Origin of the sequence: Streptococcus thoraltensis DSM 12221 (assembly GCF_000380145.1) — a bacterium.
Classification (GTDB): Bacteria; Bacillota; Bacilli; order Lactobacillales; family Streptococcaceae; genus Streptococcus; species Streptococcus thoraltensis.
The window spans coordinates 173,015-230,685 of sequence record NZ_KB904586.1 but is presented as its reverse complement, the minus strand read 5'-3'; the positions used below and the strand labels follow the sequence as shown (position 1 = coordinate 230,685).

The following is a 57,671-nucleotide window of genomic DNA, read 5'->3' as shown; positions in this document are numbered from 1 at the left end:
CCAAAATAAAATCAAAACTGATTTCTTTACATTCCTAAAATCTAAACCTACTAAGGTTACAGGAACAGGTTTACAAGGGGCTTTGGCTCAATCGTGGGGGAAATTAGCAACATTCAATGAGTTCGAAGGTTCACCAATCGTCTCTTTTGTTAGCTCACTTGATGTCGCTGATTACCTTGGTAATACTGGTGTAGGTGCTGATGCTTCTAACGCTTTCGGTTTAACGCTTTTGAAAAACTTCCTTGGTATGCAAAATGTCATCGTGATGCCATCTGTTCCAAAAGGAAAAGTATATTCTACTGCAGTAGATAACCTTGTTTTGGCTTATCTCGATGTTAACTCTAGTGATCTTGGTAATCTATTTGCTGATTATACTGATGAAACTGGTTTGATTGCTGCAGGTCGTGATCGTCAATTGAATAATTTGACTTATGAATCAGTATTCTTTGGTGCTAATACACTTTTTGCGGAAGTTCCAACTGGTGTCATCGAAGCAACCATTGAAGCACCAGTAGCTAAAGTATCAGGAGCTTAAACGTCATGGATAAAAGTGGTATTTTAGGTGAAGTTAAACTCTTTAAAGGTATCACTGATAACTTACAGGATGATTTAATTTTACTGATCATTGAAGATAGTATTGATAGGATTTTAGCGGAAGCTAACAGTATGTTTGATAATACAATTACTGAGTTACCTGATTCAGTGACGTTTGTAGTCCGTGATGTAGCCATTAAACGATACAATAAACTGAATTCAGAAGGTGCGACTGCTGATTCAGAAGAAGGTAGGTCTTTTAAGTGGGAAAATTCATACTTGGACGAGTATCGCAATATTCTCGCTAACTTAGGCAGGTCTTATCGAGCGAGAGGAATTGCTAGATTTATGTAAGGAGTACTTATGATTTATAACGAAAGGGTTATTTTGATAAGTGAAAAAGAAGTTGATGATTTCCTTGGAAGTAAAAAAGTCAAAGATAAATCTCAACCAATCCCTTGTATGCGGGGTTCATTGACTAATGCAGAACAAATGGGATTATTTGGTAAATATGATTTGAATGCTTTTAAATTGTACTTGCTAGGAATCCATCGTGATTTTTCATCTATTATTTTTGATGGTCAGGAACGATTTATCAAAGGGAAAACTTATCACAAAAATAGTACGGTTATCTATTTATGAGTATTACTTACAAACTTAAAGGCCTTGGACAGTTCGAGCGAATGGTCAGACAGAAAGGCCGCGAAGCACAGGTAGCCGTTGAGTCTGAACTTAATCGCTCAAGCTTACGTGTCGAACGAAAAGCTAAAATCTATGCACCTTGGGATACAGGTTGGATGTCTAACTCTATATACAGCATGTATCAAGATGTTTTGAAGTATGTTGTAGTTAGTCCTGCTGAATACAGTATCTACGTTGAAAAAGGGACTCGTAAGATGATGGCTCAACCATTCATTCATCCTGCACTACAAGAAGAAGCGCCGATTTTGATGAAACGTTTATCGAAAATGTTTAGGAAGTAGGTGATGGCTATTACTTTTTCGCCGTCAACGTTACATTTAAACTCAATAAAAACAAGGTTGGCTCCTTTAGGGATTCCGACCCATTTTTATTTGCCTGATAGCTCTGTTTTAGAGCCTTTTTTGGTCATTGGTACAAATAGTAGCGATACCACTAAAACAGCTCAAACAGGCCTATTAATTGAAGATACAACAGTATCTATCGATATCTTTTTACCTAATGATAGTCGAACAAATGCTGAAGAAATAAAAAGTAAAGCTATGAGGCTACTTGGCAGAAATAAGCTAACAGCTAATGTATTGATGGATAACAGTATAGGTCGCGAGGTCTATCATATCTCCATTACACTAACTGAGACAATTTTATAAAAAAGGAGAATAATTAATATGGCAGTTACAATTACTACCGGTAAACCAATTGTAGGAAGTAAGATTTTTTACTTTATTCAATCGGTACATGCTAAGGTTGGTGATCCGGCAACTCTACCGGCTTATCGTACAGATGGTACAACAACTCTCGGCGGGGAGTATCTGGATGAGCAAACACAACAAGGGCGTTTGCTTGAAAAGTCAACCGATGAACACACTATTGAGTTAACAACGTATTTTGCTCCAACTGATCCATCGGTTAAAACAATTGAAGATGCATCACGTTCTGGTGATAGTATCAAAATTTGGGAAGTTATCGTTGATGAATCAGTAAAGACAACGAACGAGGAACAATTAGATGTTTATCCCGCTAAGTTTGGATATGCTAAAATTGGTGAAATTGAACGTTCTGCAGGTACAACTGATTTTGTAGAGATGAGTTATGAGGCCAATATTGTTGGCGCTTTGAAAGACGGGCAATTCCCATTGACTGAAAAAGAAGTTGCACTCTTAAACTCAGTTTATGATTATCAAAATCCTGGCGAGACTACGGGAGATTACGATTCAATCATCAAAGAACAAAATTAATATTAATGGGAGTTTAAGCGCAAAGGGTAGTGAATCTTACTGCCCTTTTTATTTTTAATTAAAAACGAGGTTACTAATGGAAATTACAGTTAAGAATGCAGTTGCTGACATCACATTTAATTATGGAATGATGTTTAAAGTTGATAAGGAGATGTCTACAGTCAATCCTCAAACTGGAGAGCGAAATAATGATGGTGTTGGTGCTTTGTTTACCAAAATTATCAATCGTTCTGATGATGGTCTTGTTTCTCTTATTCGTTTGGCTTTACCAAAGTCTGCTAAGAAGGTATCTGAAGAAGATATTGTTTCAGCTATCGGCAGTTATATTGACGAAAAAGTGGATAATGATGGACTTGATGAAGCGGAAGCTTATCGTTCTATTTTTGAAGAAGTCAAAACAGAAATGGTAGATTCTGGTTTTTTCAAAGAGAAGATTTCGACCTATATTCAAAATATGGAAAAGGCGCTACGTTACATGGAAGTTCAGGAAGACAGCGAGGACAAAGCTCTCCAAGTGGCAGCAACAGAAGAAATTATTGGTACGATGAAAAACGCACTATCTTAACGGAGTGTGCTAGTTTAGGTTTTACTGAGTTAGAAACCATCTACAATTGCAACAAATGGGAATTAAATGCCATTTTGGAAGGGCTTCATCACAAAGTGGTAACAGATAGAGAAAATCTATCTGGTTTAGCTCTCGAATTACGATACACCTTAAATGCTAAAAGTGTTAAAGAATCAAAACTCAGTAAGAAAAAACAACACGATAAGATTGTTCAAATCTTTAATCCAAAAACTAATCAAGCTCAAGCTAAATCTGATTTAGTTAAGAAGATAGAACAACTGAATAACCATTTCATGAATAAAAAATAGATAGGAGGTGATGTTATGGCGGTATTTGATGGTTCTATTTATGCTTATATTGGAGCAGATACTAAGGACTATGAAGCTGCGATGAACAGGATTGCGTCGGCTACCCAGAGAGGGTTTCAGAAGGCGCAAAATGCTGCTGTTAATAGTTCGAATGGTATTGTTCGTATGGTCGGTCAAATCATGTCTCAGCTAGCTAATAACGGACAGTCTTTAGGGCAAAGACTTGGCAAAGCTTTTTCAACTGGTGTCAATTTGTCTTTGGGACAACTACAACGGATGGCGTCTAACATCGGTCAACGTTTGCCTGATCCGATAAAGGCTGGCTTACAAAAAATGGCAGGATATGTCCAGCCCGCTTTTAACAAAATTTCTGCGAGTTTGTCTGGTTTTGCAAACAAAACGAAAATGCAGTTATCAAATGCATTTGATATCGGTAAAATACGGTCACTTTTTGCTAAGTTAGCTTCTAGTACTGATGACTTAACTGCTAGAATATCTGTTAAATTGACCGCTCTCGCTGGGAATTTTAGCAAGACCGCTAGTGGTCTACCCGCTCCTTTTGCCTCAGCTTTTAGTAAACTATCTTCACTGACGTTAAATTTTGAAAATAGTATTTCTCGTTTAGGAGCGAGATTATCAAATGCTTTAGGTGGTCAGGTTCTAAATCCTGCCTTGCAATCGTGGTCTGGCTTTTTTAGTAGTCTTATATCTAAAGCTAACAGTACAGCAGATAGGATCAGTAATAGTTTTACTGGAAAGATTGCGAGTTCTGTGACCCGTTTATCAACCAAGATGACTAGTTCCTTGAGTTCTGGCTTTTCAACCCTTGGTTCGAAGGCAACGAGTGCTTTAAATGGTATTAGTAGTAAGTTTGTTAGCGCCAGTTCAGCAGGTCAAAAGTTAGGCAGTACGATTAAAAGTATCATCTCAGCGTTTAGCTTAATGGCTATTGCTAAAAAAGGTATCGATATGGTTAAAAGTGCGCTGGATGGAGCGATTAGCCGTGTTGATACGATGAATCGTTTCCCTAAAACGATGGCTTTATTTGGCTACTCTGCGGAGCAGTCTAAATCAGCTATCGACAAATTATCTGCTGGTATCGAGGGGTTGCCAACACCACTTGACAGCGCCGTCAAGAGTGCTCAACAGTTGTCAATTACTACTGGCAGTCTTGATAAAGGAGTTGATTTAGCCCTTGCTTTTAATAATGCCATGATTGGCTATGGGGCGACAACTGAAGGTGCAGAACAGGCGCTTAGACAGTTCAACCAATCCTTAGGTTCTGGTAAAATCCAAGCCGAAGAATTTAACTCTGTCAGTGAAGCGGCACCAGGTTTGATGTCTAAAATGGCTGAATCATTCGGTTTTGGAGCAGATGGAGTACAAGAACTAAAAAGCGCTCTGTCTAGCGGTGAGATTACAGCTCAAGAATTTGCGGATAAGATGATTGAGCTTAATGATGCTCAGGGTGGTTTTGCCCAAATGGCGCAAACTTCAGCAGGCGGTATTAGGACAGCGTTTGGTAATTTACGTACAGCTGTTGTTAAAGGCGTAGCTGATATGATCAGTAAGTTTGATGAAGCTGCTAAGGCAAATGGTCTTAAAACAATTGCTGAAACACTTCAATCTTTTAAACCTGCTATTAATGGTGCTTTTAACACTGTTAACGCTTTGATTCCCAACTTGGTTGCAGCATTTGCCCGTGTCAAAGAAGCTATTAACGTTGACTTTTCTGGTTTTACCAATGGAGTCAAGGGCGCTTTTGATTTAGTTAATCGAGCGCTTGGCGAATTTGCCAAAACAGGACAGGTTACGCAAGGAACGATTGATCAAATTAAATCTAAGTTAGGTGAAATCGGACCAAAGGCCATTGCAGCATGGGCAATGTTAAATCCTGCAACAGCAATTGCAACCATTCTTCCCTTGCTATCTGGACTTGGTAAGATTGGTATTCTTTTAGGCGGTTTAGGTGCAAAAATTGGCATTTTTGGCACTCTTTTAGGAAGTGCTTTTAGTGGTGCAGGTGGCTTAATCGGTGCTTTAGCAGGTAAGATGACTGGACTAGTTGGCGTTTTTGGCAGCGCTGCAAGTACAGGTATGTCAGTGCTTGGGTCGATGACAACAGTGATGGCTAGTATTGCTAGTGTTGCCATGGCGACTATTGGACCAGCAGCTATACTTGGTTTGGTTGTTGCGGGTCTTGGTTTGATTAATAGTCAATTTGGTTCTCAGATTGATGCAATGCTTAATTTGGTAACCACTAAAGGACCTCAGATTATCCAAAATCTTGTTACAGGAATTGTTTCTCAATTGCCTGCTCTGATGGCTAGCGGTGCAGATTTGATTGCTAAACTGGCGACGACCATAGCAACAATGCTACCTGTGATTATCCAAGCGGGAGTAAGTATCATTAGCGGTCTGTTATCTGGGCTTGGACAACAAGCACCATCTATTATCAGTTCAGCACTACAAATTGTAGTTTCGTTTATCAGTAGTTTACTGACTGCAATACCTCAGTTGCTTGCGATTGGGATGAGCTTTTTAGCTAATGTTGTTGATGGAATTGTTCAAAACATTCCTCAAATAGTTGCTCAGGCGCAAAATATAATCACTAGTTTTACGTCTAGTTTGAGTCAAAACTTGCCGACTATCTTATCAAAAGGTATTGAGATTATTACCAACTTGATAAACGGTATTGTGCAGTTGATTCCTCAGTTATTACCAATTGCAGCACAAGCTATTTCTAGTTTTATTCAAGGTATTGTTTCGGCACTTCCACAGTTGTTGCAAGGGGGGATTCAGATAATTGTATCCTTGGTTCAGGGGATTATCTCGAATTTGTCAACCATTGTTCAGACAGCAGTGTCTATTTTACAATCGTTCGTTAGTGGTTTAATGCAAGCTATACCCCAATTAATAAGTGCAGGTATTCAGCTTATTGCTCAATTAGTGATGGCGCTCATCCAAGGGTTACCTCAAATCATTCAAGCAGGTATTCAGTTGATTACGGGGCTTGGTCAGGCGATGTTGGGTGCGATTCCTAGTGCGCTTTCGGGTGTTTGGGATGGCATAAAGAATGGGTTCCAAGGTGCTTTCGACTTTATAACGGGTAAGAGTAGCGAAACAACCGCTAAGGTTAGTGCTGATACAACATCGGCAGCTGCAACAGTTAACACAACCGTTTCGACTATGGCATCAAGTGTCGGGGTGAATATGGAAACATTAAGTAATAATGTTTCCACTAACATGACGAACGCCAACTTGAATGCCACCACTCAAGCGCAAAGTATGGCAACCAATGTCAATGCATCTGCAGCTAATATGTCTTTGTCTGCCCAAAATCAAACATCAGCTTTAGCGACTGGTGTTGGGGCGAACATGGCCCTTGCTAACACAGCAGCTGTTACGCAGGCACAAGATATGGCAGCTGGGGTTAATACTGCGGCGTCAAACATGAATTTAGATGCTGTCAATCAAGCGCTTAGTTTATCAAGTGGTGTTGGCACTAACATGGCAACTGCGAATTCGACAGCCACCTCTCAAGCAAGTGCTATGAACAGTGGCGTAAGTAGCAATATGTCTACAATGGCTAATAGTGCTAAAGGTTCTATGTCAGGTTTATCTAATAATGTGGCATCGGAAATGAATAAAGCAGCAAGTTCAGCAAACACAAGTGCAAACAAGATGGCATCATCTATCCAGAATGCGTTTAATAAAGCTAAATCAACGGCGCAATCAGCCATGAATGGGTTGAGTAGCGCGGTGCAATCTGGATTTAATAAGATTTCCTCAACTGTTCAATCTCAGACTAACAAGATGAACAGCACAATGACATCAGCGTTCAATCGAATGAAGTCAAATGCTCAATCAGCTATGAACGCCTTGAGTTCTTCTATTAGCTCAGGAATGAATAGAGCCGTTTCTGTAGCGACAAGTGCGGGTAATCGTATTGTTTCTATCTTTAGAAATTTAGTTGGCCAAATGGCGTCAGCCGGTGTCATGGCTGGTTCCGGATTTGCCAATGGATTAGCTAGCTCTGCTGGACGAATTTATGCTATTGCAAATTCAATAGCAAGTAATGTCGCTGCTACCATTAGACGTGCTTTAGACATTCACTCTCCATCTCGTGTAACGACTGCTTTAGGTGGATTCACCGGAGAAGGTTTTTACAATGGTATGGCTAATTGGATGGGGGCTATCAATGACATAGGTAGTGACTATGCCAATGCGGTTACTGATCAGAAATACGGTGTGGAAAGCGAGATTGTAACTTCGGCACATATAAGTAATCAGGGAGTCTCATCCTCAATCGATGCATTATCCGATGAGGTACGAAATACAACAATAAAAGAACCGATATTTGAAGTTCACAATGAACTTGTTGGTGATGAAATTTATACAAGTGTTAAAGAAAAAGAATCTAGAGAACAAACCAAAGATTCTTATTTTGTTTATGTTTAAGGGGGAAACATGGATTTACTAATCGAAAAAGGTTCGGAGATTGTAAAGCTCTCTGAGTTTGGCTTTTATCATATCGCAATAGCTGAATCATCACCCTCTACGGGCTTGTCTAGACGAAATGTTAAAGGACGCAATGGTTTTATTTTTGACGGAGTTACTTTTAATGAAAAAACTATTAGCGTATCAGCACGTATTGCAGTAGAAAACTTGCGAGCTTATTATCAAAAGATTGATGCACTTAGAGGTTTTTTATATGGTGAAACACCATTTTATATCACTAAAATAGTACCAACTAATACAGACTTATATGATTTTGAATTACCTGGCCAAAAAGAAGGTGATTTTTTAGATCAGAAAGTTGTTTTAACCAAATGGCATTATCGTCATAAAGTCGTCGTGGATGGTGATATTAGTTTTTCATTTATGGGAAAAAGTTCTCAAGGTCTTAAATATAATGTTTCGTTTAAATTTACCACGGTTGAATTGCCTTATGGCGAGACGATTCCTAAAACTATTACACTGTCAGGAGGTACAATTCCATATGCAGGGACAGCTAAGTTAAGTCAATTGGAATGGCCTTTTATCGTAGAAATGATCTCCTCAGGTAACCAAGCGGGCTTTTATTTAGAAATCGATGGAAGGCGATTTACCTATACTCAGGTTGGTGATTTGAATTCTGGCGATACATTTAAATTGACAGGAATTGAAACCCGTAAAAATGGTTCGGTTGTCAATAATAAGACTAATTACGCTTATTTTGAATTAACACCAAAAAGAAACGGAACATTGAAATATGAGACTAATTTCAATGGAACGATTAAGTTGTTAAATTTTGTTGAATTATATCAATAGAAAGGAGGGTGTTATTTGTACACGTTTTTAGACCAATTTGATAATGAATATGGTGCCATCGCAACGATTGAGATTACAAACGCTGTTAATGGCGAGAAGTCAATAAAAGGTGATATCTATTCAAATGATGCAGTACTTAATAACTTAGATAAGGGTTGGCGTTTACGGTTCCAAGATGAGTATTTTGTTATTGTATATGCGAAGCCTAAAGATGTTGGCGACAAGATTCAATTATCTTTTGACGCGGTTCATCAGTTCTTTTGGGATTTTTCAAAAAAAGTCGCTAATGAACAGTTGAAGGATGGCTCGCATACTTTCCAAGCTTATCTTGATTTTATCTTTAAAGATACTGGTTATCGCTATAATCTGGAACAAAATGTAAAAGCTTTTGAAAAACAATCTTTTGGATATAAGTCTAAATTAGCTTTATTTAACGATATCATTTCTACCTCCAGCGTAGAGTTTCAAGTAAACGGTAAGGTTGTTAGAATCCTAGAAAAAACTGGGACAGATCTATCGACAGTCGTGCGAAAAAACTTCAATATGAATGAGTTAATCATCGAAAAACATATCGGTGGTTTTATTACTTATCAAAAAGGGTTTGGAAAGTGGCATAATCCTGATGATCACAGTAAAGGTCGTCTTGAAGTTGAATACGAATCACCATTAGCGAAGGAATTCGGTCGGTTGGAAGGTGAGCCAGTTATTGATGAGAGATATACTGATACACAATCTTTGTTGGCTAGAGTTCGTCGCAATGTCGAAGATTCTTATACAATTTCCACCCAAATTGATCTTGAAGATTTAATACGAGCTGGCTATCATTACAAACAGCCTATTGCAGGCGACTACATCATGGCTATTAATGAAACACTAGGTTTTCAAGAAAAGCTACGCATCGTTTCGTTCACTAGCCGGTATGATTCCAAAGGAACTTTAATTTCCCATAAAGTCACTTGTAATGACATCGGTTCAGTCAAAAAACAATCAACGTCTTATACTAAGTTATCTAAATCAGTAAGTGAGTCTAATCAATTAGTGCAAGATGCATTAATTAAAGCTAATAAAGCTATGGTTACTGCAGATGGTAAAAATACTGCTTACTTTGGCACAGAGTTTCCTCTTGACAATCCAAAAGGAAGTTTGACTAAAGGTGATATTTTCTACCGAAAAGTCGGCGATAGAACTTTGATGTATTTTTGGAATGGCAGTGACTGGGAAGATAATCCTGTTTTAAACGATGTCGAATCTTTTAAAAAGGATATCGATTCTCAATTAAAAACAGTCACCGAAACCATGCAACGCAATGACGCTGAACATCAAAAAGGCATTGATGATTTGTTCGAAAAAGCTGGCGTCAATAAGTCGCTAGCTGATGAAGCGAAGCGAGTTGGTGAGCAAGCTAAGTTAGATGCGGCTAATGCTTTATCGAAGGCTTTAGACTACAAAAATGAAGCTATTGCAGAAGCGCAGAGACTAGACACAGTTGAAAGACAAGCAACGGAAACTAAACTGGCAACAACTAAAAGTCAAGCTGTGGCGGAAGCTGATAAATTAGTAAATGATGCAAAGACGACGCTAGAAACACAGATTTCTGGTGCTAACAAAGCTATTTCAGACGCAAAACAAGCGTTAGAAAGTCAAGTTTCTGGAATTTCTACGGAAATCTCTAAAACCAATGACACTATTAAGACTTTAGCCACTAAGGCAGATGTTGATAAGACTAATCAGCGTGTCACACAAGCCGAAAGCTCTATCACCCAGCAAGCTGGTCAAATTACGCAAAAAGCCAACCAAAGCACTGTAGATACTTTGTCAGGGCGTGTGAAAAATGCTGAAACAAGTATCACACAACAAGCTAATCAGATTGCTCTAAAAGCAAACACTACTGATGTTAATGTTTTAACTAACAGGGTTGGTACAGCAGAAGCAACTCTAAACATACACTCTAATCAAATAGCGTTAAAAGCTAGCCAGTCAGATGTTAATAGTGCGAAGTCACGTTTGCAAAATGCTGAATCGAGTTTGACCGTTCAAGCTGGTGAGATAGCACAGCGTGTCAAAACCAGTGACTTTAATCAAGCTAAACAACGACTTGCAACAGCCGAAAGTAAGATTACCCAGTTGGGAGATAAGATTACTACCGAAATCAGCAAAGTTGAGGGAAAAATTCCATCATCGATTGGAGGAAGAAATCTTCTTGCCAAGAAATGGTTTAGGAAAGGTCTTTCGAGTGAACAATTTACGCTAAAGGCTTGGGCTGAACCACTAATATCCTATAAAACCTTGAACACTGTCCTAGAAGAAGGGAAAACCTATACTCTTAGTTTTGACTGGGAAGTTATTGGGAAAAGTACAGTGTCAACGATCTTTCAGTTGACGCTAGGATTTTTGGTATACAGTCATTCACATCAAAAATCTCGTAAGGAACTTAATATTTCTCGGGCAGTTTCTATCGGGGATAAAGGACGGTTTGAATTAACGTTTGTTTGTCCGCCACTTTTTGATGACAGTAACCTTTTAGCTTATACCAATCGCTATGCCGAAGGAAGTAATATTGATTATGATACGGTGAAATTCTCCAACGTTAATCTAGTTGAAGGAACTATTGCATACAAGCAATGGCTACAACCAATTGAGGATATTGAAGAGACATTTAGTTCTGTAAGAACGCTAATTACCCAAACTGCTGAAGGTCAAGAACAGTTATCAACGAAACTGACAGAAACGCAAGGAAAAGTGACTAATGCTGAAACTAGAATCAATCAGTTAGTTAACGACGTATCTAGCAAGGTCTCACAAACTGATTTTGACAGTATTAAAAAGACTGTACAGAGTAATAGTACTGCTATTACGCAAAATAAAAACGCAATTGGACTGAAAGCCGAAAAAACCTATATCGACGGTGTAAAAACGACCGCTAGTAATGCCCTTGCAAAAGCACAATCAAACGCTCAATCCATTAGTCAAACAAAAGCTGATTTGAAGATTACATCTGATGCGGTTGCGACCAAAGTGTCCAAATTGGATTTTGATGTAGCAACTAGACGATTAACTAATGCTGAGACAACTATCAGGACTCAAGCGGGTCAAATCGAACAGAGACTGACAAAAACACAAGTAGAGCAAGCTATTACATCTAAAGGCTATGCAACAAATACCATCGTCCAAAATCTCGTCAAAGAAACGACTGATGGTTTTGAGAGAAAAATCACTGAAACAAAAGGGTTGATTCCTACAGAAATGGGTGGGCGTAATCTTATTTTAAATTATGAAAATAGGATAATTTATGAATATAACTCACCGATAAACGTCATCAGAGAGACCGACATCACAGTGCCAGAGTGGGGAGCTACAAATGCTCATAGACTTGCGCTGACAACAAGTAAGGTGGGGACATTTGGCTATATGGCATCTGGACGTACAGCGCAGTTAGGTCATCAGATGTACCTCGATGGTACTAGATATACCGGATCCATTTATCTTAAAAATAATGGCAGTACTGCTTTCAGAGTTTCTATCAATACGGTATCCTCAAAGACGGTGATGCCTGGTCAATCATTGAGGTTATCGATTACTGATAGGGGTGACTCTAAACGATATGTACAGTTTACTTTTGTCAGTGATGTTGCTAATGCTCCTATTGATTTTACTTATTGGCATCCACAAATTGAAGTCGGTGAGTTGATGAGTTCAGCTTCTCCTGCTCCAGAAGACACGATCACAACTATTAAATTCAATGAAGTCAAAGACACTGTTGACAGCCATAGTCGTACCATAGGGGATATACAAGGCAATATTAGTTCTGTCGTTATGACGGCTAGTGGATTGCTCAGTCGGGTAAATAGTACAGAGACGGGATTAACCACAGTGCAGTCACAACTTGCTGGCTCGTGGGCAGTGCGTAATCTGACCAGTTCTGGAACGGTGCTTAACCAACTAAATTTAAATCGTGATGGTTCTGTAAAGATTGATGGTAAATTAGTGCAAATCACTGGGACGACCTATATCCAAGATGGCGTCATTACGTCTGCTAAAATAGCTAATTTGGATGCGGCTAAGATAACCACCGGGACACTAAATGCAGCCAATGTTAATATCGTTAATCTCAACGCCAATAAGCTTGTTGGGCTGGATGCCAACTTTATCAGATCCAAGATTGAAATGGCAATGATTGATTGGATGAAAGGCAAGACAATCACAGCGCAAAATAACGCTATGAGAATTAATCTTAATGATGCTAATATCACCTTTAACTCAAATGCGACAATTAATTTTAATTCTGCCTACAATGCTTTAGTCAGAAGAAAAGGCACTCACACGGCCTTTGTGCATTTCAATGATGTTTCGGCATCTTCAGATGGTGGCGTAGGTAGTCTGTATGCTTCAATCGGTGTAACCTCTTCTGGTGATGGTATTAACTCTCAGTCATCGGGTCGATTTGCAGGTTTAAGGGCATTTCGTGGCGCAAGAGGTACTGAACATAATGCCACAGTTGACCAGGTCGAAATTTACGGAGATAGAATTGTCTTAAAAGACGATTTTAGCTACAACCGTGGTTTTGAGTTTCGACCAACTACTTTAAAAAATGGGGATTTTATTGATATGAATTACCTTGTTGGCGCTGTGCGTGCTCTTAGTCGATGTTGGATTCACTGGAATAATGTGTCTTGGAATCCAGCAAGTAATGATTTAAGGAATGCTGTCGTTAGAGAATATAACAATTACATGAAAGATTTATAGGAGACAAAAATATGAATGAAAATATCCAATCAAAACTAGCCATCGAAATTGCGAGTAAATCTATTACGATCGCTACTTTAGAGAGTCAGAACGAAGAATTACAGACGCAGCTTAATCAGTACATGACGAAGTCACAAAATGATGATGAGCTGATTAAAGACTTGAAAGCTAAATTGAATGAGCCGGAAGCAGTCAATGAAGTTTTGGAGGAAGACGCATGAGAGCTTGGAATGTTGTAGGAAAGTATCCCGTTTATGATGACAGCGGGAATATAACGCATATCGAAATTACGATTGCGTCAACAACTGGTGGCTATGCGACATACACAGAACGTGTTGTTGGCAATCACATGGATAAAGCAGAAGTTGATCTGGTGGAGCTTTGTCGTGAGGCACATTTTAAGTCTGAATATGCTAATCGTGCTATGGCTGAAAGTGTGCAGAAGATTGACGAAATGGAAACGATTGTCAAAGCTGCCAAGGAATTTATGGCTGAGTCTGCCGAAAAATTTAAAGCCATGCAAACAGCTCAGCTAGAACTTGTTGAGCGATTAAGCAAGGCAGAAACAGAACGTAATGATCGTTTTAAAGCGATTGAAGAGAAGTTTCAAATCTTGAACGGATCTATGATGGAGATGTTGACTGAGATTTACGCTAACACGCAAGAGAGCGAGGTTACAAAAGATGAAAACCTTGAAAACACTGATAATGTCGACGGTAGCGACAATTCTACCGCTAACTCAGAAACAGAAAAGGAGTAAAAAAATGATGGTATTATTAATAGCGATGAATATTGTAGATGAACACTTCGATTTTTCGTTCAGAGATGTTCCACGCATCTTCAAAAAACGTGTAAAAGCTCAACTTGAACTCATGGGGTATCCTGAGCTTGCGGACGATAATGTTATTAATTATGTTCCTAAGGAGGATTAAGATTTGCCAATTGAACAAGCAGAAAGAATTGCGACAAGTCAGGTTGCTTGGGCAGTTCTTTTTATTCTGCTTTTCTTGGTGGTTATTGGGTATTTAATTAGGACATCCGACAAGCGGGAGAAGAAACTGATGGATTTCCACGAGGAAAGCAAGATAGAATCTAAGCAACGTGAAGAACGTTTGATGAATCATTTGGATAAAACGACTGTCGAATTATCCACAATAACAACTACTGTCGGAGACATCCAAAAGGAAATGGTTAGAATGAGTGATCGGATGGATCATATTGAGAAAGGGAATAGAAGATGAATCAAATTACAGAAATTATTATCAGCTCTGCAATGGGAATTTTAACCATTTTAGCAGGCATTGTTGTACAATCAATTAAAAGTTACTTAATCACAAAAGGCGGCGAACGTGCTGTCAAAATTGCGGAAATTGTGGCTATGAATGCCGTTCAGGCTGTTGAACAAGTGTCTGTTGAGACTGGGTATAAAGGCGCTGAGAAGCTTACACAAGCTAAATCTGCTATCGTAGATGAGCTTTTAAAATACAATATCCACATGACAGACGCACAGCTTGATACTTTTATCGAAAGTGCTGTCAAGCAGATGAACGATGCTTGGATAAGATAAAAGGAGTGACTACATGGCTATTAACATTGAAACAGCTATTGCATGGATGTCAGTTCGGGCTGGCAAAGTGACTTACTCAATGGACTATCGAAATGGTCCAAATAGCTATGACTGCTCAAGTTCCGTCTATTACGCTCTTATGTCCGCAGGAGCTATCACCGCAGGGTGGGCTGTAAATACAGAGTATCAGCATGATTGGCTCATCAAGAATGGTTACAAGCTCATTGCAGAAAATCAAGATTGGGACGCTAAGCGTGGTGATGTCTTTATTTGGGGCAAACGTGGGCAGTCAGCGGGAGTAAATTGCTCTGCCTATATGTAATGTATAGGTACTGGGGGTTAAACGGTTGAAAGCCAAACGTAAAGTCGTGGCAGTTTCCGTACCAAAGCCGAGAAATCGGAGAGGTCTAACGACTAGAGGATTGCGTCCTCGTAAGGCTCAAGCGAGCTTGAAAAATCCCCCTCCTCACTGTTTGTAAAAACCTTTGTTATCAGTTTGTGGTATAATTAGAATATCCAAAGGTGCAGAGGTAAAGAAATGAAATCTTGTTTGAATTGTGGCAAAGAATTTGATGGTCACTTTAATAAAAAGCATTGCTCGGAAGAATGTAGAACTGAATGGCGTGAAAGACCTAGACAGTTGGTTTGCTCTATTTGTGGAAGAGAGTACACAGGTAATAGAAAATCTAAAAAGTGTCAAGAGTGTTTATACCCAAAAATCTACAAGGTTTGTCAGCAATGTGGAAAGAAGTATCTGCAAACCAAACAAAATAAAAAGACTCTATTTTGCTCTATACGTTGCATGGCTGATAGTAGAAGTAATTTAGTACATGTAGTCTGTGATGAATGCGGAAAAGAATTTGAACGCAAGCCATCTCAAATAGAGCGTAGTGAACATAATTTTTGCTCAAGAACATGTCACGTTGATTTTCAAAGGCACTCTGGCAATCCAGGTTATTATGTTAAACGAAATCGTCAGAGAGAGCATAGATATGTTATGGAGCAACATTTAGGCAGAAAACTGAAACGATCTGAAATTATCCACCATATCAATGGGAACAAACAAGACAACAGGATTGAAAATCTACAGCTTATGACACAATCTGAACATGCAAAATTACATGACAAAGAGCGTAAACGTGATGAGTTTGGTAGACTGTTATAAACATGGAGAACAAATAGTCTAAACTAACGGGAAGACCGTTAGCAGTTCATAAGAGAACGGGCTGGGTCTAGCGAACCTAGTTGAATATATTGCAGGTGGTCATACTGGTATCTTTGTTGACCCAGATAATATCATCCACTGTAACTATGCTAATAACGGTATTACTGTAAACAACTACAATCAGACAGCAGCAGCTAGTGGCTGGATGTATTGTTATGTTTACCGTTTAGTCAATCAACCCACAACAAGCCCATCAGGTAAAAACATTGATACATTGGTTAAAGAAACCTTGGCAGGCAAATATGGCAATGGAGAGGCACGCAAAGCAGCTCTTGGTAATCAATATGAGGCTGTTATGGCAGTCATCAATGGCAAAGCTACGACAAGCCAAAAGACTGTTGACCAACTTGCCCAGGAAGTAATTGCTGGCAAGCATGGCAATGGAGAAGCCCGTAAAAAATCACTTGGTAGCCAATATGATGCAGTTCAAAAACGAGTAACTGAAATCTTGAAAAACGGTACGTCATCTAATGCGCCTAAAACGGCCTCTAACAACAAAGAAGTAAAACAATCCACTCAAAGCAAAACAAGTCAATCTGAGTCAATTGGACAAGCGACAGCTGCAAAAGAAAACGGTGACCTGTCTTTCAATGGTGCTATCTTAAAAAAAGTGGTGCTGGACAAGATTTTGGTTAATTGTAAAAAGCATGATATTTTACCTAGCTACGCTATTACTGTCCTACACTTTGAGGGGCTTTGGGGTACATCGGCGGTAGGTAAAGCTGATAATAATTGGGGTGGTACGACTTGGACAGGCAAAGGAGAACGCCCAAGTGGTGTTACAGTTACCCAAGGTACAGCTCGCCCAGCTAACGAGGGTGGTCATTATATGCACTATTCAAGTGTAGATGATTTCCTTACAGATTGGTTTTACCTTTTGCGAAAAGATGGCTCTTACAAGGTAGCTGGAGCTAAAACCTTTAGTGACTCAATCAAGGGCATGTTTAAGGTTGGCGGTGCTACCTATGACTATGCTGCTAGCGGATTTGACAGCTACATTGTCGGAGTTTCCAGTCGGCTCAAAGCAATTGAGGCTGAAAATGGCTCACTTGATAAGTTTGACAAGCAGACCGTCACAGATGTCGGTCAGTCTGATAAGATTGAAGTAACCATTGAGGGAGTAGAGATTGCGATCAATGGTGTTGCCTACACCTTGACTAAAAAAACAATTTAAAAAGGAGAAAACTCCTTCGCTGAGAACTGCATCCCTAAAGTTAGACAGAAAATCTAACTTTAGGGGTGTTTTTTTGTTTTTGATATATTTTTTATTGAAATGTATAATATAAAACATTATAATATATTTAATTTAAAAAAATATATTAAAGGAGATAGAAGATGGCTGTTCAAGGTATAGATAAACTTCCTGTAAAATTGACAGAAAAAGAGGCTGTAATGCTCTACAAGAGGTTAGCAGAAGTTAATAAAGTTCTCGGTAAATTAGATGCAGTTCTGTCATCTTCGATTATCAATACATCTATTTTAAGTTTGTTATCCTACAATGAATCAGTTCAGTCAACAAGAATTGAAGGAACGCAGGTAACTTTCCATGAAATTATGGAGATAACTAGAAGTGGCGCTAAAAATTGGCAACAAAGAGAAGTTTTCAATTACAAAGAAGCTATTGATGAAGGCTTTAAAGCTATTCGTGAAGGTGATGCTATAAGTACACGCCTATTGAAAAAATTACATAAAACCTTGATGTCAGACGAAGCTAGAGGTACAACTGCAAACGGAGGAGAGTTTAGAAAAATCCAAAACTTTATAGGTCCAGATAATAAAATTGAACATGCTTCGTATATACCAATAGGGGCTAATGAAATTGCTGAGTATATGACTAATTTAGAGTTTTTTGCCAATGGCGAAACCCATTCAAGTTTGACGCAGGGCTTGGAAATTGACTCTGAGTATGTTAATTATGACAGTGATGCTTTGTTGCGAATAGCAGTAGTTCATGCACAATTTGAATCTATTCATCCATTTTTAGATGGTAACGGTAGATTAGGTCGTATTTTGATTGCCTTGATGGCAGTAAAAGAAAATCTTCTCGATTATCCTGTATTTTTTGTTAGCGAGGAGTTAGAGAAAGAAAGAATCAGATACTATAATGCCTTAAATGCTGTTAGAGGAGAAGAACCAGATTGGATTCCGTGGTTAACCTTATTTCTAAATGCTAGTGAACAGATGGCAAGGAACATTCTAAAAAAAATAAATAATGCAGATAATCATGCAAAAACAGGATTACAAAAATGCCATTCTCAAGCCCAAAAGGATGTTTGGTTAAGTACCTTTAGTCTTCCTGTTGCAACACCTAAGCAACTGGCTGATTTAACTGGATATCATCCTGCAACAGTAAAGAAATCGCTCGACAAGCTTGTTGAAAACGGGTTATTAGATAGGGATAACACCGTTAAAAGAAATATTCCTTACTATAACTATGAGTTACTTAGGGTTATTTCTAACTTTTAGTACTTTCGTACTCTCGCTGATGCGAGGGTGTTTTTTTATGGTCTAAAATACGGTAGAAATCGCACATGGAATTTACTTAGAAAATAAGAAAAACAGGTTGTTTTGAAATAAAAAAGGGGCATAAGTTGAAAACTTACTAATATTTACAAGGTAAACTAGAGTGAGGTTACTACCTATAAAACCTTATTTTATAGGATTTTTTACCTTTGAAATTGAATGAATTTGCTGATTTCAGTTACTCTTAAATTTGACAAGTTAGAATCAATATGAAGCAATACAAAAGTTAGAGATGTAACAAGGTTCACAGATTGTTGACTTATAGTTTACTATAAGTGATATAATGACATTTAGGGAGGTAGTTATTTTCATGAAAAGTAGTACATACACTATTACAGAGGTAAGTCAAAAATATCAAATCAATAGTACTACCTTGCGTTATTATGAGCGAATCGGATTATTGCCAAGAATTCCTAGGGGCTCCAATGGTAACCGTTACTTTACGAAGGAGATTCTCAAATGGCTGGAGATGATTATCTGTCTGCGGCACTCTGGTGTTACCATTGAGAAGTTAACTGAATATGCCGAACTACTTAGAAAAGGGAGTGGTACCCTTGAAGAGCGTGAGAACTTGTTACGGAATCAACTTTCTATCTTATATCAAAAACAAAAAAATCTTCAACGCTCTATCAATCGATTGGAGAAAAAGATTTCCTTGTATGAATCAGGAGAAATTGATAAAGAACTTTCATATTTTGATGAATATGCTATTTTATCCGATGAAAAGGATAGTTGGAAGGAGATTGACTGATGAAAATAGATGTATTTGCTCATGTATTATTACCTAATTTTTACGAAAGAATGCTAGCAATTGATGCTGAGCTACCTCAAAAAATGCCATTTTTGCAACATCCCCTCTTGTCGGACGTAAAGAAGAGAGAGGAAGTAGGAATTTCAGATGTGAAACAAGTTATCTCATTTGTCAATGTCAATCCAGAAGACTATCTTGAAGCGGAGCAAGCTTTGGAATTAGTTAAGGAAGCCAATCAAGAATTGTTAGATACTGTTCGCATGTATCCAAGGCAATTCTTAGGTGGAGTGGCTATGCTTGCCTTGAATAATATTGAAGGAAGTTTAGAGATTTTAGAAAACTTTGTTGCTAAGAATTCTCAGATTTTTGGAGTACAATTGTTTACTCGGCATCTTGGTCTTTCAATTGCTGATCAAACATTTAGACCGATTTTTGCGAAATGTGAAGAGTTGGGAATTCCTATTTGGCTTCATCCTGTATTTGATGAGAGAAAGCCTGATAACAATATAGTCTTTTCTTGGGAATATGAACAAAGTCAAGGCATGTTACAATTGGTTGAGGCAGGAATTTTTCAAGATTTTCCTAATATAAAAATTATTGTTCACCATGCAGGAGCTTTAGCATCTTTTTTTAGTGGACGGATTCAGTATATTTTACCTGAAAAACAAGTTGAGGATTTCCGTAAATTTTATGTAGATACAGCTATTTTAGGAAATTCAAAGGCCTTGGAGTTGACCATCGACTATTTCGGGCTGGATCGTGTGCTCTTTGGAACAGATGCTCCGCTAGGAATTGTACCTGCAGGGGCAACTCAGGTTATTGTAGAGACTATCGACTCTTTGCCATTAACTCAAGCTGACAAACAAGCTATTTATTCTAAAAATTTTAGAAAGTTAGTTAAGAAAGACTAGAACAGATGACAAAGCTAGTTGCTTATCTATCTCATTTTGAGGTTGATGGAAAAAATCGTGATGCTTTCCATCAAGTTGATGTTCACAATTGTACAAGTTTCTATGAAGATGAATAAGGATTTCTTGCTATGTACGTACTCAAAAATATTATGTTTACGAAGTCTAGTGTGACACCAGAGTAATATGAACTTGATTGAGAAACAGATTATTTTCTGACCTATGTTGCCGAGATGCAGGAGATAGTAGTGAACAAAACGTTGCTGGATTTAGAACAAATATCGTTATTTCTAAAAAGCAATTATCCTTTTCGCAGCAGCTTGTATTTGTTAGTCATCGTTGTTATACCGATACAATTAAAAGAGATTTAATAGGAGATTCTATGTCGTTTATCAAGCATAAGAAGGTAGAGCTGACTGAACTGTTTTATGATTTAGTGTATGTCTATACCATTAGCCAGTTAACCTCTATTATTCACCATGCACATCATGGAGTGGTAAGTCCTCAGTCCTTTTTTAACTTTTCGGTTGGACTGATTATATTTGTCAATTCTTGGATGGTGCAGACAGTTTATACGAACCGTTTTGGAAACAATAGTCTACGCAATATTGTGTTCATGTTTTTACAAATGATCTGTCTCTTGGTTGCATCAAGAGCGGTATCCAGTGACTGGCAGGATAATTTTTTATGGATTTTTTTGCCAATGGCTATCATTTCGTTATTACTTTTGTGTCAGTATATTCTAGAGTATTTTACAACTTCAAATATATCTGACAAGAGTCTCATTAAGCAATTTTTTTATATTTTAGGCTTGCGGTCCATAACACTTTTTGTATCTCTATTCTTTCCTTACGATGTTGGAATTTGGATTGCATTAATTGGAATTGTTTCTACATGGTTATTGCCTGGTTTGCTTAGTGATCCAAGTCGAGGATTTGTTTCAGCTGATTTACGGCCGGTAAACTTTCCTCACTTGATGGAGCGCTTGTCACTTTTAGTTATCATTACCTTTGGGGAGTCATTGATAGGAATATCAGAACATTTTAGCGCAGAAAATTTTTCTTGGAAATCTATTTTGATTTTTATCACGCTGACGAACCTCTTTATGGTATATATTGTTGAGATTGACCATCTCTTAGATGTTAGTCGAGAAGAGACAGGGATTCGAGCTATTTATAGTCATTATTCTATTCTTTTTGGACTTAGTTTGATTACTATTTCTCTATCGTTTTTTGGAAATAGTAATATAGATATTTTTTATACAACGATTTACTTCTATGGTGGCTTGGCACTATTCATTCTTGGTTTGCTACAACATAACAGATACAATAAAACTGGGCTTCAATTTCCGAAAAATAGTCTAGTTATATTGCACCTTTTACCTATTCTTGGTCTTCTAATGAGCTTGATGTTTTCAGTTTGGTCAGGAGGGATGTTAATTGTAGTTGCTACTATCATCACCTCGTTGATAATGCTACTAGCTGTACGCTTGAATATCAAAAATGGTTAGTTGATATAACTTATAGAAGAAAGCTAATTTGTTTATTCTGATTACAGGATAAACAAATTAGCTTTTTATATGGTTTTTTGAATTAACTTTAATCCATCGTCACTTTCGACTTGCCGTACTCATACTTGATGAAAATCAAAAGCAAACTAGGCGATACAGATAGCAGAGAGAACTGTCTTCATCAAATCAAGTTAACAAGGTTTGCTTTTGATTTTCGAAGAGTATCAAGTACTGTTCTGCATCTTTTCTGTTTCTTGTCTGAAAGTTAATTCACTTGACTATCTATTTTTATTGTTCGGTTTTTTATGTAATTACCTGAATTATCAAAAAATTCTATAATATCTCTTGACAATTTGAGAATCGCATATTATACTTGGTTACAATCATAAACAAAGGAGAAAAAGAAATGCTTTTAAGTCAGTTATCTACTAGTAACCAAAATACTTTCTTTAACTTTAGTTTCTTTAGATAACCGTTTGTAGCTCTTAGGTACAAACGGTGCGCAGGTTTGTATCTATGAAGCTAAAGCATTTTAACGTTGACTTGGCTGATTAGATGATTATCTAACTGGTCAGGGGAAACTTTGATAAGTGGCTTTTGAGGTAAAGTCAGTATAAACCAGTTAGAATTTCTCTAACTGGTTTTTTGTTTATGATAAAGACTTCGTGGATTTTTGGGATGGCAATCCTAGATCTTAGTAAGTGATTGATATTATTTGGAGGATTTGAAAATGAAAAAATCATGGAAAACTGTTGTTACTCTCGGAGCTACTGCACTTTTATTAGCAGCTTGTTCGCAATCTGGTGATAAGACCAGTTCAAAGGAGACGCCTAAAGTTGGGATTTTACAATATGTGGAGCATGAGTCTCTTACAGCTGCACGCAAGGGATTTGAGAAAGGCTTAGCAGATGAAGGTTATAAGGATGGCAAAAACATAAAAATCTCTTATGAAAATGCCCAAGGTGACCAAGCCAATCTCCAGTCCATCTCTGAAAAATTGGTTTCAGACAATGATTTAGTCCTTGGTATTGCAACGCCAGCAGCCCAGTCCTTGGTAACGGCATCTTCAGATACGCCTATCTTATTTACCGCTGTGACGGATCCTGTTTCTGCGAAATTAGTTAAAAGCATGAAAAATCCATCAGGAATATCAACAGGTACGAGTGACATGTCACCAGTTGAAGAACAAGTAAAATTAGTCAAAAAAGTCCTTACAGATGCTAAAAAAGTTGGTATCATGTACACCACAAGTGAACGTAATTCAGAAGTACAAGTAGCAGAAGCTGAAAAACTCTTCAAAAAAGCTAACATTAAAGTCGTTAAAAAAGGTATTTCATCAACTAATGATGTGCAAGATACGGCTAAAAGTCTGATGAAAGATGTCGATGTTGTTTTTGTACCGACTGATAATACCATCGCCAGTGCGATAACACTCCTAAGTGACTTATCAAAAGAAACTAAGGTACCAGTTGTTGGTGGTTCTGCTGATATGGTGGAAGGTGGCGTACTCTTCTCATACGGATCAGATTACGAAAAACTTGGTGAGCAGACAGCTAAATTGGCAGTTAAAGTCATCGAAGGAAAAGATGTTTCTAAGATTTCTGCAGAATACCCAGACGCCTTGAATGTTTCTGTGAATGATGACATGGCAAAAGCACTAGATATTGATGTTTCAAGTATCAAAAAAGAAAAATAGGGAAAATAGTTCAGGTCTTTTAAAAAGATTTTGAACAATTCAAATAATAAAGGAAAATGGTGTGCCAGTTATTGGTGGTTCTGGTGATATGGTAAAAGAAGGAAGTGTGATGACCTATGGTTCTAACCACCGTGCATTAGGACGCCAAACTGCCTATCAAGGTTTTGGAGAATGATAAAGTGAGTGAGATACCTACTGAATTGGCTATGAATTAAGATATGGCAAAATCCTTAAAATTGATGTTAAGGAACTAAATAACAATTGAGTGTTAGATAACTCTCCAAGATGTTGCAACTAGCCCTATAATCAAGAAGATAAAATATTTTTAAATTATTCAGAAAAATCTATTGACAAAGAAACTGTTTTAGGTTAGACTAGTAACCATCATAAAACAAGGAGAAAGAATTATGTTGAAGCAAACGTCTGCCATTATGGCTCAAGCAAACTCATATTATTACTTTGGTTTCTTTAGATAGACGTTTGTACCTTGTAGATACAAACGTTCCCAGTTTGTATCTATGAGGCTAAAGCATTTTTCGATTGTTGATAGCCGATTAGATCTTATCAGTCTAAGCGGCTATTTTTAGGATTTTATGCATGCACCTAGAAAGCCGGTTAGACTATAGTCTAACCGGCTTTTTGTTTATGATACAGTCTTTTGAATTAACTTTGGTACATGGTCACTTTCGACTCGCCCTACTCACACTCAATGAAATTCAAAATCAGACCAGGCGACACAGATAGCAGATAGAGTTGAAGTTCATCACATCAAATTAACAACCTTTGCTTTTGATTTTTAAAGAGTATCAAGTACTGTTCTGCGTCTTTTTTGTTCCTTGTCTGAAAGGTAATTCATTTGACAATAATCCACTAGCCAAAACAAAGTAGTGATTGCTTATAAAGGCGCATTTGAGTCAGATAGTAAAGGAAGGAGTTGCAATGAGAAAAAAACTAATCAGTATATTGGCTATAGCAAGTTTTACTTTAACGGCTTGTTCGCAGTCGCAGCAAGGAAAATCAGGCGAAGAAAGAAAACAAATAGGAATCCTTCAATATGTTGAATTAGAGCCATTAGATGCTGCTCGAGAAGGCTTTCTTGCAGAGCTTGAGGACAAAGGCTATCGAGATGGTGAAACAGTTGATATTCATTATCAAAATGCTCAAGGTGACCAGTCGTCCTTACCAACTATGTCAGAAAAATTATTGGCAGATAATGATTTGGTTCTTGGCATTGCGACACAGCCAGCCCAATCCTTAACAACTGTTTCCTCAAAGACCCCTGTCCTGTTCACAGCAGTATCGGACCCCGTCTCTGCTAAGATTATTAAGTCTTTTGAGCAACCGGGAGGTCGTGCTACGGGAACTACCAACATGGCTCCTGTGAGTGAGCGAGTCGCCCTGCTTCAGAAAGTCATGCCTAATCTAAAGAAGGTGGGCATCATGTACACGACTAATGAGTTGAATTCCGAATTACAGGTTAAAAAGGCTAAAAAAGCCTTTAAGGAAGCTGGTATTGAAACTGTCGTTAAAGGAATTTCATCAACCAATGACATTCAAGATACAACTAAAAGTTTGATGGAACAGACTGAAGTGCTGTTTATGCCAACGGATGGTCTCATTGATAGTTCGATTTCAATAGTAACTGATTTGTCAAAAGAGATGAAAGTGCCAGTTGTATCAGGATCAGCAGATTTGGTTGAGTCAGGTGTTTTATTCGCTTATGGTCCGAATTATGAAAAGTTAGGTCGTCAGACGGCAAAACAAGCTATCGCAGTATTGGAAGGAAAAGATATTGCAGACATTCCAGCAGAAGAGCCTGCCGGTATGGAAGTCACTGTGAATAAAGAAATGGAAAAATACTTAGGAATTGATCTCAGTCCTATTGAAGATAATTAAAGGAGAACATCATGAAAAATAATTTTAAAAAGATTTTAACACTAACTGCAGCCCTTTTAACCTTAGCAGGCTGTTCGCAAGCATCGGATGCTTCTAAGGATGCAAAACACATTGGTATCTTACAATACGTCGAATTTGAAACCTTAGACGTTGCGCGTGAGGGATTTGTAGACGAGCTAGCTAAAGAAGGCTACAAAGATGGCAAGAATATTGTGATTGATTACCAAAATTCACAAGGAGATCAAGCCAATCTACAAAGTATTTCGGAAAAATTGGTAAAAGACAACGACTTGGTGTTAGGGATTGCCACACCAGCCGCCCAAGCTCTAACAACAGCTTCGTCGGACGTGCCAGTAACCTTTACAGCTGTGACAGATCCTCTTTCAGCTAAACTGGTTAAAAGTATGAAAAAGCCAGGCGGTAATGCAACAGGGACTACCGATATGGCACCAACTGAGGAACGTGTTGCTCTTTTGAAAAAAGTAATGCCAAACTTGAAAAAAGTGGGTATCATGTACACGACCAATGAACGTAACTCAGAAGTACAAGTAAAAGAAGCTAAAAAAGTTTTCAAAAAAGAAGGCATTGAAGTTGTTGCAAAGGGTATTTCATCCACAAATGATGTTCAAGATACAACGCGTTCTCTAATGAACCAAACAGAAGTGCTTTACATGCCAACGGATAACTTAATTGATAGCTCAATCACTCTTGTGACAGATTTATCTAAGGAAATGAAAATTCCGGTATACGCGGCCAACGCAGACTTGGTTGAAAAAGGGGCGCTCTTCTCATACGGACCAGACTTTGAAGAATTGGGGCGTCAAACAGCTCGTCAAGCCATTAAAATTTTAGAAGGAAAAAAAGTTTCCCAAGTACCAGTGGAATCACCTGAAAATCTTACGGTTAAAGTGAATGATGAGATGGCTAAACTTTTGAATATTGACATGTCAGCAGTCAAAGATAAAAAATAAGAATTAGAAAAAGGAAAATAAGATGTTAGATATTGTATTATCAAGTATTTCTCAAGGACTTCTCTGGTCAATTATGGCTATCGGAGTCTTTATAACCTTCCGTATTTTGGATATTGCGGATTTGTCAGCTGAAGGTGCCTTCCCGATGGGAGCTGCGGTAGCATCAGTTGGGATCCTTAATGGTTGGCATCCCATTTTAACAACGCTTGCTGGTTTGGCTGGAGGTATGCTTGTTGGTCTAGTGGCTGGTTTTCTTCATACCAAGATGAAAATTCCACCATTGTTGACAGGGATTATCACCTTAACAGGATTATACTCAACAAACCTTTTGGTCATGGGACGTTCAAACGTTTCACTATCTATGCAAAATACTTTGGTGACGATGTTCCAAGATATGGGACTTGATAAAACTTACGCTGTTATCCTGATTGGTGTGATTTTTATCGCTTTGGTTATCTTGTCTCTCATGCTTTTTTTGAATACACAGTTAGGACTTTCGCTTCGTGCGACAGGTGATAATATTGATATGGGACAGGCTAATGGGATTAATGTTAACCAGATGAAAGTCCTTGGTTACATGATTGGGAATGGTTTGATTGCTCTTTCAGGTGCACTTTTAGCCCAAAATAATGGCTACGCTGACCTTAATATGGGGGTAGGTACTATCATTATTGGTTTGGCATCAGTTATTCTGGCAGAAGTCATCATCAAGCACTTGTCACTTGGTAAACGCCTTATCTCTATCGTTTTGGGTTCGGTCATCTATCGTTTGATTATCGTGGTCATCTTAACAGCTAATGTCGATGCGCAAATGATTAAACTGGTGTCTGCGGTTCTTCTTGCTATCATTTTATACATTCCAGAAATTCGCTCAAAACTTGGAGTGAAAGCGTCAAAATCATTAACGGAGGAAAACTAACATGTCTTTACTTAGCCTAAAAAATGTTCATAAAATTTTTGAAAAAGGAACGATCAATGAAAATCATGTCCTTCGTGGTTTAGATTTGGATGTTGAAGAAGGGGATTTCATCTCGATTATCGGTGGTAATGGTGCTGGTAAGTCAACGCTTCTTAATACCATTGCAGGTGTTGTTCAAATGGATGAGGGAGATATTTCTCTTAAGGGTAAATCTATCAAGAAAGATTCTGTTGCAGCTCGCTCAAAGCATATCAGCCGTGTGTTTCAGGATCCTCGTATGGGTACTGCAACCAATTTGACGATTGAAGAGAACATGGCTATTGCTTACCTTCGTGGTAAAAAGCGCAGCATTTTCAAAAAAGCTGTCACAGATAAAGAACGTGACCTTTTCAAAGAAGCTTTGAAAGAGTTAGGTCTTGGGTTAGAAAACCGCATGAAGACGGATGCTGGTTTCTTGTCTGGCGGGCAACGTCAAGCCCTGACCCTTTCTATGGCAACTCTTGTTCGTCCTGATGTTCTCCTTTTGGATGAGCATATCGCGGCTCTTGATCCTAAAACTAGTGACATGGTTATGGCTTTAACTGAGAAAGTGGTTGAAGAACATGCTCTTACAACGCTTATGATTACCCACAATATGGAGCATGCAATCGAGTATGGAAATCGTCTTATTATGCTCTATCAAGGTAAGATTGTCGTCGATGTCAAAGGGGAAGAAAAGAAAAATCTTACAGTTTCCCAACTGATGGATCTCTTCCATAAAAATTCTGGTCAAATGCTCAATGATGATGCGCTTGTATTGGGATAATAAAAAACCAGCTTAGTTTGAACTAGGCTGGTTATTTTGTCTAATCAACTGTAACTTGTTCTAAGAGTAAGTCAGGAGTAGTTGTGGGTAAAATACGTATACGATTGAGAGATAATAAGCCATCGGCAGCACTTGCTAAGCCTTCATTAGTTGTTAATCCTAATTGATAACCGACTTGCTTGGATAAGTCGATGGTTTCTTGGCTATATCGTCCTGAAGGGTAGGCGATTGTCATGGTTTTTTGCTTTAGCGCTTTGTCTAGAAAAGCCTTGCTGTCAGCCAACTCACTTAATTGGCTGTCACTTGTCGCCATACTTAGGTCAGGGTGGCTGATGGTATGTCCTTGAAAGGACATAGCGTACTTAGACATTTCCATCATTTGTGGGATGGTAAGGTTGCCAGAGGATTGATTTTGAACAAAGCCAGTGATGATATTATTGGTTGCTTTTGCCTTGTATTTTTTTAGGATTGGGTAAGCCTGAGAATAAAAATCAGCATTGCCATCGTCAAATGTGACCCAAACGACTTTTTTCTGTGGAAGTTTGTTTTTTGTCAAAGCCTTATAAGCCTCTTCAGGGCTTAAGAAGTAGTAGCCGTTGTCTGATAAGGTTTTGATATGCTCTTCAAAAAGCTTCGGGGCAACAATGAGATTGGCATTGGCACTTTCTTCAGGCGCCATCTCATGAATGGCATGATACATGAGAATTGGGATTTGAACGGGTTGCTCTTGCTTTTTCCAAGTGACTTTTTTAGCCTTTCTCTTTTGATTTTGCTGATGTTTTTGATGTTCATTAGCCGCAACAGTTGCATGAGATTTAACACCAAAACTTAGCATGAAGATGAGAGATAGACAGATAAAAGACAGAAAGACACTTAGAAATTTCTTCTTTGACATATAAAGCTCCTATATCTTTTTTCTCATTATACCACAAGAAAACAAGAGAAATCTTGTAAATTATCAGAAAGTTTTGCTATACTAGATGAAACAATTTAAACAAGAAAAATGAGGTGTGTTATGGCGGTGAAAATTGGCTTACTTGGATTTGGCACAGTGGCTAGCGGTATTCCTTTTTTATTGAAGGAAAATCATTCAAAGATTGCTGAATTAGCAGGAACTGATATTGAAATTGGGAAAGTCTTGGTAAAATCAACCGATGAGGCTAATCGCTTGGTCTCTCAAGGAAATGACTATGATTTTGTATACTCCATTGAGGACATTCTAGCTGACGATTCCATTGACATTGTGGTTGAGTTAATGGGGCGTATTGAGCCTGCTAAGACTTATATTAGTCAAGCACTTAAGGCTGGAAAGCATGTTGTTTCTGCTAATAAGGATTTGATTGCTGTTCATGGACAGGAGCTCATTGGCTTGGCTCAGGAAAATGAGGTCTTGTTTGCCTATGAAGCTGCGGTTGCTGGTGGCATTCCAATCCTTAGAACCTTGTCAGAGTCTTTGATGGCTGATAAAATCACTCGTATACTTGGTGTTCTTAATGGCACATCAAACTTTATGCTAACCAAGATGGTCGAAGAAAATTGGAGTTATGACAAGGCTTTAGCGAGTGCCCAAGAGCTTGGTTACGCGGAAAGTGATCCGACAAATGATGTCGAAGGTATTGATGCAGCCTACAAAGTAGCTATCTTGAGTCAGTTTGGTTTTGGCATGGCAATCGATTTCGAAGCCATTCATCATAAGGGGATTAATGTCATCAAATCAGAAGACGTTAGCGTAGCTAAGGAGCTGGGGTACGTTATCAAACTAGTCGGCGATATTCAAGAGACTGACTCTGGGATTTGGGCAGAAGTTGTTCCAACGCTCGTACCGATTAATCACCCCTTGTCAGCCGTCAATGATGTCATGAATGCTGTTTTTGTGGAATCCATTGGTGTTGGGCAATCCATGTATTACGGTCCTGGTGCAGGTCAAAAACCGACAGCAACCTCTGTCATGGCTGATATCATGCAGATTAGTCGACATATGCTGGAAGAAAAAGTGGTTAAGCCTTTTAATGCTTATCAACGTCAGAGTAGGTTGGCTAAGGCAGAAGAAGTTGTTAGCGCCTACTATTTTGCGGTGGAAGCTAGCGATGAAGCCGGTCAATTATCTCAATTAGCACAATTATTCGCTACTTATGACATCTCCTTTGAGCAGGTTTTTCAAGCGAAGAGTATTGAGGGAACGGCATTAATCACCGTTATTACTCACGATATAACAAAAACACAATTAGACGAAATAACTGCTGCAATTCAAAACTCAGATGCGTTTACTTTGCAAAATGCTTTCAAAGTTTTAGGAGGATGACATGAAGATTAGTGTACCGGCTACTTCAGCCAACCTAGGACCGGGATTTGATTCGGTTGGATTAGCTGTCAGTTGCTATTTAAGCATTGAAGTATTGGAAGAAAGTTCCCAGTGGGTCATTGAACATGATTTAGCAGGTGTTCCTTCTGACGAGAATAATTTATTAATAAAAACAGTTTTAGAAGTTGCACCTGACCTACATCCTCATAGGATCAAAATGATTTCTGACATTCCTCTTGCAAGAGGATTGGGATCGTCATCATCTGTTATCGTAGCGGGGATTGAATTAGCTAATCAACTAGGGCAGCTCAATCTATCTGACGATGATAAATTAAGCATTGCGACTAAAATTGAAGGACACCCTGATAATGTGGCACCTGCAATCTTTGGGAATCTAGTGGTGGCCTCCTACATCAACCAAGAGCTTAACAAGATTGTGGCGGATTTTCCAGAAACAGCCTTGGTGGCTTATGTCCCAGCTTATGAATTAAAAACAAGTGATTCTAGACAGGCGCTTCCACAAGAGTTATCGTTTAAAGAAGCGGTTCTTGCTTCATCGGTTGCTAACATGGCAGTAGCGGGTTTGTTGACTGGTGATTTGGAAATGGCAGGACGTGCTATGAGCCAGGATCGTTTCCATGAACCTTATCGTCAGAAACTGGTTCCAGAATTCCCAGAAATTCGAGAATTGGGGCAAAATTTCGGCGCTTATGCCACCTATCTTTCAGGTGCCGGTCCAACTGTTATGACCCTACTTCCAAAAGATAAAAAAGAAGCGTTTATACTAGCTTTAGAAAAACAGTTACCAGCTAAGGTTCTCGCTTTAGAAGTTGATCGCAAGGGAGTCGTTGTTGAACACTAAAACAGAAAAAAAGGTAATCATAGCCTCAGGTTGAAGAAAAAGTCCATTTTGGACAATCTTCAACTTTTTTTGATTTCTTAAGGTAATAGAACGTCTTAAAAAGATTTATAAGCCAACATTTTTGAGAGTAGGTAAGTAATTTACAGACGGCTTCAAGCAACAAATTGTTGCCCTTCACAAAGCTGAGAAAAAGCGTTGCGAGATTATTAAGGAGTACAATCTCGTTCCTTCAATCTTTGATAAATGTGTTAAACAAGTAATAACTAGTGGTTCGTTCAAAACGGTGGATGGTTTATATTCTAGGGGTGCTTTCTAGTCTTTTGTTCTGTTTTATGGAGGATTTTATTCCTTTAACAGAAAGAGTTTGGGATAATCTCTGGCTGCGATAGTTTTCCTAGCCTATCTTCTGGATTATCACTTTACCTGCGTATCACTAGACAAGTCAGTTTAAGCATGGGGTGACCAATCTTTGCATGACTAAAGGCATTTTTGCATGATTTTGGCAAGTGTTCTGATAAGGAGTGACTGGCTTTAGGATTCCTTGAGAGCTGTATATGGATAAGCGATAGAAGCGAGTTGTGGCTTTTATGGTCTTTTGAATTAACTTTGCTACATGATCACTTTCGATTTGACCTACTCATACGCAATGAAAATCAAAAGCAGACTAGGCGACGTTGATACAGGTAGAACTGAAGGTTATCAAATCAAGTCAACAAGGTCTGCTTTTGCTTTTCGAAGAGTATCAAACTACTATTTGCGCTTTTCGTTCCTTGTCTGAAAGTTAGTTCATTTGCGATATGTTATGCTTTATTTGCTATGTTATTCTACTTAAAGAAACTTTGTCAAGTTAGCGATTAGCTTAGTTTTTTAGAGTCTGAGGTCTCGTTTAGCCAATAGACACACTTCTTTTCTTCACACTTTAGATTTATCTTTTATTCATCTTTTATGGCTTAATCAAAAAAAGGATTTCCTTATCTAGTGATGTTGTTATGCTTTTTGGAGATAGGCTCATTCTACCAGTTAGTCTGGTCTATTTCTTGGCATTTTCTACAGTAAATTTATTGGAGGTGTTACTTTTTAAAGATGTGTTACTCATTTTATCAGGAGCCGTAACTGTTATTCTTTTATTGTTCTTTTCATCAGCTGTGCCGGGTGCCGTTTCCTCAAGGTGTCTTTGTTTGATACATCCCCAGATAATTCAATTCCTGATTACTGTAATAGCTCCGGAGAAACTGTCGTTTTAGATAATCTTCTTGGATGCGGTTTATATGAATGGCAAGTTTAGCCTTTATCATAGAATCATTGACTCTCATGAAAAATGCAAAAACTATAAATTTAATAAAAATAACACCCTTGAGTTGGTCAAAAGACCGGCTCTTTTGTTATACTTAACTTATGACAAATCAGATTGAAACAATGACTTACGAAGAGGGGTTGGCGTGGATTCATGACCAATTAAAATTTGGTATAAAGCCTGGGATTGAACGCATGAAGTGGCTGCTCAATGAATTAGGCAATCCACAAGAAAAAGTTAAGGGGATTCATGTTGTTGGGACTAATGGTAAAGGCTCAACCGTTAATTATCTACAGACAATCTTCACAGAAGCGGGTTATGAGGTAGGAACCTTTACGTCACCTTATATCATGGACTTTAGAGAGCGAATTGCCTTAAATGGTGACATGATTTCTAAAGACGATTTATTAAAACTGCTTTTTATGGTTAAGCCTTTGGCGGAGCGTTTACCGTCGGAGACAGGCTATGAACCAGCTACCGAGTTTGAAATCATCACAACCATGATGTTTCTCTATTTTGGACAGGTTCATCCAGTGGATATTGCCATAATCGAAGCTGGACTCGGTGGTCTTTACGATTCTACAAATGTCTTTAATCCCTTAGCAGTTATATGCACCTCTATAGGTTTAGACCATCAGAATATCTTAGGTCAGACTTATGAAGAAATCGCAACTCAAAAAGTGGGTGTTTTAAAAGACAAGGTTCCTTTCGTTTTCGCTGAAAATAGGGCGGAAGTGAAGTCGGTATTTTACAAGAAGGCGAAAGAGACGAACAGTCAGACCTTTGAGCTGGGGCATGACTTTAAGTTTTCGGGAAATAGTCGAGCTTTTGATTTTACATGGCAAGAGTTTAAGCTGGAAAAGCTGTCCTTGAAAATGCGTGGTCAGCATCAGGTGGCTAATGCTGGTTTGGCGCTTATGACGACCGTACTTTTGCAGGGAAAATACCCTCGGGTGACTAAAAGCCTTATTCGAAATGCTTTTGCCAAAGCTTCTTGGCTGGGGCGAACAGAATTAATGGCAGATAATCTAATGATTGATGGTGCTCATAATAATGAAAGCATAGCTGTATTGGTAGCCTTGTTAAGAAAGGAATTTGCAGATAGGAAGATTCATATTCTTTTTTCAGCCATTGATACTAAGCCTATTCAGGGGATGCTAGAGCAATTAGCTACTGTCGGTGAATTAACAGTTACGACTTTTGATTACCCAAATGCAGTTAAATTAGACAATTATCCCAGTGCTTATCCCAGAGTGGCGGATTTTAAAGAATGGCTAAAAACGTGCAACTCAGCATCAGTGGAAGACTTATATGTTATCACAGGGTCACTTTATTTCATCTCGCAAGTGAGACAGTTTTTATTAGATAAATAAATTAGAAGTTTAGGAAAAATCATGAATCAAAAAAAAGCAGAAGCAGCTGTTTATCAGCTTTTAGAAGCCATTGGTGAAGATCCTAATCGTGAAGGACTTTTGGATACGCCAAAACGTGTGGCTAAAATGTATGCCGAAATGTTTTCAGGCTTGACTGACGACCCTAAAGACCAATTCACAGCCGTCTTTTCAGAAGGGCACGAAGAAATGATCTTGGTCAAGGATATCCCTTTTTATTCGATGTGCGAGCACCATCTAGTTCCTTTTTATGGAGTGGCTCATGTAGCCTACCTACCTAGTGATGGACGTGTGACGGGATTAAGTAAGCTAGCTCGTGCTGTTGAAGTGGCAGCGCATCGTCCGCAATTGCAAGAACGGTTAACCGCTCAGGTGGCAAATGCTTTGGAAGAAGCGATGAATCCTAAGGGTGTTTTTGTCATGGTTGAAGCAGAGCATATGTGCATGACCATGCGAGGTATTAAGAAACCTGGCAGCAAGACAGTTACAACTGTAGCTCGAGGCCTTTATCAAGAAGATGGGGCTGCTCGACGCGAAGTGATGGCAATGATTAAGGAGTAATGATGGTTAAAATTGGTAAATATGAACTTGCAGGTAAGGCGCTTATCATGGGGATTCTCAATGTGACGCCAGATTCTTTTTCAGATGGTGGAAGATATGACAGTCTTGATAAGGCGCTCCAACAAGCTGAAGAAATGATTAAAGCGGGTGTCCATGTTATTGATGTTGGTGGGGAATCCACTCGTCCAGGTGCATCATTTGTAACGGCAGAAGACGAAATCAATCGTGTTGTACCTATCATCAAGGCTATCAAAGAAAAATTTGATGTCTTAATTAGTATTGATACTTATAAAACGCAGACAGCTAGGGCTGCCCTTGAAGCAGGTGCTGATATTTTAAATGATGTCTGGGCGGGGCTTTATGATGGTCAGATGATGGCGTTGGCAGCTGAATGGCAAGTTCCCTATATGCTTATGCACAATCAGGAAGAAGAAGGATATGAGGATGTCACGCAAGAAGTGATAGATTTCCTTAAAGAACGTGCACAAGTCGCACTAGACACTGGAATCGCTAAAGAGAATATCTGGATTGACCCAGGTTATGGCTTTGCTAAGTCAGCTCAAGATAATATCGATTTGTTGAAAGGTTTGGAGCAAATTACAGCCTTAGACTACCCTGTCTTGTTTGGGATTTCCAGAAAACGCACGGTGGTTTCCCTGTTAGATGGAGAGACAGATATGGTTGAGAAAGATCAAGCGACAGCTGCCTTGTCAGCCTATGCCATTATGAAAGGGGCGCAGATGGTTCGTGTCCATAATGTGGACGCTAATCGAGCCATTGTCAAAGTCATCAATCAACTGATATAGGAGTATGAAATGGACAAGATTGTTTTAAAAAATTGTCGTTTTTATGGTTACCATGGGGCATTGTCCGAAGAAAATACTCTAGGGCAAATTTTTGTGATTAACGCTACCTTGTCCCTTGACTTAAATAAGGCCTCTCTGTCTGATGACTTAGAAGACACGGTGCATTACGGCATGGTTTTTGACTGCATCAAGAATCAAGTTGAAAATCAACGATATAAGCTCATTGAACGCTTGGCAGGAGCTATTTGCCAAGATATTTTTGCTCAGTTCATCCCTGTTCAAACGATTAATATTGAAATTACGAAGGAAAATCCCCCCATCAACGGTCATTACGATGCCGTAGGGATTAGTTTGGAGCGTTACAGATGACAGTTGTTTTTTTGAGTTTGGGTTCTAATATGGGAGACAAAGTGGCTTATCTCAATCAAGCCATTCAATCCCTATCACAAGTACATGAAACGCAATTGGTAAAGGTTTCGTCTTTTTATCGAACAGCAGCTTGGGGTAAAATTGATCAAGATGACTTTGTAAATGCAGTTGTTCAGTTAGAGACCAATTTAGAAGCAATTGATTTCCTCCGAGAGTGCCAGCAGATTGAGAAGGATTTAGATAGAGTACGACACGAACATTGGGGACCACGCACCATTGACATTGACATCTTGTTGTATGGTGAGGAAACCTTTAATACCCCAGATTTAAAAGTGCCCCATCCTTTCATGACTGAACGTGCTTTTGTGCTGGTTCCCTTGGCTGAATTAACTGAGGATTTGGTGCTTCCAAATACTGGTAAAACAGTCTTGGAGGCCTTGGCTCAATTAAGCCATGAAGATGTTACGAAAATTTAAAAATTTACTGGCACATCAGCTAATTTTTGGTATAATGTAGCTTGGCTATGCCAAGTTTTGTATGTATGAGGGGATTGTGATGCTTAAAGAAATGGAAGAGGCTTTATCTGGCATTGACATTCGTGTTGATGAGCCTTTGAAAAACTATACTTACACTAAGGTTGGAGGACCGGCAGACTACCTTGCTTTCCCTCGCAATCGTTTTGAACTGATCCGTTTGGTCAAGTTTGCTAACAAGCATGGTATCCCTTGGTTGGTTCTTGGAAATGCTAGTAATTTAATTGTCCGTGATGGCGGTATTCGTGGCATGGTTATCATGTTTGACCGATTGAAGCTGACCACTATCGACGGCTATGTTATGGAAGTTGAAGCTGGAGCTAATCTTAAGGAAACAACTAAAGTAGCTCGTGAACATAGTTTGACAGGTTTCGAATTTGCGGCTGGTATTCCAGGAAGTGTCGGTGGCGCTGTCTTTATGAATGCGGGCGCTTATTGGGGCGAAATTGCTCATGTCCTTGTTTCAGCTCAAGTCTTAACACGAGACGGTGAAGTTAAGACACTTGAAGCTAAAGACTTAAAGTTTGGTTATCGCCAATCTGCACTACAAACATCTGGTGACATTGTGATTTCAGCTAAATTTGCTTTGAAACCGGGCGATTACACTGCAATCAATCAGGAGATGAAGCGCCTCAATCACCTACGTGAGTTGAAACAACCTCTGGAATACCCATCTTGCGGTTCCGTTTTTAAACGTCCGCCAGGGCATTTTGCAGGTCAACTAATTACCGAAGCTAACCTCAAAGGACACCGCATTGGAGGTGTTGAAGTTTCTGAAAAACATGCTGGCTTTATGATTAATGTAGATAATGGCACAGCCAAAGATTACGAGGATTTAATTGCCCATGTTATCGAAACCGTTGAGAAAACTTCTGGAATTACCTTAGAACGTGAAGTTCGTATTATTGGAGAATCTCTTTAATAAAAAATATCAGCTCAGAAAGGCATCTTTCTGGGCTGATTAATAGTTTAGACTCTTTAAAATGCCTCACACGAGGCAGCCAACTTACTGTTATAAATGTAAGAACTATCGTGGTGACATCACCCGGTTTAGTTTTAAATTTTGGAGTCTTAGAAAAAGTCAACGATAGTCAAATGAATTACCTTTCAGAACAAGGAACACAAAAAGACGCCGGACAGCGCTTGATACTCTTCGAAAATCAAAGTCAGACCTTGTTGACATTTGATAGACTTCAGTTCTATCTGCAGAGGTGCCGCTTAGTCTCCTTTTGATTTTCATTGAGTATAAGTAAGGCAAGTCGAAAGTGACTATGTCGCAAAGTTAATTCAAAAGACTACGATACTAAACTAAGCAAAATGACATAGTATATATTCTAGAAAATCTATGGAGGATTTATGACCATTGACTAATCCAATTATTGCCTTCAAAAATGTGTCAAAGACATTTGAGGATAGTGGTACAACTGTTTTAAAAGATATTAACTTCGAATTGGAAGAAGGAAAGTTTTACACGCTGCTTGGTGCATCTGGTTCTGGGAAATCAACGATTCTCAATATCATTGCAGGGCTTTTAGATGCCACATCTGGTGATGTTTTACTAGATGGAAAGCGTATTAATGACGTTCCAATTAACAAGCGTGATGTTCATACGGTGTTTCAATCTTACGCCCTTTTCCCGCATATGACCGTCTATGAAAATGTGGCGTTCGCTTTGAAATTAAAGAAAATTGCTAAAAAAGAGATTGATCAACGCGTTAAAGAAGCCCTTAAAATGGTGCAACTCGAAGGCTATGAAAAACGCTCTATAAAAAAACTATCTGGTGGACAACGCCAACGTGTTGCTATTGCGCGTGCGATTATCAACCAGCCCAAAGTGGTTCTTTTAGATGAACCCTTATCAGCGCTTGATTTGAAGCTCCGTACAGAGATGCAGTATGAGCTTCGTGAATTGCAACAACGTCTTGGCATTACTTTTGTCTTTGTTACTCACGACCAGGAAGAAGCTCTAGCCATGAGCGACTGGATTTTTGTTATGAATGAAGGCAAAATCGTTCAGTCAGGGACACCGGTTGACATCTATGACGAACCGATTAATCACTTCGTTGCAACCTTCATCGGTGAATCCAACATTCTTCCAGCAACAATGATTGAAGACTATCTGGTAGAATTCAATGGTAAACGCTTTGAAGCGGTTGATGGTGGTATGCGCCCTAATGAACCGGTAGAAGTTGTTATTCGTCCCGAAGATTTGCAAATTACACTACCTGATGAAGGAAAACTTCAAGTAAAAGTTGATACGCAACTTTTCCGAGGAGTGCATTATGAAATCATCGCATATGATGATCTCGGAAATGAATGGATGATTCATTCCACGCGTAAAGCCATCGAAGGTGAAATTATTGGACTGGATTTCACACCAGAAGATATTCATATTATGCGTCTTCATGAGACAGAAGAAGAATTCGATGCACGCATTGAAGAATATGTTGAAACAGAAGAAGTTGAAGATGGTCTGATTAATTTTATCGAGGAGGAGCGTCATGAAGAAAACGACTAGCTTTTTCTCAATTCCCTATTTTTTATGGGTTTTTCTCTTTGTTTTAGCACCCGTTGTCATGATTATCTGGAAATCATTCTTTGACATATCAGGTCAGGCTACTTTGGGAAATTATCAAACTTTCTTTGGTTCATGGACCTACTTAAAAATGAGTTTGAATTCTATTCTCTATGCCGGTTTGATTACCTTAGTCACGCTTTTAATTGCTTATCCGACAGCATTCGTTTTAACCAGTCTCAAGCACAAACAACTTTGGCTGATGTTGGTTATTTTACCGACTTGGGTCAATCTGCTCTTAAAGGCTTACGCTTTTATGGGGATTTTTGGTCAACAAGGTGGAGTAAATGCCTTTTTAACCTTTATGGGCTTGGGACCTCAGCAAATTCTCTTCACGGATTTTTCATTTGTATTTGTAGCTGCTTATATCGAAATACCATTTATGATTTTACCGATATTCAACGCCTTGGATGATATTGATCCTAACCTTATTAATGCCAGTCGTGATTTGGGCGCCAACGACCTTCAAACCTTTACAAAAGTTATTTTCCCCCTATCCTTGAATGGCGTCAGGTCTGGTGTTCAGTCTGTTTTTATTCCAAGTCTGAGTCTCTTTATGTTGACAAGACTTATCGGTGGTAATCGAGTGATTACTCTTGGCACTGCTATTGAGCAACACTTCCTTACCACTCAAAACTGGGGTATGGGATCAACCATTGGCGTGGTCTTGATTGCCGCTATGCTAATGATTATGTGGGCAACTAAGGAGAGAAAATCATGAAAAAATTTGCTAATATCTATTTGATTTTTGTTTTTGTTCTCCTTTATGCACCGATTTTTTATCTGATTTTCTATTCATTCAACAAGGGTGGCGATATGAATGGCTTTGCGGGCTTTACCATGGAGCATTATCAAACCATGATTTCAGATAGCCGCCTTATGCTTATATTGGCACAAACCTTCTTTTTAGCTTTTTCAAGTTCTTTGATTGCGACAGCTATTGGAACTTTTGGAGCTATCTTTATTCATGAAAGCAAGAAGCGTTATCAGAATGGCATGTTGTCAACGAATAATATCTTGATGGTGGCGCCTGATGTTATGATTGGGGCATCCTTCTTGATTTTATTTACAACAACTAAGTTTCAATTGGGATTTGCCACTGTCTTACTCAGTCACATTGCCTTCTCTATTCCTATTGTCGTTCTTATGGTTTTGCCTAGACTTAAAGAAATGAATCAAGATATGATTCATGCGGCCTATGATTTGGGTGCCAGTCGCTCTCAAATGCTTAAAGAAGTCATGTTGCCTTATTTGACACCGAGTATTATTGCTGGGTATTTTATGGCATTTACCTATTCTTTAGATGATTTTGCGGTGACTTTCTTTGTAACTGGAAATGGCTTTTCGACCCTTTCTGTTGAGATTTATTCCCGCGCCCGTCAAGGGATTTCCCTAGACATCAATGCCCTGTCTACCCTCGTTTTTTTCTTTAGTATTCTGCTAGTGATTGGCTATTATTTTATTTCTCAGGAGAAGGAGGTTAAAGATGCGTAAATTAACATCCTTTCTAACAGGTATTATTGCCATTATTGTTCTTTTGTGGGGAGCTAGTTTTATCCTGCAGAAGCAATCAGGGGACGTTTCAGATAAATTAGTTATCTATAACTGGGGAGATTATATTGACCCAGATTTGCTGACAAAATTTACTAAAGAGACTGGTATTAAGGTTCAATACGAAACTTTTGATTCCAACGAAGCCATGTACACCAAGATTAAACAGGGTGGTACGACGTACGATATTGCAATTCCAAGTGATTATACGATTGATAAGATGATTAAAGAAGACATGCTTATTAAATTGGACAAATCAAAAATAAAAGGGCTTGATTATATTGGCAAAGAATTCTTGGGGAAAAGTTTTGATCCTGCTAATGATTATTCTATTCCTTACTTTTGGGGAACCGTTGGGATTGTTTACAATAAAAAACAATTAGATACGTATCCTGAGCATTGGAACGACCTTTGGAAGTCTGAATACAAAGATAGTATCATGATGGTTGACGGTGCTAGAGAAGTGCTTGGAGTTGGTTTAAATAGCTTGGGATATAGTCTTAATTCAAAAAACAAGGCACATCTTAATCAAGTAGAGAAGAAATTAAACCAACTAACCCCAAACATCAAAGCCTTGGTTGGTGATGAACTGAAAGGCTATATGATTCAAGGGGATGCACCCATTGGTGTGACCTTCTCTGGAGAAGCCAGTGAAATGCTCTATGAAAATGAAGATTTGGTTTATGTCGTTCCAACAGAAGGCTCTAATCTATGGTTTGATAATATGGTTCTCCCTAAAACAGCCAAGCACACTAAAGAAGCTTATCAATTTATTAATTTCATGCTAGAGCCAAAAAATGCAGCACAAAATGCGGAGTATATCGGTTATTCGACGCCAAATAATGCTGCAAAGACTCTATTACCAAAAGAAATCAAGAATGACAAGGCCTTTTATCCAAGTCAAAAAACCATTGACCATTTAGAAGTTTATGACAATCTTGGACAAAAATGGCTTGGCGTATACAATGACTTGTATCTCCAAATCAAGATGTATCGTAAATAAAAAGGTTATTCAAGGACGAAGTTAGCCATTTTTAGATAATTTTTGACATTTGAAGATGAAAAAACAACATTTTACGACTTTAGGATTAACATTTTCTGATAGAGTGTTATACTTTACACATAGAGACATGTGGGAACTCTCTCTCTCTCAAAACTCTCTCCTAAAATAACTTTCTCTTAACGTTTAGGATTCTTGATTTAAAATATCAAATCACCCCATGTCTTACTTATTTCTCTCTAGTCTCAATGCTATGTTGAGGCGGATCTCATCCACTGGGTGAGATTTTTTTATTGCATTTTATAGTCAAATGAATTACCTTTCAGAACAAGGAACTAAGACGCAAACAGTACTTGATACTCTTTGAAAAGCAAAAGCAGACCTTGTTGACTTGATGTGATGACCTTCAGTTCTATCTGTATCAGCGTCGCCTAGTCTGCTTTAAACTTTATTGAGTAGTAAGTAAAGTACAGCAAGTCGACAGTGATGAGGTATCAAAGTTAATTCAAAAGACTATATTACTTCTCGATTTGTGATATGATAGTGGGAGTGATAGGAGGTAAAAATGATAAGAAGAGCAGTTATCGCCGACATTCCAAAGATTCAGGAATTATTAGGACAAATTTTGAGAGTTCATCACAATGTTAGACCTGATATTTTTAAGTCAAGTGGCAGTAAATTCTCAGAACAAGAATTACGAGAACTGATTCATGATGATCAACGTCCTATTTTCGTGTACGAAGATGAGGAAGGGAATCTTCTAGGACATATATTCCTAATCATTCAGGAAGCCAAAGGGGCAGCTATGATTCCCAATAAAACCCTTTTTATTGACGATTTGTGTGTTGATGAAACAGCTCGTGGTCAAAAGATAGGCGAAGCCTTGTATCAGTTTGCCTACCAAAAAGCTGCTGAATGGCAGTGTTACAATTTAACCCTTAATGTTTGGAACGCTAATGCGGGAGCTGTTCATTTTTATGAAAGAATGGGAATGAAACCACAAGAAATAAAAATGGAAACCATTATCAATTCTCACTTAGAAGAAGTGTAGTAGCAATGAAGAATCTTTTAGATTATGTCGCAACTATAGGGCAGACATCATTTTCTGAAAAAGCCCTGACCAGTTTAGATTTTGCCTTATTTAATGAATTGGGCTATCTATCAATCATCGAACATTTATCCAAGGAACTCAAGCAAAAGGAGTTCGTTGTCATCAATGATTTGGCTCTACTATTTCAGCAATCCAAAAAAGACATTCCATTCACTTTTCTAGACACCAAAGAACGTATCGGCCTTTTTGAAGCGGTGCTCAATAGCAAACGATATAAGAATGTAACCATTAGTCATTATGTCAATGATGTTAACACTGAGTTTGAACGTCAATTTGCAGCCATGGTCTTTTCCATACCAGAAGAAAAGTTTCATCAACTGGTTTTTCGTGGAACGGATGATAGCTTGATTGGCTGGAAAGAAGATTTTAAATTAACTTATATGCGGGAAATTCCTGCACAACGTGCAGCATCTATTTATTTAAAGGAAATCCTTCCAAGCTTGTCCGGACAAGTACTTGTTTCGGGACACTCCAAAGGTGGAAATTTAGCTGTTTATGCAGCTGCGCATTTACCAAAAAAACTGCAAGATAGGATTACTCTCATTTATATGTATGATGCTCCCGGCTTTCGTCCAAGCTTTCTACAATCAGAAAGTTATCTGGCTATTAGGTCTAAGATTGTTGCCATTAAACCGTTTGAGTCAGTAGTCGGTGTCATGTTGGAATCCGATAGAAAGCCAATAATTGTAGCCTCTAAGGATAGGGGCATGGGGCAACACCCCATGTTGAATTGGGCGATAGATTTAGAAAAAAACGACTTTGAAACCGTCACACAATTATCTCCAATGAGTCGAAAACTTGAAAAAACATTTGCGATTTGGAATAAGAGTTTGTCCCATTATGAGCTGAAAAACTTATTTGATCTCTTGTTTGATCAATTGATTGCCAGTGGTGTTACCAGTCTTAATGATTTCTCTGCGAAGAAACCTCTGGAAATGGCAAAATATTTTGAAGTTTACCGAAGATTATCCCCCAAACAAAAACGAGTCTTTGCTAAAGCATTTAATTTATTTATTCAAGCTTATCGAAGCAGCACAGTGAAGTCAGAAAAAACTAACTTATCCAGCATTCTAGCTAAATTCAACCAATTATAATCTTATAGTCTTTTGAATTAACTTTGATACATCAACACTTTCGACTTGTCATATTCATACTCAATGAAAATCAAAAGGAGACTAAGCGGCGCCTCTGCAGATAGAACTGAAGGTCATCACATCAAGTCAATAAGGTCTGCTTTTGCTTTTCAAAGAGTATCAAGCACTGTCCGGTGTCTTTTTTGTTCCTTGTTCTGAAGGAGTAATTCATTTGACTATAAAATAAGAATAAAGGGTTTTGGAGGCTATTTTCCAACCCCTTTTATTTTTATCTTTGGAAGCATTATCATCAGCAAGTGCAGTTCTAACGCTTCCAAATATGGTAGCACCACTAAGGCTATTCCCAATCATTCAGGGACTGATAGTTTTTCTTTTTTTACATGCGTTAAAGAATTTTGAATAAACATAAGTAGTGTCACAAAGTTGGCGAATAGGACACCTCGTTTAATCGCTTTTTGTTTTTTCTTATTGAAAGCTTCTTTAAAAACCTCTACGATACTACTGGTATCAATATCGGCTGTTAGCATTGACTATTTTAGACCGGTTCTTAATACTTAGGTTTCGACATAAACAACGGATGACACTATCAAATCCATTGTGGATTTTAGCGATGCTTTGCTATTGCTTGATTCTTGTCGGTAAATGCTTGGACACGGAATTTTCCAATATTTTTTTCGTAAATGTTTACTGAATCTTTCTAAAAAAATAAAAATCTTCTTTGAAAAAGGATTATGGATACTGCGATTATGTTCAGACTTGCTATTGTAGCAAGCTTCTTGTACAATAAGTGAAAAAATGGAGGTTATGCTATGAAAATGGTCAAGGGACTTTTAGTCATGGATGTTGATTCAACTCTGGTCAAAGAAGAAGTCATCGATTTATTGGGTGAGGAAGCAGGTGTCGGCGAACAGGTTGCTGACATTACCGAACGCGCCATGCGTGGAGAACTGGATTTTAAAGAAGCATTGGCAGAGCGTGTCGCTTTACTGAAGGGCTTGCCTGAATCTATTTTCGATAGGGTTTATGGTAAGATTCACTTCAATCAGGGGGCCAAGGAATTGGTTGAAGAATTGCATGCACGTGGCTACAAGGTGGGGCTAGTGTCAGGAGGCTTTCATGAGACGGTTGATGGTCTGGCTCAAGAGCTCGGGATTGACTATGTCAAAGCTAATCGCTTAGAAGTTGTTGATGGGTATTTGACCGGAAAAACGGATGGTGACGTCGTAACTAAAGAAACCAAGGTTGCCAAACTGCAAGAATGGGCTGCAGAAAATCAACTTGATCTTTCTCAAACAATCGCTATGGGAGACGGGGCAAATGATCTTCCCATGATTAAAAAAGCAGGTATCGGAATTGCCTTCTGCGCCAAACCAATTGTAAGAGAAGAAGCCCCTTACCACATAGACAAACCAGATCTGTATGAGGTGGTTGGGGTGTTGGAGCATAATAATTAGTGAATGATACCCCACACCTCAAAACTGGCGTTGTCTGCAATCTTTTTTCTGTATAATAAAAGTCTTAGAAGCACTGATATAACAGGATTTCTAAGACTTTTATTGCTCAATAATATAAAAATCAATTCCTCAATATCTTCATGTTTAAGAGGGTTTTGTGTACGTTCTGAATAATTGAATGTATATTCGATTGTTTTATTTTTTGGTGTTGAATTGGTGTTAGTTGTATACTTTATTTATCAATGTCTCAATGCGGTGGAAGATCTCTTTATGTTCACTAGTGTCAAAGATTTTAAGCATTTATGATTTAGGAATTCCTTTTAATCTCCCAACTTTAAGTATAGTCAGCATGCTAGATATCACGTCTTGTATAATTTTCTCAATTTTTTCCTCAGACTTTTGTTCCAATTCTTGTATATTCACCTCCCCATATTCTTTATCTATTTTTCCAGTAAGATAATCTATACTTATGTCGAAATAAATCGCTATATCACCGAGTCGGGAAAGATTGAGTTCTCTTTTTCCCTTTTCCCAATTAGCATAAGAGCCTTGCGATATTCCTAAAATTTCAACCAACTCTTTTTGAGTGAGGTTATTTTTTGTCTTAACTCTTTTAAGCGTTCAGTAAATGTTGCCATAATTGCTCCTTATGTCAAACTGACATTTTTAGTTGACGAATATTTCAAACTGACACGTTCAACATTTAAACGATTGACATATTTTGAAAAAATGCAGCTATCAGGAATTCTTGCTCCTCATGTTAAACAGTGCAGCATGATATGTTTCTTGAGGGGCTGTCTAATAACTATATTCGCTCCGTACATCAGATATGACAACAGGTTTTGGATTTAGCAGTAAAATTAGGTATGTTATCAAATAACCTTGCTAAACAGGTTGGAAATATCAAAAAAGAGCGTCCCAAAGTTGATTTTTGGACAGTTGAGGAGTTTCAGAAATTTATTAGCACATTTGATAAGTCTAATATTTATGATTTATTATACTTTACAACGTTTTGGTTTTTCTTTATGACAGGTGTTCGTATCAGTGAATTACAAGCTATTGAGTGGACAAAGATTGATTTTGATAATGGTACGGTATTGATAGATTGTTCAATGTATTATAAAAATCAGAAAGAATGGTATATTACAGATACAAAATCCACTTCAGGTATTAGACTGCTCTATCTTGATGATGATATTTTGGAACATTTGAAATTCTGGAAGCAAGCACAATCGCAAATAGGAAAATGTAAGTTTGTATTTTCTTTGGCAGATAGTCCACTTGTAAAATCGACGTTAAACCGTGTATTAAAAGCACATAGCGACTATGCAGGGATAAAATCTATCCGTATACATGATTTACGGCACTCTCACGCTAGTTTTATCTTATCTCTTGGAATGAATGATTTAGAAATGCAAAATCACTTAGGACATGCTGATATTAAGACAACGCTAGGTACATACTCCCATCTTCGTCTTAATGCAGGAAAGAAGTCGCTAGTCGCATGACAGGTCAAGTCGTAGTGACGGAAGATAATGTTAGACAAAGCAAGTTTAATGGCAATCAACATACGTTAACATTTGACAAGTGATTTAATTTTTGTGATAATAATTGTGCAAGAACTGTAACGAAGTCTTGGCAAAAATAAAAATACCAGAGCTCCACCTCTGGTATTTTCTTTTGTCCAATATGCAAGTTATCGGACTCAGGTTATTTGTCTTTGTCGCCTTTTTCTAGCCAGTTTCTGACTATCCACTCAGAAACGACATTACCTATGATTGTAATAAGTAAAGGTGCTAGAATAACTGTAACGAAGATTAGCAAAAACTCACCTCCAGACCAAGTTCGTTAGTGGAGTTGCGACAGGCATTATTATATCACAATTTTAAGTTATTGAAACTCCTTTTTGAGGTTTGACTAGCGTATCTGTTGAACGAAAAAAGGAGTCCTCAACGTAAGTAAGTTGATAAAAAAATAATCTGTTTTTGTTGCTAAATTGTTGTTAGAACAAATCAAAAAGCCTTAGAAATATTGATTTTCTAGGCTTTTTATACTTATTACCTCTATTCCCACTCTGTTTTAAGGGTATGGCATATAAGCGAAAATGCTGTAATATCAAGGATTTTGGAAACGTATAAAATCGAATAAATTATATTTAAAAAAATAAAAAGTGCAATAAAAGTGCAGTATTTGCACCTAAGCAGACCTGATTAAATTCGAAATGGAATTCTAAACTCAATATTCATTTAAATGATAGACGTTCATAATGAGCGTCTATTTTTTATGCTTTGAAAGGTTGTGATACTAACAAATTTTTAAATGAATAAAGTAAGCCAAAAATATTTTATGTGAGAAAGGAACGATACACTTATGGAATTAAAATATGTCATTCCCAATATGGAAAAAACATTTGGTCAATTAGAATATGCTGGTGAAGGGAATATTGAACAACGTCGAGTCAATGGCAGACCAACTATTCTCTCTCGTAGCTACAATTTATACTCAACGATTCAACGAGCAGATGATATTGTTGTCATTCTTCCCTCCGAAGCTGGCGAGAAACATTTTGAATCCGACGAAAAAGTCAGACTCATCAACCCACGTATTACCGCAGAAGGTTATAAAATTGGCAATAGAGGATTTACCAATTACATTATGCACGCAGACGATATGGTGAAAGCTTAAGAAAGGAAAGGTGAAAAAATATGAGATTAGCAGAAGGTATTGTGATTGAAAAAGACCAGACATTTGGCACATTGAAATTTTCCGCTTTACGTCGTGAGGTTCGTATTCAAAATGAAGATGGTTCGGTTTCCGAAGAAATTAAAGAACGTACCTATGACTTAAAATCAAAAGGACAAGGACGCATGATACAAGTCAGTATCCCCGCTTCTGTTCCTTTGAAAGAATTTGACTACAACGCAGAAGTGGAATTAATCAATCCTGTGGCAGATACCGTAGCGACGGCTACTTTTCGAGGGGCAGACGTTGATTGGTACGTGAAAGCAGACGATCTTGTATTAAAAGGACAGACAAAACCTCATCAGAAATATAAAAAAGAAGCGTCCGAAAGTGAAAAATAGGTGTTGCTTATGACAAACACACCATTGATTTTGAAAGAAATTCCGAAAGATGAAGCCATTTCTTTTATTCGGCAATACCATTATTCAAAGATACTCCCTAGATTGTGTAAATACTTTCTAGGGATTTTTTCAGAAGAAAAATTATTAGGCGTTGTGGAATTAGGCTGGGGTACGCAACCCCTACAAACCATACGCAAACTCTTTCCCGACAGTTCCCTTCAAACCACAGATTATTTAGAAATTGGAAAGATGTGTTTTCTTCCAGAAATGAATCAAACCAATTATTTTGGCAGTCAAGCTCTTTCAGCTCTAATTAAGTGGTTGAAAGAACATACGGACTGTCATTTTTTATATACATTGGCAGATGGAATTGAGGGAAAATGTGGCTATGTCTATCAAGCGTCCAACTTCTTTTACTGCGGGTATTTCAAGACAAGTGTCTATCGTGATAAACAGTCATGGGAAAAGATACACCCTCGAAGTGCTCGCCTTTTATTAGAGGAAAATGCTCGTTTTGAACAGGTAGAGAAAAAGCATTGGCTTTCCCAGGCATTTTGCGAATACAAAGGGATTGAGAAAATCAATGGACGCATGTTTCGCTATCTCTATCCGTTGACAAAAGAAGCGAAAAAACTGTTAGGACACACGCTCTATCGACGTCATTATTATCCGAAAGAAAAAGATTTACGCTTTGAAAAGCGAATCGCTTATCGGAAATATGAAGCCATTTCTCAACCAACTTTTGATAAACAGGCTCGTATCTACAATACACAATTATTTTGATAGATGGAAAGGAGGATTTTTATGCCATTGCTTCATGACAGAGGAAAGCGAATCAAAGCCAACGATAAGGACTTGGTCTATCATTTTGTGCTGATTTCATTGCTGATAGTTTTTCTAGTCGTTCTACTCCCTTTTCATTGGAGAACGTTACAATCGGTGAATTGGCAAACAGTTCAGTTAGATACATTTTTCTATCAACTGCATACGCCATACTTTTGGAGCAGTATTCTCACTGCTTTTTTTGTATGCGGACTCATCAGCTGGCTCTATTATCACTATCGCATAGATTCTATAAAACAGTTAGAGCACCGTCAAAAGTTAGCTCGTATGATTTTAGAAAACCATTGGTATGAAGCCGAAGAAACTCAATCAGAGGGATTCTTTAAAGACTTATCCAGCAAGAAAACCAAACAACGAATCCGCCATTTTCCTAAAATGTATTACCGAATGAAAGATGGACTGATCCATATTCATGTAGAAATCACTTTAGGGAAATATCAAGATCAGCTCTTGCACTTAGAAAACAAACTAGAAACAGGCTTGTATTGTGAATTAGTGGAAAAAACGTTGAAAGATTCTTATGTAGAGTATGTTCTACTTTATGACACCATTGGCAATCGAATTGGCATTGAAGATGTGGTAGCTCAAGATGGACGTGTCAAATTGATGGAATCGGTCTATTGGGAGTTTGATTCTCTCCCTCACATGTTAATTGCTGGGGGCACGGGTAGTGGAAAATCCTATTTTATTCTCACATTGATTGAATCTCTCCTGCATACAAATGCGAAGCTTTATATTCTCGACCCTAAAAATGCTGATTTGGCAGACTTAGGAGCGGTCATAGATAATGTCTATTACCGTAAAGACGATATGCTGGCATGTATTAGTCAATTTTACGACGATATGATTGCCCGTAGTGAAACCATGAAGCAACACCCGAACTACAAAACAGGAGAAAATTATGCGTATCTTGGTCTACCTGCGAACTTCCTGATTTTTGATGAATATGTGGCGATGATGGATATGTTAGGTCGTGATAGTGCACAAGTTATGAATAAACTCAAACAAATTGTTATGCTCGGACGACAAGCAGGCTTCTTTTTAATTCTTGCCTGTCAGCGTCCAGACGCAAAATATTTTAGTGATGGTATTCGAGATAACTTTAACTTCCGTGTGGCTTTGGGTCGTATGTCTGAAATGGGCTTCGGTATGATGTTTGGAAGCGATACACAAAAACAATTTTTCTTAAAACCCATCAAGGGAAGAGGTTATGTGGATACAGGAAAAAGTGTGATTAGTGAGTTTTATACACCCCTTGTACCAAAAAGGTATGATTTCTTAGGAGAAATAGGAAAAGTCATTCAAAAAAAGCAATCTGAGCCTGTACCGCACGAAGTGAAAGGTACAGGTTCAGACTTGCTTTGATTGGTGTGGCGTTAGCCACGCCAATCCTTTAGCCCCCTCTACCTAACAGGGGGGCACAAATACAACTGAAAACAGGCAATTCTCATCAACCAATGTTGATGGTACAAGGAATTGCGGAAAATAGGAAAGATGTAAACTCAAGGGTCATAGTTTACATCTTTTTTAGATTGGAGGTTTGCGAATGGAAAACGAAAAAATTTGGATTAAGGAATTGAAAGAAAAGCGACTGGCTTATGGCGTTTCTCAAAATAAACTGGCGGTTGCTTCTCATATTACCAGACCTTACCTATCGGATATTGAAACAGGCAAGGCAGTCCCTACTCAACAGGTGAAAGAAGATTTACTGAACGCTTTGGAACGCTTCAATCCCGATAACCCATTGGAGATGTTATTCGACTATGTACGGATTCGATTCCCTACCAATGATGTGTCTCAAATTATCGGTGAGGTTTTACGCTTGAATATGGATTATATGCTACACGAAGACTTTGGCTATTATTCTTATCCCGAACACTATCGTTTCGGTGATATTGTTGTCCTAGTCTCTCATGATGTAAGTAAAGGGGTTTTATTAGAACTGAAAGGAAAAGGCTGTCGGCAATTTGAAAACTTTCTATTGGCTCAACATCGGAGCTGGTATGGTTTCTTTCAAGATTGCATGGAACATAAAGGTATTTTCAAACGCTTGGATTTAGCCATCAACGATAAAACAGGGATTTTGAATATTCCAGAATTGGCAAAGAAATGTAAACAGGAAGAATGTATTTCCGTCTTTCGGAGCTTTAAAAATTATCGCAGTGGTGAATTGGTTCACCGTGATGAAAAACCAGACATGGGAAACACCCTTTATATTGGCTCATTAAAAAGCGAAGTCTATTTCTGTATATATGAGAAAGATTATGAGCAATACGTGAAAAATGATATTGCCTTAGAAGACGCAGAAATAAAGAATCGCTTTGAAATTCGTTTGAAAAACGACAGAGCCACTCAAGCCATGAAAGATTTGTTGGAACATCAAAATGCAGAAAAAACAGCGTTTGAGATTATCAATCGTTATATTCGCTTTGCCGATAAGGACGAAACCAAGCGACGGAGTGATTGGCAAACCAATGAACGCTGGGAATGGTTTATCGGCAAAAATCGTGGAGCATTACGCCTAACCATACAGCCAGAACCTTATTCTTTTGAACGAACATTGAACTGGTTACATCATCAAGTCGCCCCTACATTAAAAGTCGCAAGCATTTTAGATATTCTCAACGGTACAACCATTATTTCCACCATGATTCATGAAGCCAAACTGACAGAAAAACATGAGAAATTAATTGAACAACAACATCTAGGCATGGAGGATTTGATTACATGAGCCTCTTAACAGAAGAATTAAAGAAGTTAGGGTTTCAAGCGTATATACAAAATACAGGGAAATATACGTCTCTCATTATTGAGGGAAAACGGCAAGCTGGTGATACCATCTATACCTATGATTTTTACAAAGTGAGCTTTTATAAGAATTATACCAGTCGAATAACTGTTTATGGAGAGCATTTAACTCCTTTTCAATTATTAAAGCGTGTAAAAAGCTATATCTACTATCGAGAAAAATATCTTAAGGAAAGGAGGACAATCACATGAATTTTGGGCAGAATTTGTACAACTGGTTCTTGGATAATGCACAGTCATTGGTATTGTTAGCGATTGTCGTCATTGGACTGTTTTTAGGTTTTAAACGAGAATTTTCAAAACTTATTGGCTTTTTGATTATTGCTTTAATCGCCGTCGGACTTGTGTTCAATGCAGCTGGCGTGAAAGATGTGTTATTAAACTTATTTAACCGAATCATTGGTGCTTAACAGATATTTTTCATGATAAAATAGGAAGTATATATTTTGTTATGAAAGGATCCATGAATATGTTTACAAATGATCAATTTAAATCTCTTTTAATTAAAACATTAGAAAGAAAGAGCTCTTCAAATTATTATGAAGGAGGTAACGAGATTGTTTCTAAAATGAAAATATCAGAGGTAACTTTAGATGAGACTAACGAGTTTACTTATTATAAAGGATACAAAAGGGATTGGAATACGCTTTGCACCTATCTTAAAATAAGAGCTCCTTTTGATGATTTAGACTTTTTTGAAAGTCATAAAGATTTGCTTACCCAGACAGCAAGCTCCATATATGATAAACAAGGTGATAATGTATTAGTGGATACTATTTTAGTACCACTTCCAGAGAATTACGAAGTAATTAACTTTAGTCAGTTGAAAATTAGTGATGTGATTTCACAAGCTATTGAAGACGCTGAGTCTTTCATGAGTAATGGTGAATATCAACGTGCCTTTGACAGAGTTCACACTGCTTTTCATGGATATTTAATTGAAATACTAAAAAAATATGAAATTACAGTTCCTAGAGACGAAAATCTATCTAAATTATATAGTAGGATACAACAATTAATTGAAAAAGAAATTCAACCTACTGAACTTGCTGATATAGTGAAGACAACGATAAGGTCATCAAATGGAATGATTAGCTCTCTTAATGAAGCAAGAAATAGGCATTCACTTGCACATCCTAATACAAATATTATTGGAAAGAGAGAAGCAAAACTAATAATAGGTATTTCAAGTACAGTTACAGATTATATTAGCGGATACCTTGATAAGTAGCGTCATTAACTGATTGCTACTTTTTTTTTGACTATATTTTATAAAAAGGATGTGATAAGAATTGGAATTGAAAGTCTATGTGGCAAATTTGGGACGGTATAATGAAGGTGAATTAGTTGGATCATGGTTTACTCCACCAATTGATGAGGAAGAAATGGCAGAAAGAATCGGTTTAAATGAGAACTACGAAGAATACGCCATACATGATTTTGAGCTTCCTTTTGATGTGGACGAATACACGCCAATTAGTGAAATCAACCGTCTATGTGAAGCCATTCAAGAAATCGAAGGTACACCTATTTATAATGAACTCAAAGAAATTCAAGGCATGTGGTTTAGTAGCTTGGAAGAATTACTGGAAAACAAAGAGAATATTCATTGTTATAGTGAATGTGATTCTATGGAAGATGTCGCCCGTTATTATGTGGAAGAAACAGGACAACTTGGTGAAGTACCTTCTAATTTACAAAATTATATTGATTATCAAGCTTTGGGACGTGATATGGAAATAGAGGGAAATTATCTTATCACCTCTCATGGAGTATTTGAGTATTCTAATTAACATGGATTACTCTAAACTAGCAATACTGCTATAATAATTTTATACGTTCTGAATTAAGGAGGATTGTTCAATTGGTAATAATAGATGTTTATGGGAAAATAACAAAAATAAAATTGTCAGATAAATTGAAACTATATATATCTAATGTTTCTGATGACTGGAAGGAAAGCATTATAGAAGACATGTTACAAGAAATTCGACAACAAAAAGTTGACATGGCAGATAATTTGAAAAGGTATGGTAAAACATTTCAAACAGAATATTCTATATCTTATTTGAAAGAAATCGTTCACGCCAATGTTGAAGACTATACAAAATATAATTTAGATTCTATTGAGTCATGTCTTCAATGCCTTGTTGATAATATGATATGTCTATTCTTTGACTATGAATATCAGGATATGCCTTTTTTTGATTGGACAAGCAATTGCTTTGATGGTCGTTTTTGTGAAGAGGATTACGCTGAAAAAGTGATGTATTTTAGTAACTTTGTAAATCATGATATACAAAATGGTATTCATATGAACTGCATTTATACAAGTAATATGAATCCTAAAGAGCATACTAGGATATTATCAAATCTAAGTTTTAGAATTGATTCAAACTTTAAAGGGTGCAGGACTACAGACGACTACATTACGGAACTTAAAAAAATGGGCAACCGAATTGATTCTATACTAAAATCGGAAAACGATTATTACAAATTAGATTATATTATGAACGGGATATATAGTGATAATAGTTATAATCAAAATCATTATTTAAAGACTTTTACTTTGTTAGAACTTGTATTATTAAAACCAAATCAGAATACAAATGAAATTGACAAATTACTAATACCTTATCTTGATAAGAAATATGGAGAGGTTTCGAGTGAAGTAGCAAAATTATTAAGACAAATGAGAAATAAAATCGGACATGGTGATTTCAAAGGTTTTAACGAAAAAGCAGAAAAATTCGCTCAAAAATTTATGAAACACTTTCATTTTGACTATACAGAATACAGTAGATTAAATTGGGTATTACTTCATACCTGCTGTCTTTTAGATAATTTACTCAGAATAACTATTTTTCAACAATTAAAAGTCACAAAATAATTATTATTTTATAGAGCAATCACCTATTTTGATTGCTCTTTTTCTATTTTTACGGAAAGGACGTGAAGACATGAAAAAAATAAGAAGTTACACCAGTATTTGGTCAGTAGAAAAAGTGATTTATGCAATTAATGATTTACAACTCCCTTTTCCCATAACCTTTACACAAATGACATGGTTTATCGTTTCTTTGTTTGTCGTTATAATCTTTGGCAGTTTACCACCACTTTCCTTGATTGACGGAGCACTACTCAAATACTTAGGGATTCCCGTTGTCCTCACTTGGTTCATGTGTCAAAAAACCTTTGACGGGAAGAAACCCTATGGATTTTTAAAATCTATTATTACCTATGCTCTACGCCCTAAAATAACCTATGCTGGCAAACAAATACGATTAAATAAAGAAAAAATGAATGAATCAATCACGATTGTAAGGAGTGAACAATTAAATGGCACACCCCATTAAATATATCGAAGATAATCTCGTATTTAATCATGATGGCGAAGTATTTGCTTATTATGAATTAATTCCCTATAATTACAGTTTTTTAAGTTCCGATGAAAAAGTTCAAGTTCATGATAATTTCCGTCAATTGATTGCCCAAAATCGTGATGGTAAGATTCATGCCCTGCAACTAGCAACCGAATCAAGTATTCGAGCGACACAGGAACAATCGAAAAAAGAAATCACTGGACGATTAAAAGAGATAGCTTACGAAAAAATAGATGAACAGACCGAAGCGTTAGTTTCTATGATTGGTGACAATCAAGTGGACTATCGCTTTTTTATTGGTTTTAAACTCTTGCTGAATGAACAGGAAGTATCGGTCAAAAATATTGGCAAAGACATTCAAAAAGCATTTGCGGAATTCTTTCATGGCGTGAATCACAAGTTGATGGGCGATTTTGTTTCTATGCCTATGTCAGAAATCGAACGCTTTTCTAAAATGGAACAGTTATTAGAAAGTAAATTATCCAGACGCTTTCACATTCGCCCATTGGGGAAAGATGATTTTGGGTATATCATTGCCCACCTTTACGGTCAAACAGGGATTCCTTTTGATGACTACGACTACCATTTACCCAAACGATATGAAGATAAAAAAGTGTTGGTAAAGAAATACGATATTATTAAACCCACTCGCTGTTTAATCGAAGAAAAGCAACGCTACTTACGGATGGAACAGGAAGATACTACCACTTATGTGGCGTATTTTACGATTAACAGTATCGTCGGCGAATTGGATTTCCCCAATAGTGAGATTTTTTATTACCAGCAACAACAGTTCACTTTCCCGATTGATACCAGCATGAATGTTGAAATTGTTGCTAATAAAAAAGCTCTGTCTACCGTTCGCAACAAAAAGAAAGAATTGAAAGACTTGGATAGTCACGCATGGGAAAGCGACAATGAAACCAGTACCAATGTGGTGGACGCTTTAGAATCTGTCGACGAATTAGAAACCAACCTAGACCAAACCAAAGAATCCATGTACAAACTAAGCTATGTGGTACGGGTATCGGCAAAAAATCTGGACGAGTTGAAACAACGTTGTGATGAAGTAAAAGATTTTTATGATGATTTGTCTATCAAATTAGTACGACCTTTTGGCGATATGCTAGGCTTGCATAATGAATTTATTCCCTCAAGCAAGCGATATATCAATGACTATATTCAATATGTCACGTCGGATTTTTTGGCTGGTCTTGGTTTCGGAGCTACACAAATGCTTGGTGAAAATTCTGGTATTTACGTCGGTTACAATCTCGATACAGGCAGAAATATTTATCTCCAACCCAGCCTTGCAAGTCAAGGAATTAAAGGCTCTGTGACGAATGCGTTAGCGTCTGCTTTTATTGGTTCATTAGGTGGCGGAAAATCATTCTCTAACAATATGCTGGTCTATTATTCGGTACTCTTTGGCGGACAGGCAATCATTGTAGACCCAAAAGCTGAACGTGGCAAATGGAAAGAAACCTTACCTGATATTGCCCATGAAATCAATATCGTTAATCTCACGAGTGAGAACGACAATAAAGGGTTACTTGACCCTTATGTGATCTTAAAACTCCCGAAAGATTCAGAAAGCCTAGCCATTGATATTCTCACGTTCTTAACAGGCATTTCCAGCCGAGATAGCGAGAAGTTTCCTGTCCTGCGTAAAGCGATTCGGAGTGTCACTCAAAGCGAACAACGAGGGTTGTTATTGGTGATTGATGAATTGCGAAAAGAAGATACACCCATCAGCAATAGTATTGCTGACCATATCGAAAGCTTTGTCGATTATGATTTTGCCCATCTGTTATTCAGTGATGGCAATGTCACCCAATCCATTAGCTTGGAAAAACAACTCAATATTATTCAAGTGGCAGATTTGGTCTTACCCGATTCCAATAGCTCTTTTGAAGAATACACCACCATGGAATTATTAAGTGTGGCAATGCTGATTGTCATTAGTACCTTTGCTTTAGACTTTATCCACTCTGACCGTTCCATTTTTAAAATTGTTGACCTTGATGAAGCTTGGAGTTTTTTACAAGTGGCACAAGGAAAAGCTCTATCTATGCGTTTAGTTCGGGCAGGGCGTGCCATGAATGCAGGGGTCTATTTCGTTACTCAAAACGCCGACGATTTACTAGATGAAAAGATGAAGAATAATATTGGCTTGAAATTCGCCTTTCGTTCCACTGACCTAGTGGAAATCAAAAAGACCTTAGAATTTTTTGGCGTGGACAAGGAAGATGAAAACAATCAGAAACGCTTACGTGAATTAGAAAATGGACAATGTTTAGTTTCAGACATCTATGGTCGTGTAGGGGTTATGCAGTTTCACCCGATTTTTGAAGAGTTGCTTCATGCCTTTGATACCAGACCGCCTGTGCGAAATGAGGGGGAAAAATGACACAAAAACAAAAGAAATTTCTTCACTATAGTTGGATAACGCTCCTTTGTGTGGGCGTTATTTTACTTTT

Annotated in this window: 56 protein-coding genes and 4 pseudogenes (2 of these 60 running past the window's edge); 58 read left to right on the top strand and 2 right to left on the bottom strand. The window is 37.8% G+C overall.

Annotated elements, in window-relative coordinates; translation table 11 throughout:
• From A3IA_RS13185 to A3IA_RS0100970, 28 genes and pseudogenes are all read left to right on the top strand, one after another.
• Positions 1-535: the 3' portion of a phage major capsid protein gene (locus tag A3IA_RS13185; RefSeq protein WP_018379505.1), read on the top strand. Its footprint begins 353 nt before the window's first position; 535 of the gene's 888 nt are visible here — the last part of the coding sequence; its start codon lies beyond the left edge, outside the window; its stop codon occupies positions 533-535.
• 5 nt (positions 536-540) lie between these two features.
• A complete protein-coding gene (locus A3IA_RS0101115) occupies positions 541-888 on the top strand; it encodes a phage head-tail connector protein (RefSeq protein WP_018379504.1) in 348 nt (115 codons plus the stop codon).
• Positions 889-897: 9 nt separating this feature from the next.
• A complete protein-coding gene (locus A3IA_RS0101110; RefSeq protein WP_018379503.1) occupies positions 898-1,176 on the top strand; it encodes a hypothetical protein in 279 nt (92 codons plus the stop codon).
• A complete protein-coding gene (locus A3IA_RS0101105) occupies positions 1,173-1,517 on the top strand; it encodes an HK97-gp10 family putative phage morphogenesis protein (RefSeq protein ID WP_018379502.1) in 345 nt (114 codons plus the stop codon). Before A3IA_RS0101110 ends, A3IA_RS0101105 begins: the two co-directional genes overlap by 4 nt.
• Positions 1,518-1,526: 9 nt before the next feature.
• A complete protein-coding gene (locus A3IA_RS0101100) occupies positions 1,527-1,883 on the top strand; it encodes a hypothetical protein (protein WP_026217492.1) in 357 nt (118 codons plus the stop codon).
• An 18-nt stretch (positions 1,884-1,901) separates the two neighbouring features.
• Positions 1,902-2,471 carry a phage major tail protein, TP901-1 family gene (locus A3IA_RS0101095; protein ID WP_018379500.1) on the top strand — a complete coding sequence of 190 codons (570 nt, stop codon included), beginning with the start codon at positions 1,902-1,904 and terminating at the stop codon, positions 2,469-2,471.
• A 76-nt stretch (positions 2,472-2,547) separates the two neighbouring features.
• The gene (locus tag A3IA_RS0101090; protein WP_018379499.1) at positions 2,548-3,036 is read left to right on the top strand and encodes a tail assembly chaperone; all 489 of its coding nucleotides are present in this window, start codon (positions 2,548-2,550) and stop codon (positions 3,034-3,036) included.
• Between the two features lie 95 nt (positions 3,037-3,131).
• Entirely contained in the window at positions 3,132-3,344 is a 213-nt protein-coding gene (locus A3IA_RS0101085; protein WP_018379498.1) for a hypothetical protein, read from the top strand.
• 15 nt (positions 3,345-3,359) lie between these two features.
• Positions 3,360-7,805, top strand: coding sequence for a tape measure protein (locus A3IA_RS0101080; protein WP_018379497.1), 4,446 nt, complete (start codon positions 3,360-3,362; stop codon positions 7,803-7,805).
• Positions 7,806-7,814: 9 nt separating this feature from the next.
• Positions 7,815-8,657 (top strand): phage tail domain-containing protein, encoded by an 843-nt coding sequence (locus A3IA_RS0101075; protein WP_018379496.1) that lies wholly within the window; start codon positions 7,815-7,817, stop codon positions 8,655-8,657.
• 15 nt (positions 8,658-8,672) lie between these two features.
• Positions 8,673-13,400, top strand: coding sequence for a gp58-like family protein (locus A3IA_RS12195; RefSeq protein ID WP_018379495.1), 4,728 nt, complete (start codon positions 8,673-8,675; stop codon positions 13,398-13,400).
• 11 nt (positions 13,401-13,411) lie between these two features.
• Positions 13,412-13,621: a hypothetical protein gene (locus tag A3IA_RS0101065; protein WP_018379494.1), complete on the top strand. Its 210-nt coding sequence runs from the start codon at positions 13,412-13,414 to the stop codon at positions 13,619-13,621.
• Positions 13,618-14,160: a DUF1366 domain-containing protein gene (locus tag A3IA_RS0101060; RefSeq protein WP_018379493.1), complete on the top strand. Its 543-nt coding sequence runs from the start codon at positions 13,618-13,620 to the stop codon at positions 14,158-14,160. Before A3IA_RS0101065 ends, A3IA_RS0101060 begins: the two co-directional genes overlap by 4 nt.
• Positions 14,161-14,164: 4 nt before the next feature.
• A complete protein-coding gene (locus A3IA_RS13180; RefSeq protein ID WP_018379492.1) occupies positions 14,165-14,332 on the top strand; it encodes a CD1375 family protein in 168 nt (55 codons plus the stop codon).
• Positions 14,333-14,335: 3 nt separating this feature from the next.
• Positions 14,336-14,641 (top strand): hypothetical protein, encoded by a 306-nt coding sequence (locus tag A3IA_RS0101050; RefSeq protein WP_018379491.1) that lies wholly within the window; start codon positions 14,336-14,338, stop codon positions 14,639-14,641.
• Positions 14,638-14,967, top strand: coding sequence for a phage holin (locus A3IA_RS0101045; protein WP_018379490.1), 330 nt, complete (start codon positions 14,638-14,640; stop codon positions 14,965-14,967). The genes A3IA_RS0101050 and A3IA_RS0101045 overlap by 4 nt, the downstream gene beginning before the upstream one ends.
• 13 nt (positions 14,968-14,980) lie before the next feature.
• Positions 14,981-15,265: pseudogene (locus A3IA_RS0101040) on the top strand (peptidoglycan amidohydrolase family protein); the annotation flags it as partial.
• Positions 15,266-15,505: 240 nt separating this feature from the next.
• A complete protein-coding gene (locus A3IA_RS12390) occupies positions 15,506-16,132 on the top strand; it encodes an HNH endonuclease signature motif containing protein (protein ID WP_083902699.1) in 627 nt (208 codons plus the stop codon).
• A 91-nt stretch (positions 16,133-16,223) separates the two neighbouring features.
• Positions 16,224-17,366: pseudogene (locus A3IA_RS11560) on the top strand (peptidoglycan amidohydrolase family protein); the annotation flags it as partial.
• Between the two features lie 161 nt (positions 17,367-17,527).
• Positions 17,528-18,658, top strand: a complete 1,131-nt coding sequence (locus tag A3IA_RS0101020; protein WP_018379489.1) for a Fic family protein — start codon at positions 17,528-17,530, stop codon at positions 18,656-18,658.
• Positions 18,659-19,025: 367 nt separating this feature from the next.
• Positions 19,026-19,466, top strand: a complete 441-nt coding sequence (locus tag A3IA_RS0101015) for a MerR family transcriptional regulator (RefSeq protein WP_018379488.1) — start codon at positions 19,026-19,028, stop codon at positions 19,464-19,466.
• Positions 19,466-20,377: an amidohydrolase family protein gene (locus tag A3IA_RS0101010; RefSeq protein WP_018379487.1), complete on the top strand. Its 912-nt coding sequence runs from the start codon at positions 19,466-19,468 to the stop codon at positions 20,375-20,377. Before A3IA_RS0101015 ends, A3IA_RS0101010 begins: the two co-directional genes overlap by 1 nt.
• A 379-nt stretch (positions 20,378-20,756) precedes the next feature.
• Entirely contained in the window at positions 20,757-21,884 is a 1,128-nt protein-coding gene (locus A3IA_RS0101000) for a low temperature requirement protein A (protein ID WP_018379485.1), read from the top strand.
• Positions 21,885-22,614: 730 nt separating this feature from the next.
• The gene (locus tag A3IA_RS0100995; RefSeq protein WP_026217487.1) at positions 22,615-23,580 is read left to right on the top strand and encodes an ABC transporter substrate-binding protein; all 966 of its coding nucleotides are present in this window, start codon (positions 22,615-22,617) and stop codon (positions 23,578-23,580) included.
• Positions 23,581-24,519: 939 nt separating this feature from the next.
• Complete coding sequence (locus A3IA_RS0100985; RefSeq protein WP_026217486.1) at positions 24,520-25,476, top strand: ABC transporter substrate-binding protein; 957 nt, start codon at positions 24,520-24,522, stop codon at positions 25,474-25,476.
• Between the two features lie 11 nt (positions 25,477-25,487).
• The gene (locus A3IA_RS0100980; protein WP_026217485.1) at positions 25,488-26,447 is read left to right on the top strand and encodes an ABC transporter substrate-binding protein; all 960 of its coding nucleotides are present in this window, start codon (positions 25,488-25,490) and stop codon (positions 26,445-26,447) included.
• A gap of 22 nt (positions 26,448-26,469) precedes the next feature.
• A complete protein-coding gene (locus A3IA_RS0100975) occupies positions 26,470-27,366 on the top strand; it encodes an ABC transporter permease (RefSeq protein WP_026217484.1) in 897 nt (298 codons plus the stop codon).
• Position 27,367: 1 nt separating this feature from the next.
• Positions 27,368-28,171 (top strand): ABC transporter ATP-binding protein, encoded by an 804-nt coding sequence (locus A3IA_RS0100970; protein WP_018379483.1) that lies wholly within the window; start codon positions 27,368-27,370, stop codon positions 28,169-28,171.
• Between the two features lie 40 nt (positions 28,172-28,211).
• Here the strand turns inward: A3IA_RS0100970 and A3IA_RS0100965 are convergent, their stop codons facing one another.
• Positions 28,212-29,066: a polysaccharide deacetylase family protein gene (locus A3IA_RS0100965; protein ID WP_018379482.1), complete on the bottom strand. Its 855-nt coding sequence runs from the start codon at positions 29,064-29,066 to the stop codon at positions 28,212-28,214.
• Positions 29,067-29,186: 120 nt separating this feature from the next.
• On the opposite strand from A3IA_RS0100965, the gene A3IA_RS0100960 reads away from it, so the two are divergent.
• The 16 genes and pseudogenes from A3IA_RS0100960 to serB all read left to right on the top strand — a co-directional run bounded on the left by A3IA_RS0100960 (position 29,187) and on the right by serB (position 45,074).
• A complete protein-coding gene (locus A3IA_RS0100960; protein WP_018379481.1) occupies positions 29,187-30,473 on the top strand; it encodes a homoserine dehydrogenase in 1,287 nt (428 codons plus the stop codon).
• 1 nt (position 30,474) lies between these two features.
• Positions 30,475-31,335, top strand: coding sequence for a homoserine kinase (gene thrB / locus A3IA_RS0100955; protein WP_018379480.1), 861 nt, complete (start codon positions 30,475-30,477; stop codon positions 31,333-31,335).
• A gap of 163 nt (positions 31,336-31,498) precedes the next feature.
• Positions 31,499-31,630 (top strand): annotated as a pseudogene (locus A3IA_RS13340) (IS3 family transposase); the annotation flags it as partial.
• Between the two features lie 1,121 nt (positions 31,631-32,751).
• Positions 32,752-34,002, top strand: coding sequence for a bifunctional folylpolyglutamate synthase/dihydrofolate synthase (locus A3IA_RS0100950; RefSeq protein ID WP_026217483.1), 1,251 nt, complete (start codon positions 32,752-32,754; stop codon positions 34,000-34,002).
• 18 nt (positions 34,003-34,020) lie between these two features.
• Positions 34,021-34,581 carry a GTP cyclohydrolase I FolE gene (folE, locus tag A3IA_RS0100945; protein WP_026217482.1) on the top strand — a complete coding sequence of 187 codons (561 nt, stop codon included), beginning with the start codon at positions 34,021-34,023 and terminating at the stop codon, positions 34,579-34,581.
• A gap of 2 nt (positions 34,582-34,583) precedes the next feature.
• Positions 34,584-35,387, top strand: coding sequence for a dihydropteroate synthase (gene folP, locus A3IA_RS0100940; RefSeq protein WP_018379477.1), 804 nt, complete (start codon positions 34,584-34,586; stop codon positions 35,385-35,387).
• Positions 35,388-35,396: 9 nt separating this feature from the next.
• Positions 35,397-35,756 (top strand): dihydroneopterin aldolase, encoded by a 360-nt coding sequence (gene folB / locus A3IA_RS0100935; RefSeq protein ID WP_018379476.1) that lies wholly within the window; start codon positions 35,397-35,399, stop codon positions 35,754-35,756.
• On the top strand, positions 35,753-36,232 hold the full coding sequence (gene folK / locus A3IA_RS0100930; RefSeq protein WP_018379475.1) for a 2-amino-4-hydroxy-6-hydroxymethyldihydropteridine diphosphokinase: 480 nt from the start codon (positions 35,753-35,755) through the stop codon (positions 36,230-36,232). Before folB ends, folK begins: the two co-directional genes overlap by 4 nt.
• Before the next feature lie 76 nt (positions 36,233-36,308).
• On the top strand, positions 36,309-37,211 hold the full coding sequence (murB, locus tag A3IA_RS0100925) for a UDP-N-acetylmuramate dehydrogenase (protein ID WP_407832287.1): 903 nt from the start codon (positions 36,309-36,311) through the stop codon (positions 37,209-37,211).
• 441 nt (positions 37,212-37,652) lie between these two features.
• Positions 37,653-38,807 carry an ABC transporter ATP-binding protein gene (locus tag A3IA_RS0100915; RefSeq protein WP_018379473.1) on the top strand — a complete coding sequence of 385 codons (1,155 nt, stop codon included), beginning with the start codon at positions 37,653-37,655 and terminating at the stop codon, positions 38,805-38,807.
• Entirely contained in the window at positions 38,791-39,585 is a 795-nt protein-coding gene (locus tag A3IA_RS0100910; protein ID WP_018379472.1) for an ABC transporter permease, read from the top strand. Before A3IA_RS0100915 ends, A3IA_RS0100910 begins: the two co-directional genes overlap by 17 nt.
• Complete coding sequence (locus A3IA_RS0100905) at positions 39,582-40,358, top strand: ABC transporter permease (RefSeq protein WP_018379471.1); 777 nt, start codon at positions 39,582-39,584, stop codon at positions 40,356-40,358. Before A3IA_RS0100910 ends, A3IA_RS0100905 begins: the two co-directional genes overlap by 4 nt.
• On the top strand, positions 40,351-41,418 hold the full coding sequence (locus tag A3IA_RS0100900) for an ABC transporter substrate-binding protein (protein ID WP_018379470.1): 1,068 nt from the start codon (positions 40,351-40,353) through the stop codon (positions 41,416-41,418). Before A3IA_RS0100905 ends, A3IA_RS0100900 begins: the two co-directional genes overlap by 8 nt.
• Positions 41,419-41,980: 562 nt before the next feature.
• A complete protein-coding gene (locus tag A3IA_RS0100895; protein ID WP_018379469.1) occupies positions 41,981-42,466 on the top strand; it encodes a GNAT family N-acetyltransferase in 486 nt (161 codons plus the stop codon).
• Between the two features lie 5 nt (positions 42,467-42,471).
• Positions 42,472-43,620: an Mbeg1-like protein gene (locus A3IA_RS0100890; RefSeq protein WP_018379468.1), complete on the top strand. Its 1,149-nt coding sequence runs from the start codon at positions 42,472-42,474 to the stop codon at positions 43,618-43,620.
• 809 nt (positions 43,621-44,429) lie between these two features.
• Positions 44,430-45,074 carry a phosphoserine phosphatase SerB gene (gene serB / locus A3IA_RS0100875; RefSeq protein ID WP_018379465.1) on the top strand — a complete coding sequence of 215 codons (645 nt, stop codon included), beginning with the start codon at positions 44,430-44,432 and terminating at the stop codon, positions 45,072-45,074.
• A gap of 300 nt (positions 45,075-45,374) precedes the next feature.
• Here serB and A3IA_RS11555 read toward each other — a convergent pair.
• A pseudogene (locus tag A3IA_RS11555) lies at positions 45,375-45,680 on the bottom strand (helix-turn-helix domain-containing protein); the annotation flags it as partial.
• 260 nt (positions 45,681-45,940) lie between these two features.
• Here A3IA_RS11555 and A3IA_RS13335 point away from each other — a divergent pair.
• From A3IA_RS13335 to A3IA_RS0100800, 14 genes are all read left to right on the top strand, one after another.
• Entirely contained in the window at positions 45,941-46,582 is a 642-nt protein-coding gene (locus tag A3IA_RS13335) for a site-specific integrase (protein WP_018379463.1), read from the top strand.
• 862 nt (positions 46,583-47,444) lie between these two features.
• Positions 47,445-47,759, top strand: a complete 315-nt coding sequence (locus A3IA_RS0100860) for a YdcP family protein (protein WP_000421280.1) — start codon at positions 47,445-47,447, stop codon at positions 47,757-47,759.
• A 20-nt stretch (positions 47,760-47,779) separates the two neighbouring features.
• Positions 47,780-48,157, top strand: coding sequence for a YdcP family protein (locus A3IA_RS0100855; RefSeq protein WP_001234189.1), 378 nt, complete (start codon positions 47,780-47,782; stop codon positions 48,155-48,157).
• Between the two features lie 9 nt (positions 48,158-48,166).
• A complete protein-coding gene (locus A3IA_RS0100850; protein ID WP_000185760.1) occupies positions 48,167-48,940 on the top strand; it encodes a Mom family adenine methylcarbamoylation protein in 774 nt (257 codons plus the stop codon).
• A gap of 21 nt (positions 48,941-48,961) precedes the next feature.
• Entirely contained in the window at positions 48,962-50,365 is a 1,404-nt protein-coding gene (locus A3IA_RS0100845; protein WP_001130247.1) for an FtsK/SpoIIIE domain-containing protein, read from the top strand.
• 181 nt (positions 50,366-50,546) lie between these two features.
• Positions 50,547-51,731: a MobT family relaxase gene (gene mobT, locus A3IA_RS0100840; RefSeq protein WP_000426691.1), complete on the top strand. Its 1,185-nt coding sequence runs from the start codon at positions 50,547-50,549 to the stop codon at positions 51,729-51,731.
• On the top strand, positions 51,728-52,000 hold the full coding sequence (locus A3IA_RS13735; protein ID WP_000055367.1) for a hypothetical protein: 273 nt from the start codon (positions 51,728-51,730) through the stop codon (positions 51,998-52,000). The genes mobT and A3IA_RS13735 overlap by 4 nt, the downstream gene beginning before the upstream one ends.
• Complete coding sequence (locus A3IA_RS0100830; protein ID WP_001009054.1) at positions 51,997-52,218, top strand: hypothetical protein; 222 nt, start codon at positions 51,997-51,999, stop codon at positions 52,216-52,218. Before A3IA_RS13735 ends, A3IA_RS0100830 begins: the two co-directional genes overlap by 4 nt.
• A 59-nt stretch (positions 52,219-52,277) precedes the next feature.
• Entirely contained in the window at positions 52,278-53,039 is a 762-nt protein-coding gene (locus tag A3IA_RS0100825) for an abortive infection family protein (RefSeq protein ID WP_000494842.1), read from the top strand.
• Positions 53,040-53,100: 61 nt separating this feature from the next.
• Positions 53,101-53,601 (top strand): antirestriction protein ArdA, encoded by a 501-nt coding sequence (locus A3IA_RS0100820; RefSeq protein ID WP_000421245.1) that lies wholly within the window; start codon positions 53,101-53,103, stop codon positions 53,599-53,601.
• A gap of 71 nt (positions 53,602-53,672) precedes the next feature.
• The gene (locus A3IA_RS0100815) at positions 53,673-54,698 is read left to right on the top strand and encodes a hypothetical protein (protein ID WP_018379461.1); all 1,026 of its coding nucleotides are present in this window, start codon (positions 53,673-53,675) and stop codon (positions 54,696-54,698) included.
• A gap of 70 nt (positions 54,699-54,768) precedes the next feature.
• The gene (locus tag A3IA_RS0100810; protein WP_000723886.1) at positions 54,769-55,164 is read left to right on the top strand and encodes a conjugal transfer protein; all 396 of its coding nucleotides are present in this window, start codon (positions 54,769-54,771) and stop codon (positions 55,162-55,164) included.
• Entirely contained in the window at positions 55,148-57,601 is a 2,454-nt protein-coding gene (gene tcpF, locus A3IA_RS0100805) for a conjugal transfer ATPase TcpF (protein ID WP_000941001.1), read from the top strand. The genes A3IA_RS0100810 and tcpF overlap by 17 nt, the downstream gene beginning before the upstream one ends.
• A protein-coding gene (locus tag A3IA_RS0100800) for a CD3337/EF1877 family mobilome membrane protein (protein ID WP_000192390.1) crosses the window boundary here: on the top strand, positions 57,598-57,671 show its 5' portion. The gene runs 1,954 nt beyond the window's last position; the window shows 74 of its 2,028 coding nt (coding positions 1-74); the start codon lies at positions 57,598-57,600; its stop codon lies beyond the right edge, outside the window. Before tcpF ends, A3IA_RS0100800 begins: the two co-directional genes overlap by 4 nt.

Excerpts from the sequence above, each read along its gene's own strand:
- A3IA_RS0100855 (WP_001234189.1), top strand. The coding sequence starts at position 47,780 with ATGAGATTAGCAGAAGGTATTGTGATTGAAAAAGACCAGACATTTGGC.
- A3IA_RS0101020 (WP_018379489.1), top strand. The coding sequence starts at position 17,528 with ATGGCTGTTCAAGGTATAGATAAACTTCCTGTAAAATTGACAGAAAAA.
- A3IA_RS0100890 (WP_018379468.1), top strand. The coding sequence starts at position 42,472 with ATGAAGAATCTTTTAGATTATGTCGCAACTATAGGGCAGACATCATTT.
- A3IA_RS0100950 (WP_026217483.1), top strand. The coding sequence starts at position 32,752 with ATGACTTACGAAGAGGGGTTGGCGTGGATTCATGACCAATTAAAATTT.
- A3IA_RS0101060 (WP_018379493.1), top strand. The coding sequence starts at position 13,618 with ATGAGAGCTTGGAATGTTGTAGGAAAGTATCCCGTTTATGATGACAGC.
- A3IA_RS0100895 (WP_018379469.1), top strand. The coding sequence starts at position 41,981 with ATGATAAGAAGAGCAGTTATCGCCGACATTCCAAAGATTCAGGAATTA.
- A3IA_RS0100860 (WP_000421280.1), top strand. The coding sequence starts at position 47,445 with ATGGAATTAAAATATGTCATTCCCAATATGGAAAAAACATTTGGTCAA.
- mobT (WP_000426691.1), top strand. The coding sequence starts at position 50,547 with ATGGAAAACGAAAAAATTTGGATTAAGGAATTGAAAGAAAAGCGACTG.
- A3IA_RS0101115 (WP_018379504.1), top strand. The coding sequence starts at position 541 with ATGGATAAAAGTGGTATTTTAGGTGAAGTTAAACTCTTTAAAGGTATC.
- A3IA_RS0101015 (WP_018379488.1), top strand. The coding sequence starts at position 19,026 with ATGAAAAGTAGTACATACACTATTACAGAGGTAAGTCAAAAATATCAA.
- A3IA_RS0101090 (WP_018379499.1), top strand. The coding sequence starts at position 2,548 with ATGGAAATTACAGTTAAGAATGCAGTTGCTGACATCACATTTAATTAT.
- A3IA_RS0100825 (WP_000494842.1), top strand. The coding sequence starts at position 52,278 with ATGTTTACAAATGATCAATTTAAATCTCTTTTAATTAAAACATTAGAA.
- folK (WP_018379475.1), top strand. The coding sequence starts at position 35,753 with ATGACAGTTGTTTTTTTGAGTTTGGGTTCTAATATGGGAGACAAAGTG.
- A3IA_RS0100975 (WP_026217484.1), top strand. The coding sequence starts at position 26,470 with ATGTTAGATATTGTATTATCAAGTATTTCTCAAGGACTTCTCTGGTCA.
- A3IA_RS0101075 (WP_018379496.1), top strand. The coding sequence starts at position 7,815 with ATGGATTTACTAATCGAAAAAGGTTCGGAGATTGTAAAGCTCTCTGAG.
- A3IA_RS0100905 (WP_018379471.1), top strand. The coding sequence starts at position 39,582 with ATGAAAAAATTTGCTAATATCTATTTGATTTTTGTTTTTGTTCTCCTT.
- serB (WP_018379465.1), top strand. The coding sequence starts at position 44,430 with ATGAAAATGGTCAAGGGACTTTTAGTCATGGATGTTGATTCAACTCTG.
- A3IA_RS0100850 (WP_000185760.1), top strand. The coding sequence starts at position 48,167 with ATGACAAACACACCATTGATTTTGAAAGAAATTCCGAAAGATGAAGCC.
- A3IA_RS13180 (WP_018379492.1), top strand. The coding sequence starts at position 14,165 with ATGATGGTATTATTAATAGCGATGAATATTGTAGATGAACACTTCGAT.
- A3IA_RS0100985 (WP_026217486.1), top strand. The coding sequence starts at position 24,520 with ATGAGAAAAAAACTAATCAGTATATTGGCTATAGCAAGTTTTACTTTA.
- folB (WP_018379476.1), top strand. The coding sequence starts at position 35,397 with ATGGACAAGATTGTTTTAAAAAATTGTCGTTTTTATGGTTACCATGGG.
- A3IA_RS0101080 (WP_018379497.1), top strand. The coding sequence starts at position 3,360 with ATGGCGGTATTTGATGGTTCTATTTATGCTTATATTGGAGCAGATACT.
- A3IA_RS13735 (WP_000055367.1), top strand. The coding sequence starts at position 51,728 with ATGAGCCTCTTAACAGAAGAATTAAAGAAGTTAGGGTTTCAAGCGTAT.
- A3IA_RS0101095 (WP_018379500.1), top strand. The coding sequence starts at position 1,902 with ATGGCAGTTACAATTACTACCGGTAAACCAATTGTAGGAAGTAAGATT.
- thrB (WP_018379480.1), top strand. The coding sequence starts at position 30,475 with ATGAAGATTAGTGTACCGGCTACTTCAGCCAACCTAGGACCGGGATTT.
- A3IA_RS0101010 (WP_018379487.1), top strand. The coding sequence starts at position 19,466 with ATGAAAATAGATGTATTTGCTCATGTATTATTACCTAATTTTTACGAA.
- A3IA_RS0100995 (WP_026217487.1), top strand. The coding sequence starts at position 22,615 with ATGAAAAAATCATGGAAAACTGTTGTTACTCTCGGAGCTACTGCACTT.
- A3IA_RS0100830 (WP_001009054.1), top strand. The coding sequence starts at position 51,997 with ATGAATTTTGGGCAGAATTTGTACAACTGGTTCTTGGATAATGCACAG.
- A3IA_RS12390 (WP_083902699.1), top strand. The coding sequence starts at position 15,506 with ATGAAATCTTGTTTGAATTGTGGCAAAGAATTTGATGGTCACTTTAAT.
- A3IA_RS0100810 (WP_000723886.1), top strand. The coding sequence starts at position 54,769 with ATGAAAAAAATAAGAAGTTACACCAGTATTTGGTCAGTAGAAAAAGTG.
- tcpF (WP_000941001.1), top strand. The coding sequence starts at position 55,148 with ATGGCACACCCCATTAAATATATCGAAGATAATCTCGTATTTAATCAT.
- A3IA_RS0101045 (WP_018379490.1), top strand. The coding sequence starts at position 14,638 with ATGAATCAAATTACAGAAATTATTATCAGCTCTGCAATGGGAATTTTA.
- A3IA_RS0100960 (WP_018379481.1), top strand. The coding sequence starts at position 29,187 with ATGGCGGTGAAAATTGGCTTACTTGGATTTGGCACAGTGGCTAGCGGT.
- A3IA_RS0101105 (WP_018379502.1), top strand. The coding sequence starts at position 1,173 with ATGAGTATTACTTACAAACTTAAAGGCCTTGGACAGTTCGAGCGAATG.
- A3IA_RS0100900 (WP_018379470.1), top strand. The coding sequence starts at position 40,351 with ATGCGTAAATTAACATCCTTTCTAACAGGTATTATTGCCATTATTGTT.
- A3IA_RS13335 (WP_018379463.1), top strand. The coding sequence starts at position 45,941 with ATGTTATCAAATAACCTTGCTAAACAGGTTGGAAATATCAAAAAAGAG.
- A3IA_RS0101110 (WP_018379503.1), top strand. The coding sequence starts at position 898 with ATGATTTATAACGAAAGGGTTATTTTGATAAGTGAAAAAGAAGTTGAT.
- A3IA_RS0100980 (WP_026217485.1), top strand. The coding sequence starts at position 25,488 with ATGAAAAATAATTTTAAAAAGATTTTAACACTAACTGCAGCCCTTTTA.
- A3IA_RS0101000 (WP_018379485.1), top strand. The coding sequence starts at position 20,757 with ATGTCGTTTATCAAGCATAAGAAGGTAGAGCTGACTGAACTGTTTTAT.
- A3IA_RS0100845 (WP_001130247.1), top strand. The coding sequence starts at position 48,962 with ATGCCATTGCTTCATGACAGAGGAAAGCGAATCAAAGCCAACGATAAG.
- A3IA_RS0100910 (WP_018379472.1), top strand. The coding sequence starts at position 38,791 with ATGAAGAAAACGACTAGCTTTTTCTCAATTCCCTATTTTTTATGGGTT.
- A3IA_RS0100970 (WP_018379483.1), top strand. The coding sequence starts at position 27,368 with ATGTCTTTACTTAGCCTAAAAAATGTTCATAAAATTTTTGAAAAAGGA.
- A3IA_RS0100965 (WP_018379482.1), bottom strand. The coding sequence starts at position 29,066 with ATGTCAAAGAAGAAATTTCTAAGTGTCTTTCTGTCTTTTATCTGTCTA.
- folP (WP_018379477.1), top strand. The coding sequence starts at position 34,584 with ATGGTTAAAATTGGTAAATATGAACTTGCAGGTAAGGCGCTTATCATG.
- A3IA_RS0101065 (WP_018379494.1), top strand. The coding sequence starts at position 13,412 with ATGAATGAAAATATCCAATCAAAACTAGCCATCGAAATTGCGAGTAAA.